Source organism: Lentzea sp. NPDC051838 (assembly GCF_040681245.1).
In the GTDB taxonomy this organism is placed as follows: domain Bacteria; phylum Actinomycetota; class Actinomycetes; order Mycobacteriales; family Pseudonocardiaceae; genus Lentzea.
The window spans coordinates 53,420-110,405 of record NZ_JBFAYI010000009.1 but is presented as its reverse complement, the minus strand read 5'-3'; the positions used below and the strand labels follow the sequence as shown (position 1 = coordinate 110,405).

Genomic DNA, 56,986 nt, shown 5'->3' with positions numbered 1-56,986 from the left:
CACGCTGTCGAGCACGGGCTCCAGGAACTGGTTGCCCTTGTCCCAGCGCTTGAACTGCGGCGTGAGGTTCGCGATCGCGTTCTGGCTCGCGAGCCACGGCACGTCGGACGTGTCCACGACGGCGATGTCCGGGAACGTGCCGGAGCCCTCGGCCTCGACGATCTTCTGGTGGAACTCGCCGAACTTGATGGCCGTCCGCTTGACGTGGACGTTCGGGTGCTCCTGCTGGTAGCGCGCGATCAGGGTGTCGACGGCCTGGTTGGACACCGGCGAGTAGCCGAAGTAGTCCCACCACGTGATCGTTCTTTCGGAGGGGCTCTCACTTTCCGCCGTGCCACTGGCGCAGGACGCCATGAGCGTCATGGCAAGTGCTGTCAAGACGAACCGGAAGTGCTTTTTGGATTTTCGCACTACTTCCCCAGCAATGGTTGGATTCGGTTCTTGGCGTCGGCAGCGGCGTCTTGCGGGTTCTTGGCGCCCGTGAGCACCTGTTGGGTCATGGTCCACACAGCTTCGGAGAGCTGCGGGTACTGCGGTCCGTACACACTGCGAGGTCTCGCGGTCGACATTTGCCCGGCGAACGCGGCGACGGCCGGATCCCATTGCCAGGCCTGGTCGGTGAGAGTGTCCGTGCGGTTGGGCACGGAACCGAGTCCGCCGCCGATCTCCGCGGCGTTCTCCTTGTTCTCGGCGAGCCAGGTCAGCACGTTCCAGGCGGCGTCGAGGTTCTTCGTCTTGGCACCGACGACCCACACCTCGCCGCCGAGCGGGGAGGCCGCGCCGGCGCTCCCCTTCGGCAGCGCGGCGGCGCCCCAGTCGAGCCCGGCCTTCTTGAGCCCGGGGATCACCCAGGGACCGTTGATCATCAGGGCGCACCTGCCCTCCTCGAACGCCTTCTGCGCATCCGAGTGACCCCACTGCAGCACCTGCTTCGGCACGCTCTTATCGTCGTTGACCAGCGAGTTCACGAACCCGAGCGCGTCGGTGGTGGCGGTGTCGCCGATGGTCTTGAGATCGCCACCCGCCTGCCAGACGAACGGCAGGAAGTTGAACGTGAGCTGCTCGTTCGCGGCGGCGGCGAAGCACAGACCAGCGGTTTTGTCGGTGGTGCTCGCCTTCGCCGCGGCCCTCAGCTCCGCCCACGTCGTCGGAGGTGTGCCGGAGAAGAGCTTCTTGTTGTAGAGCAACGCGGTGGTGTTGCTGCGCAGCGGAACCCCGAAGTACTTGCCGTCGTGCTTCACGCCCTCGCGGACGCGTTCGAGGAACTGGCCGCCCAGGCTCCAGGCGTCGAACTTCGCGCTGACGTCGGCGATCGCCCGCTGACTCGCGAGCAGGGGAACGTCCGGGGAGTCGACGGCCGCGATGTCCGGGAACGTGCCGGACGCCGCCGCTTGCACGATCTTCGCGTGGAAGTCCGCGAACCCGATGGACGTCCGTTTGATCTGAATGTCCGGATGCGCCTTCTCATACCTCTCGATCAGCGTCTTGACCGCTTGATCCGATGCGGGCGAGTATCCGAAGTAGTCCCACCACGTCAAAGTCGTCCTATCACTGGACGACGTGCTCCCACTGCAGGCGGAAACGAATAGGAGGGCGATTAGGAGGACTGCTCGCATTCCGCTCATGCAGAAGTTCCATTCCACAGGTAAGCGCTTACCGTTTGGGTCGAACAGGTCCTACTCCTGCCTTGACAGGCTGTCAAGATCGGAAGTCGCAATGCGCATGTCCAATGGACGGCATTACATCGGTGGAGATTTCGTGGTATCCGCCCGCGAGATAACCGCCGACGTGTTCGAGAAAGCGACCGGCACAAAGATCGGCACATATGCGCTCGGCGGTGTAGATGATGTTCGGCTGGCCGTGGCGAGCGCGCTCTCCGCACAGCCCTCCTGGGCGGCTCGCTTGCCCGCCGAACGAGCGGCGGTGCTGCGCCGGATGGCCGCACTGCTGGAGTCCCGTGTGGACGATTTCGTCTCGATGCTCATTCAGGAAACCGGTGGAGTGGTGGCGAAAGCTCGCGGCGAGGTGACCGCGGCGATCAACCGCCTGCAGATCTGCGCGTCGTTGGGAGCACTGTCGCGAGGGGACGTTCAGCCCTCGCCGAAGCCCGGCAAGCTCACGTTGCTCGAACGCGTTCCGCTCGGCGTCGTCGGCGTGATCACGCCGTGGAACTTCCCTCTCGTTCTGGCGATGCGCGCCGTCGCCCCCGCTCTCGCCGCCGGCAACGCGGTCGTGCTGAAACCGGCCGAACTGACGCCGATCGCGGGTGGGCAGTTGCTCGCCGAAGTCGCCGCCGAGGCAGGCGTTCCTCCCGGCGTCTTCAACGTCGTCACCGGCCTCGGACCGGATGCCGGGCAGCCGCTCGCCGAGCACCCGGACGTCGCGCTGATCCACTTCACCGGGTCGAACGAGATCGGGCGGCTCCTGACCTCGATCGCGGGACTGCGCCGCACCTCGTTGGAACTGGGCGGCTCCAACGCTTTCGTCGTGCTCGACGACGCCGACGTGGAGAAGGCGGCCACGTGCGGCGCGTGGTCATCGTTCGATTTCCAAGGCCAGACGTGCATCTCGTCGTCACGGCACATCGTCGACCGCACACTGCACGACTCCTACGTGGACCTTCTCGTGCGCCGCGCAGGCCAACTCGTCGTCGGCAACCCCGCTCACCCCGGTGTCGATCTCGGCCCGTTGATCAGCGCCGAGCAACGTGACCGTGTGCACTCGCTGTTGTCACGCTCTGTCGACATGGGAGCCCAGGTGGTCATCGGCGGCAAGTTCGAGGACCTCTTCTACGAACCGACAGTCGTCGTGGGCGTGACTCCGGAGATGCCGTTGTTCATCGAGGAGGTCTTCGGTCCCGTCGCACCTGTGACGGCGGCAGACGACGAGGCTGAGGCGTTGGAGCTGACCAACTCCTGCCAGGCGCTCGTGAACGCGGTGCACACCGGCGACCTCGTGCGCGGTCTCGCGTTCGCGCAGCAGCTGCACAGCAAGAACGTCCACGTGAACGACGCTGGGCCACGTCCGACCGACGCCGACGACATCGATCTTGACGAGTTCACGCGGCGCAGGTGGATCGGGTTGCAACGCTGACGCAGTGACTTAGGGCAACCTGGCTTGAAGCGGCTAACAGGACACGCGTACTGTTTGGGGTCGAGGGGCACTGGTCGACCCGGTGAGGAAGACTTGCCCCGTACCCCGAACTGACCACCGCGCTGTCACCAGATGGAGTTGCACGTGACTAGTAAGGACAGCTTCGGCGCCCGCGGCACGCTCAACGTCGGCGACTCCTCCTACGAGGTGTTCCGGCTGAGCGCCGTGGAGGGCGCAGAGCGTCTTCCGTTCAGCCTGAAGATCCTGCTGGAGAACCTGCTGCGGACCGAGGACGGCGCGAACATCACCGCCGACCACGTGCGCGCGCTCGCCAACTGGGACCCCACCGCCGAGCCGAACACCGAGATCCAGTTCACGCCGGCCCGCGTCGTGATGCAGGACTTCACCGGTGTGCCGTGTGTCGTCGACCTCGCCACCATGCGTGAAGCCGTCACCCAGCTGGGCGGCGACGCCGAGAAGGTGAACCCGCTCGCCCCCGCCGAGCTCGTGATCGACCACTCGGTCATCGCCGACATCTTCGGCCGCCCGGACGCGTTCGAGCTGAACGTCGACCTGGAGTACCAGCGCAACAAGGAGCGCTACCAGTTCCTGCGCTGGGGCCAGACCGCGTTCGACGAGTTCAAGGTCGTCCCGCCCGGCACCGGCATCGTGCACCAGGTCAACATCGAGCACCTCGCGCGCGTCGTGATGGTCCGCAACGGCCAGGCGTACCCGGACACCCTGGTCGGCACCGACTCGCACACCACGATGGTCAACGGCATCGGCGTGCTGGGCTGGGGCGTCGGCGGCATCGAGGCCGAGGCCGCGATGCTCGGCCAGCCGGTCTCCATGCTGATCCCGCGCGTCGTGGGCTTCAAGCTCTCCGGTGAGCTGCCCGCGGGCGCCACCGCCACCGACCTCGTGCTCACGATCACCGAGATGCTGCGCAAGCAGGGCGTCGTCGGCAAGTTCGTCGAGTTCTACGGCGAGGGCGTCGGCGCCGTGCCGCTCGCGAACCGCGCCACCATCGGCAACATGTCGCCGGAGTTCGGCTCCACGGTCGGCATCTTCCCGATCGACGGCGAGACCATCGACTACCTGCGCCTGACCGGCCGTTCCGAGGAGCAGATCGCGCTCGTCGAGGCCTACGCCAAGGAGCAGGGCCTCTGGCACGACCCGTCCCGCGAGGCCGTGTACTCCGAGACGCTGGAGCTGGACCTGGCGACGGTCGTCCCGTCCATCGCCGGCCCGAAGCGCCCGCAGGACCGCATCGAGCTGACCAGCGCCAAGGAGTCCTTCCGCGCCGCGCTCAGCGCCTACGTCACCGACGAGCCCAAGTCCGAGGTGGACGAGGCGATCGACGAGACGTTCCCGGCGTCCGACCCGGCCGCGCTGCACGAGGGCATGACCAACGGCACCGCGCTCCAGTCGGCCGCCGAGGGCTCGCACGGCCGCACGTCGAACCCGATCAAGGTCACGGTCGACGGCAACGAGTTCGAGCTGGACCACGGCGCCGTGGCGATCGCCGCGATCACCTCGTGCACCAACACCTCGAACCCGTCCGTGATGCTCGGCGCCGCCCTTCTCGCGAAGAAGGCCGTCGAGCGCGGCCTCGAGCGCAAGCCGTGGGTCAAGACGACCCTGGCGCCGGGCTCGAAGGTCGTCATGGACTACTACGAGCGCGCGGGCCTCATGCCGTACCTGGAGAAGCTCGGCTTCCACCTGGTCGGCTACGGCTGCACCACCTGCATCGGCAACTCGGGCCCGCTGCAGGAGGAGATCTCGGCCGGTGTCCAGCAGGGCGACCTCGCGGTCGTCTCGGTGCTGTCCGGCAACCGCAACTTCGAGGGCCGGATCAACCCGGACATCAAGATGAACTACCTCGCGTCGCCGCCGCTCGTCGTGGCGTACGCGCTGGCCGGTTCGATGGACAAGGACATCACCACCGAGCCGCTCGGTTTTGATGGTGACGGCAAGCCGGTGTACCTCTCCGAGATCTGGCCGTCGCCGGCGGAGATCGCCGAGGTCATCTCGACCTCGATCTCCGCGGAGGGCTTCACCAAGGGCTACACCAACGTGTTCTCCGGTGACGAGCGCTGGCAGTCGCTGCCCACGCCGACCGGCAACACGTTCGAGTGGGACACCGAGTCCACCTACGTCCGCAAGCCCCCGTACTTCGAGGGCATGGAGATGGAGCCGGCCCCGGTAACCGACATCGCGGGCGCCCGCGTGCTGGCGCTTTTGGGCGACTCGGTCACCACCGACCACATCTCCCCCGCCGGCTCGATCAAGGCCGACTCACCCGCCGGCAAGTACCTCACCGAGCACGGCGTCGAGCGCAAGGACTTCAACTCCTACGGCTCCCGCCGCGGCAACCACGAGGTCATGATCCGCGGCACGTTCGCGAACATCCGCCTGCGCAACCTGCTCCTCGACGACGTCCAGGGCGGTTTCACCCGCGACTTCCTGGCCGACGGCGCCCCGCAGACCACCATCTACGACGCCTCGGTCAGCTACGCGGCCGCCGGCGTCCCGCTGGTCGTCCTCGCGGGCAAGGAGTACGGCTCGGGCTCGTCCCGCGACTGGGCCGCCAAGGGCACCTCGCTGCTCGGCGTCCGCGCCGTCATCGCCGAGTCCTACGAGCGCATCCACCGCTCGAACCTGATCGGCATGGGCGTCGTCCCGCTGCAGTTCCCCGCCGGCCAGAACGCCGCGTCCCTGGGCCTCGACGGCACCGAGACGTTCGACTTCACCGGCCTCACGGAGCTCAACAACGGCACCACGCCGTCGACGGTGCACGTGACCGCCACGAAGACCGACGGTGCGAAGGTCGAGTTCGACGCAGTCGTCCGCATCGACACCCCCGGTGAGGCCGACTACTACCGCAACGGCGGCATCATGCAGTACGTGCTGCGCAAGATGGTCCGCAGCTAGTCACCACCAACGCGAAGGCCCGTCCGGACGAGTTCCGGGCGGGCCTTCGTCGTGTCGATCTCAGCAGTAGCCGTTCCCGTTGACGTTGCCGTTGTAATTGCTGCTGTAGTTCCCGTTGTCGTTGCCGTTGAACGAACCCCAATTCCCGTTCCCGTTCGTGTTCCCGTTGAGATCACCACCGCCGCCGGTGCCGACCTCGGCCTCGGTCGAGGGGTAGAACAGACCGGAGAGGGTCACACCCGTTCCCGCCAAGGTGAGGGTCGAACCGAGCCGGACGACGGTCCGCGTCTCGTCCACGGTCGTGCAGTCCCCGGTGTTCCAGTCGATCCTGTCGGTGGTCTCCACCACCAGCACGCCGCCCAGACCGACCGCGACGTGGCCCGAGCCGCTGATGGTCGCGGACTCGATGTCGCCGTCCAACGGGGACACGCAGTCCGTGACCTCGCCCGACACGGTGGCGTTGCCGTTCACCACGTGCAGGTTCAGCCCGCCTCCCGTGCACACGACCGCGTACACGTCGGCCTGCGCGGGCGCACCTACCAGCACGCTGCCGGCGGCGAGGACAAGCACGGCGAGCAGTCTCGTTCTTCGCGACATGATCCACTCCTTCGTTGTTCGACGAAGAACGAATCTTCCTCTCGCGCGCGGCTCGCTCATACCGCCATCAAGCGGGTGCTCACATTAACAGAATTAATCTTTCGGTAGTCGATCAAATGCGGGTTGCATGTGAAGTAACAAATTTCTCGCCGATTCGATTTCCCCGTGAACACCCTTACTACGGGAAGCGGTGAGACATTTGTTGAATCGTCCACGAGCATTGCTGGCCGCCGCCGGTCTCGGGGCGGCTCTTTGTGTCGCCCCGGCGATCCAGGCCGGTGCCGCGACGGAGTCCACCTACGTCGTCCTCTACCGCGAGGGCGCCTCGTCGCCGAACGCCGCGAGCACCATCGCGAGCGCCGGCGGCACCGTTGTCGCCAACTACAGCCAGATCGGCGTCGTGATCGCCCGCTCGTCGAGCAGCGGTTTCGCCGCCGCGCTGAAGCAGAACGGTCAGGTCGAGGGCGTCGCCGCGACGACAGGACTCGGTGTCCAGGCCGCACCGGACCAGTCCGACGGCACCGAAGCCGTCACGGCCGCCGCCACGTGGGGCGACTCGCTGTCCGGTCTGCAGTGGGACATGCAGCAGATCAACGTGCCGCAGGCGCACCAGGTCACGCCCGGCAGCAGGCAGATCGTCGTGGCCACGCTCGACACCGGCCTCGACTTCACCCACCCCGACCTCGCCCCGAACTACGACGACACGCGCAGCGCGGACTGCTCCAGCGGTGCGCCGACACCGTTGCTGCCCGGCAACGACCAGGTCGGCCACGGCACGCACACGGCCGGCACCATCGCCGCGGCCGCGAACGGCACGGGCATCGTCGGCGTGGCGCCGAACGTGCGCATCGCCGGTGTGAAGACGAGCAACGACGACGGCTACTTCTTCCCGGAGATGGTCATCTGCTCGTACATGTGGTCTGCCGCGAAGGGCATCAACGTCACCAACAACAGCTACTTCGCCGACCCGTGGCTCTTCAACTGCCGCAACGACGCCGAACAGCGCGCGATCTGGAAGGCCGAGCGCAGGGCGATCCGGTACGCGCAGTCCAAGGGCGTGGTGGTCGTGGCCTCCCAGGGCAACGACAGCACCGACCTGTCGCACCCCGAGGTCGACGTGATCAGCCCCGACTTCCCGCCCGGCAGCGAGCAGGAACGGGAGATCACCAACGCCTGCGCGGTCGTCCCGGTCGAGGTACCCGGTGTCATCGGCGTGACGGCGACGGGCAACCTCCGGCTCAAGTCGTACTACTCGAGCTACGGCGTCTCCACGGCCGATGTGGCCGCACCGGGCGGCGACGCACGCCTGCAACTGACCGCGGCCGCCCCGAACGGCCGGGTGCTGTCGACGTACCCGAGCTACGTGCCGTGTGCACGTGAGGTCGTCGAGAACGGCGCGAAGTACTGCTACCTGCAGGGAACCTCGATGGCCGGTCCGCACGTGGCCGGTGTCGCCGCGCTGCTGCTGAGCCGGCAGGGCGGCGCGGGCGCGGCCGCCAAGCTCCAGCAGGCGACCAACCCGCTCGCGTGCCCCGACACGTCGATCTACGCGGCCTTCCCGCAGAACAGCGGGAAACCGCAGACGTGCCAGGGCGGAACGGCGCACAACAGCTTCTACGGCGCGGGTGAGATCGACGCGCTCAAGGCCGTGAGCTAGCAGGACGGGCCGTCCGTTCCGGCGGGCGGCCCCTCCTCGCCGGATCTACGATTCCTCGCACCTGATCAAGGCTGGAGGAACCATGAGCTTCAGCGTCCTCGGCGACCTCAACTGGCTCGCCGTCATCGTCGCCACCATCGTCTACTTCGGACTCGGCGCCCTCTGGTACGCCGAGTTCCTCTTCGGCAAGGCCTGGCAGAAAGCCATGGGGTGGGACGGAAACTCCCCCGAGAGCGCGGGCCCGGGCATCTACCTCGTCCCGCTCGTCACGTGCTTCGTCGCCACCCTCGCGACGGCGATGGTCGCGTCGGCCACCGGCACCGACACCCTCGGCGAAGCCGTCGTGCTCGCGATCGTCGTCGGCATCGGCCTGTCGGCGGCGGTCCTGGCCGTCACCGGCATGTTCGACTCGACGAAACCCGCCGCGATGACGTCGGTCGCCATCAGCGCCGGCTATCACTTCGTCGGCCTGCTGCTCGCGAGCGTGATCCTCGCGCTGTGGCAGTAGGGCGATCCATCAACCACCGTTATGTCCGGACCCGAACCACTCGTAACAGCACACCTGCACCCCGCGATGCCAAGTCACCCTGATCACCGCGGGAGACGTCATGAGTTTGACCGTGCTCGGCGACCTGAACTGGTTCGCCGTCATCGTGGCCACCATCGCGTATTTCGCGTTAGGTGCCTTGTGGTACGCGGAGTTCGCGTTCGGACGAGCCTGGCAGCGGGCGGCCGGCTGGGACCTGAACCCACCTGAGAACGCCGGGGTGGGCATCTACACGGTCCCGCTGGCCACCTGTTTCGTCACCACGCTCGCGACGGCGATGATCGCCGCCGCGTCGAACACCGACAACATCATGGAAGGCATCCTGCTCGGGCTCGTCGTCGGCGTCGGCGTCGCGTTGCCGGTCATGTTCGTGTCAGGCACCTACGACATGACGAAGCCCGCCCCGAAGACGTTCGCGGCCATCGGAGCGGGCTATCACATCGTCGGACTCGCGCTGGCGGGCGCGATCCTGGGGCAGTGGCGTTAGCGCCGCCAGAACAGGTGATGAGTCACACCACTCGGACTGGGCACGACGTCGAGGTGGAACCGGTCGAGCAGGTCCTCCGGTGACTTCCAGAGCGGCAGCCCGGTTCCCAGCTCGAACGGCGAGACCGCCACGTGCAGGGTGTCGACGAGGTCCGCGTCGAGGAACTGCCGGATCGTCGTGACCCCGCCGCCGAGCCGGACGTCCTTGCCCTGCGCGGCTTCCTTCGCCCGCTCCAGCACCGCGGCCGGGTCTCCGCCGACGAAGTGGAACGTGGTCTCACCCAGCGTGATCGAGGGCCGTTCGTGGTGGGTCAGCACGAACACCGGCGTGTGGAACGGCGGCTCGTCACCCCACCAGCCCTGCCACTCGTGGTCGGTCCACGGTCCGCGCTGGGGCCCGAACTTGTTGCGGCCCATGATCTCGGCACCGATGTTGTGCGTGAAGTCCCGCGTGAAGTAGTCGTCGAGACCGCGGCTGCCACCGGGGTCGGTGCGGTTGGGCCAGCTCGCGGTGGCACCGGCCCAGCTGAACAGCCGCCAGGGATCGACGCCGTCACCGAACGGCTGGTCGAGGCGCTGGTTCTCCCCGGCACCGATGCCGTCGGCCGAGACACCGAAGTTCTGCACTCGCAACAATTGAGTCATGTGGTGCAGACTCCCTCAGCCGACGGAACTCATCGCTACTTCTGGCCTGCCTTGTGCAGCTCACGCAGCGCACGCACCGACTTCACCGCGTACTCGCGATCGGTCGCCTGCACCGCCATGATCGAGATGTACTCGTCGTCCGGCAGCTCCAGACGGGCCCACGCAGCACCGTCCGGGAAGCTCACCGACTGCACGTCCTTCCAGTCGAAGTGGTGCGACGTCACGACGTTGCGCACGTCGACACCCGAGGCGTCGGCCGTGACGCGCGGCCGGGTCAGCAGCAGCACCCCGCCCGCGAGCAGGAAGCCCAGGACGATCATCGCGACCTGGTCGGAGGTCCGGAAGATCACGCCGGTCGGGGTGTTGCCGAGCAGCAGCCCCACGACGGTGAACACGGCGACCAGGCCGACCGCGCACGCCCACGCGACGCGGCGGATCTTCTTGGGACGGAACACCACGCTCATTCGAAACCCCGCTCGGTCCACGGCTGACGCAGGCCGCGCAGCACCAGAGCGGTGTCGATCGCGGCGACGGTGGCCTCGTACCCCTTGTCCTCCACCGAGTCCGGCCAGCCCGCGCGGGCCACGGCCTGCTCCTCGGTGTTGCACGTCAGCACGCCGTTGCCCACGGGCGTCGACTCGTCGAGCGCGACGCGGGTCAGCCCGTCTGTCACCGAGTCGCACACGTACTCGAAGTGCGGGGTACCACCGCGGATCACCACGCCCAGCGCGACGACCGCGTCGTGGTGGCGCGCGAGTTCCTGCACCACAACGGGAAGCTCGATCGCACCCGCGACCCGCACCACCGTCGTGTCGACGCAGCCGGCGTCCGCGGCGGCCTTCAGCGCGCGGTCGAGGAGCTGGTCGGTGATCTTGCTGTTCCAGCGCGTCGCGGCGATCCCGACGCTCAGGCCACTGCCGTCGAGCGGGGTCTGCTCTGGACGGCCCTCGCCACTCATTCCTGGTCCTCCGTAGCGGAAACAACGGCCTCGTACTGCTCCAGCTGAGTCAGTTCGTGGCCCATCCGGTCGCGCTTGGTGCGCAGGTACCGCAGGTTCTCCGGGTTCGGGGAGATCGGCAGCGGCACCCTGTCGAGCACGCGAAGACCGTATCCAGCCTCGAGACCGACGCGCTTCGCGGGGTTGTTCGTGAGCAGCCGCATGGACTTGATGCCGAGGTCGACGAGGATCTGCGCGCCCGTGCCGTAGTCGCGCGCGTCCGCCGGAACGCCGAGCGCGAGGTTCGCGTCGACCGTGTCCGCGCCCTGGTCCTGCAGCTGGTAGGCCTGCAGCTTGTGCATCAGGCCGATGCCGCGCCCCTCGTGGCCGCGCATGTACAGCACAACGCCACGGCCTTGTGCCGCAACGGCTTCCAGCGCCGCGTCGAGCTGCGGTCCGCAGTCGCAGCGCAGCGAGCCGAAGACGTCGCCGGTGAGGCACTCGGAGTGCACGCGCACCAGCACGTCCTCGCCGTCGCCGATCTCGCCGTACACCAGCGCGACGTGCTCGATGCCGTCGAGCGTGCTGTCGAAGCCGACCGCGGTGAACACGCCGTGCGCGGTCGGGATCCGCGCCTCCGCGACCCGTTCGACCTGGGTCTCGACGCGGCGGCGGTACGCGATGAGGTCGGCGATCGTGATCAGCGCGAGGTCGTGGTCCGCGGCGAACACCTCGAGCTCGTCGCGCTGGGCCATCTCCTCCTCGAGCTTCTGCGACACGATCTCGCAGAGCACGCCGGCGGGAGACAGTCCCGCGAGCCGCGCGAGGTCGACGGAGGCCTCGGTGTGGCCGGGGCGGCGCAGCACTCCGCCGTCCCTGGCGCGCAACGGCACGACGTGACCGGGCCGGGTGAAGTCGCTGGCCTTCGCCGTCGGGTCGGCGAGCAGCCGGATGGTGCGGGCGCGGTCGGCGGCCGAGATGCCGGTGCCGATGCCCTCGCGCGCGTCGACCGTGACCGTGTACGCGGTGCCGCGCTGGTCCTGGTTCGTGTGGTACATCGGCGGCAGGTCGAGGCGGTCGCAGTCGGAGTCCGTCAGCGCCACGCAGACGTACCCGGACGTGTAGCGGACCATGAACGCGAGCAGCTCCGGCGTCGCCTTCTCGGCGGCGAAGATCAGGTCGCCCTCGTTCTCGCGGTCCTCGTCGTCCACCACGACGACGGGCCGCCCGGCCTGGATGTCCTTGATCGCCCGCTCGATGTCGGCGAAGTCGGTGCTCACTGGGTCTCCTCGCCCGCGATGGCCCGCAGGTGCGGGACAGCCAGTCGTTCAACGTACTTCGCCAGCACGTCGACCTCCAGGTTCACCAGGCTGCCCGGCAGCCGGTGCCCGAGCGTGGTGAGGTCGAGCGTGGTCGGGATGAGACTCACCGTGAACTGGTCTTCACTCACAGTGACGACGGTCAGCGAGACGCCGTCGACCGTGATCGACCCCTTCTCCACGACGTAGCGGGCGAGCTGGGGCGGCAGTCCGATGTGGACCATCTCCCAGTGCTCGGCCTTCTCCCGCGCGAGGATGGTGCCCGTGCCGTCGACGTGGCCCTGCACGATGTGGCCACCGAGGCGCTGGCCGACCGCGGCCGCGCGCTCCAGGTTGACCTTGTCGCCCTCCGCGATCTTCGCGAGGCTGCTGCGCGTGAGGGTCTCGCGCATCACGTCGGCGGTGAAGGTGTCGTTCTCGACCTCCACGACGGTGAGGCAGACGCCGTTCACCGCGATGGAGTCGCCGTGCTTCGCGTCGCTCGTGACGGTCGGCCCGGACACGCGGATCCGCGCCGCGTCGGGCAGGTCCTGAACCGCGACCACGTGGCCGAGTTCCTCGACGATCCCGGTGAACACCGCTCCTCCTAAATTTGCGGAACCGCGCTGATCCGCAAGTCCGGTCCGCTCATGGTGACGTCTTCCACGGTCAGCCGGACAGCGTCCGTGATGGTTGACACGCCCGCGCCCAGCACGGCGGCGGGGCCGTCGCCGAGCACCACGGGCGCGAGGTAGGCGAGCACGCGGTCGATCCTGCCCGCCGCGAAGAACGCTCCGGCCACAGTTGCACCGCCTTCGAGCAGCACGTCGACGACACCGCGCTCGGCCAGCGCGCTCAAGACCTCGTCCGGGTCGTGCGTGCGCAGGTGCAGCGCGGTGTGCTGGAGCTTCGCCCCGTCCGGCAGGTCGCTCATGCCCACGACCACCGGCAACGGCTGGCGGGGCAACGGCATTCCGTCGTCGTCCCTCGCCGTCAGCGCCGGGTCGTCCTTCTTGACCGTGTTCGTGCCGACGACGATGGCGTCGAGCTTCGTGCGCATGTCGTGCACCTCCTTGCGGGAGGTCTCCGAGCTGATCCACCGGCTGGTGCCGTCGCGCGCCGCGATCCGGCCGTCCAACGACGCCGCGTACTTCCACGTGACGTGCGGACGGCCCGTGCGCGCGTAGTGCAGCCACGCGCGCAGTGGTCCGCTGCTGACCTCATCAGCGAGTAGACCACTCTCGACCGTGACGCCGGCTTCCTCGAGACGACGCGCACCGCCCGCCGCCCTGGGATTCGGGTCGCTCACCGCGTGGATGACGTGCTTGATCCCGGCTTCCACCAGCGCCTCGGTGCACGGCGGAGTCCGGCCGAAGTGCGAGCACGGCTCCAGCGTGACGACCGCGGTACCGCCCCGGGCCTTCGTGCCGGCCTCTTTGAGCGCCATGACCTCGGCATGCGAGCCACCAGGTGGCTGGGTGCCGCCGAACCCGACCGCCTTGCCGTGTTCGTCCAGGATGACACAGCCGACCGGCGGGTTGGGACTCGTGGTGCCCCGCACCCGTTCGCTCTCCGCGATGGCGAGCACCATCGCGTCCTCGGGCGTCACGCTGTCCTGGTTCCCCAGGCGCCGGCCGCCTGCGCGCGCAGGGCCTCGACGGCCTTGCCGGGGTCGGCGGCGTCGTACACGGCGGACCCGGCGACGAAGCAGTCCACACCGGCCTGCGCGGCCTGTTCGATCGTGTCGGCGTTGATGCCGCCGTCGATCTCGACGAGCAGCTTGAGGTGCCCGGTGTCGACGAGGTGCCTGGCTCGACGCACCTTCTCCAGCACGTCGGCCATGAAGCTCTGCCCGCCGAAGCCCGGCTCCACCGACATCACCAGCAGCGTGTCGTAGTGCTTGAGCACGTCGACGTACGGCTCCAGCGGCGTCCCGGGCTTGATGCTGAGCCCGGCCTTGCTACCGGCGGCTTTGAGGTCCTTGGCGAGCTTGACCGGGTCGTTCGCGGCCTCGACGTGCACCGTGACGTTGTAGGCGCCGGCCTCGGCGTACCCGATGGCCCAGCGGTCCGGGTCCTCGATCATGAGGTGGCAGTCGATCGGGATGTCGGTGACCTTGAGCAGCGACTTCACCACGGGCAGGCCGAGCGTCAGGTTCGGCACGAAGTGGTTGTCCATGACGTCGACGTGGATCCAGTCCGACGTGGGCACCGCGGCGAGCTCGTCGGCGAGGCGCGCGAAGTCGGCGGACAGGATGCTGGGGGCGATCATCGGCGTGTGGACCACAAGGGTGAAGTCTAGGTGTCCACCAGGCGAGGAAGCCTGCCGGGAGGCTCGTCGGTGACGCGCGTCTCCCGCCGTCACACCTGCTTGCGCACCGGTCCGTCGAGGGCGTCCCGGCCGCGGGAAGCGGCGGGTTCCTCCAGCAGGTCGAGCAGCCTGCCGGGAGGCTCGTCGTCGACCACGACGACACCCGCCTTGGTGAGCGTCTCGACGTGCGTGTCCCACATCGGGTGGCGACGCTTGTCCGCATTGGCCTGGGGCATCACGACGACCTTGCAGCCCTCGACGCCGATGGCCTCGTTCAACGCGGTCAGCGCCTGGTTGTCGCCGATGCCCAACGCCAGCTTGGCCACGGAGTTCGCGCTGGCGGGGGCGAAGATGAACGCGTCGGGCGTCGGGTAGGGCTTGGGCTGGCTCGGCATCCGCGGGTTCCAGCGGATCTCCAGATCCGTGAGTGCCTGCAGCTTGTCGAGCTCCTGGGCCTCTTCGAACCACGGCACGACCGCCGGGGTGAGGGTGATGGCCAGCCGCCAGCCGCGTCGCGCGGCGGGTTCAGCGAGGTCCGTGCGGAACCACGTCTCCACGCCTCCGCACCCGGAGGCCACCAGTCCCAGCAGTCCACGCGTCACGACGATGATGTTAAGCCGACCCGCGGACAGTCCTGCGGCGCCGTCCTTCGAGGCCCGCCATCACCCGAATCAGTGAATCCCGATGCGTCGCGGGCCTGAAAACGGGGGCGAGGCCCGAAACCTGTCAGACCCCACCCCTAGCGTCGTTCCCGAGCGCTCAAACAGGGCGTCGCAGCACCGAGCAGAACATCGCGTCGGTGCCGTGCAGATGGGGCCAGAGCTGGACGTGCGGCCCTTCCCCGAGGTCCGGAACTCCCGGGAAGAGTTCCCGCGTGTCCAGCACTTCCGCCCCGGTTCGCCGCGCGACGTCCGTCACCACCCCGACGGTTTCAGAGAGATGAGGTGAGCACACGACATAAGCCACGACGCCGCCTGGTCGCACCAGTCGCAACGCCTCGGTGAGCAGCTCCCGCTGCAGCTTCGTGAGCGTGCCGACGTCGGCGGGCTGGCGCCTCCACCGCGCCTCCGGGCGCCTGCGCAGGGCACCGAGACCGGTGCAGGGCGCGTCGACGAGCACTCGGTCGAACGCCCCTTCGACGAAGTCGGTCTCGCGGCCGTCGGCCACGTGCACGGTCACCGGCAGGCCTGAGGTGATCTTGCGCACGAGCTCGGCGCGGTGGGGTGCCTTCTCGACGGCGATCAGCTCGCCGCCTTCGAGGCCGACCAGTGCGGCGAGCAGCGCGGCCTTGCCGCCAGGGCCCGCGCAGAGGTCCAGCCAGCGATCGTCGGTACCGCCGTTGTCACTGCCTTCTAGGGTCGCGCGTGTGAGGGCTAGTGCACACAGCTGGCTGCCTTCGTCCTGGACGTTGGCCAGGCGCTCCCGGACGGGCTCGAGATCGCCCGGGTCGCCTACGCCGGCCTCCAGGTGCACGCCATAAGGCGAGTAGGGCGCCACGTCCCCGCCGACGATCGCGGCGAGCTCGTCGGCGCTCACCTCGCCGGGGCGTGCGACCAGGTGCACGGCCGGGCGGGCGTCGTCGGCCTCCAGCGCCAGCTTCAGCGGTTCCTCGCGGCTGCCGAGCGCCTCCGCGAACGCCTGCGCGATCCAGCGCGGGTGGGCGTGGGTGAAGGCGAGGTTGCCGACCGGGTCGGTGTCCGGGTCGGGCGCGAGCTCGTCGACCCAGGCGGCCTCGTCCTGCTCGGCGACCCGGCGCAGGACGGCGTTGACGAAGCCGGCGATGCCCGACCCGAGCTCGGCCCGCACGAGGTCGACGGTCGAGGCGACCGCGGCGTGCGACGGAATCCGGGTGCGCAGCAGCTGATACGTGCCCAGCCGCAGCGCGTCGAGCGCCGAACCGTCCACTTCGGACAACGGGCGGTCGGAGCACGCCTCGATGACGGCGTCGAGCAGCCCCTGGGCTCGCGCCGCGCCGTAGGTGAGCTCGGTGGCCAGCGCGGCATCACGGCCGGTGATGCGGCGCTCGCGCAGCAGTGCCGGCAGCACGAGGTTCGCGTACGCGTCGCGCTGGCGCACCGCTCGCAACGTCTCCAGCGCGGCGAGGCGGGCCGGGTCCTCCACGGGCGGCCGTGAGGGTCCGGTGCGCCGGCGCGGCGGATGCGGCCTGCGCGGCCTCGAAGGCTTGGAAGCTCCACGCGAATAGCCGGTCATGCGATGCACTCTCCTGCAGCGGCACGGCCAACGCGTGCCAAGTCAGTCCCCACCGGCATCCCGAACGCCGCCCGCCCCAAGGAGGACGCGACAACCCCGGACACCGAAAACCCATCAACCCACACCGAGAACGGCGCCGCCGCACACCCCGTCGCCGCGGAACACGTCATGCGACGCACTCCCCCTCGACGCCAGGGCCAACGCCCGCCAAACCAGACCTCAGCGGCATCCCGAACCCCGCCCAACCACAGGAGGACGCGACAACCCCGGACACCGAAAACTCATCAACCCACGCCGAGCGCCTCATGAGATGCGCTCCCCCGCCTCGATGCGCACGCCGCGCGCCCAGTCGGTGGCGGCCATGCGCTTCTTGCCCTGCGCCTGAACGTCACCGAGGGCCACGGCGGTGGTCGCCGTGCCCACGAGCACCCGCTTGCGCTCGACGAGCACCTCGCCGGCGGGCAGCGTCACGTCGGCGACGGGCGTCACGGGGCCGAGCTTCAACCGCTCGCCGCGGAACTCTGCCCACGCGCCGGGCTCAGGTGTGACGGCGCGCGCGAGGCGGTCCACGGCCACGGCGGGCGCGGTGAAGTCGAGGCGCGCGTCCTCGACTGCGATCTTGGCGGCGTAGGTGACACCGTCGTCGGGCTGGTCGACGGCGCGCAGGGTGCCGTCCTCGATGCCGTCCACAGTGGACAGCAGCAGCTGGGCGCCGGACTCGGACAGGCGGGTCAGCAGGTCGCCGGAGGTGTCGCGGTCGCGCACCTTCTCGGTCACCACGCCGAACACCGGGCCCGCGTCGAGCTCGCGGACGATGCGGAACGTCGAGGCGCCCGTGATGTCGTCGCCGTTGCGCACGGCGGCCTGCACCGGCGCTGCGCCGCGCCACGCGGGCAGCACGGAGAAGTGGAGGTTGACCCAGCCGAACCGCGGGACGTCGAGCGTCCGCTGCGGGAGCAGGTTGCCGTAGGCCACGACCGGGCACAGGTCGGGTTCCAGGGCGCGCAGGCGGTCCAGGAACTCCGGCTCGCCGGCCTTGGCGGGCGTGAGCACCTCGATGCCGTGTTCGTCGGCGAGCGCGGCGACGGGCGAGCGCTCGAGCTTTCGGCCACGGCCGGAGGGGGCGTCGGGGCGGGTGACCACGGCGACGACGTCGTGGCGGGAGGAGTCGATGAAGGCGCGCAGCGAGGGCAGTGCGACCTCGGGCGTACCGGCGAACACGAGTCGCATGGTCAGCTGGACCTGCCGAAGAGTGGGTGCGGGCTCTGCTTCAAGGTGGGGACCGTACCGTCGAACCACTCGGCCTGCCGGATTTCCTTCATGGCGAGCTTGCGGGTCTCGGCGTCGAGGCGGTCGAGGAACATCACGCCGTCGAGGTGGTCGGTCTCGTGCTGGATGCAGCGGGCCAGGGTCTCGGTGCCTTCGACCTCGACGGGCTCACCGTGCATGTTCCAGCCCTTGGCCACGACGTGCAGGTGGCGCTTGCAGTCCCACGACATGCCGGGGATGGACAGGCAGCCCTCGGGGCCTTCCTGCATCTCCTCGCCCACCACGTCCCACGTGGGGTTGACGAGGTGTCCGGCGAAGCCGTCGCAGTGGTAGGTGAACACACGCAGCCCAACACCGAGCTGAGGCGCGGCGAGTCCCGCTCCGCCCGCGTTCTGCATCGAGTCCCACAGGTCCTTGACCAGGGTGCGCAGTTCCTTGTCGAAGTCGGTGACCTCGACAGCGGCGGTGCGCAGCACCGGGTCGCCGAACAGGCGGATGGGTTGGACGGTCACGCAGTGCTCCTCGGGTGGACTGGTGGCCAGTCTACGAGGAGCGCGGTCAGTGCTCGGACGCGCTGCCGAGGAAGATCACGCCCACCAGCGCCGCGAGGAAGTGGCCGGTGAACCGGAGTGCCGTCCACACGGGGCGGAACACCGCGTGGAGGTCGAAGTGAGTGCCTGCCGCGGTACCAACAGTCGTCGTCGTCATGTCACAACTGTGCCGTTCGCGCAGGTCAGCCCACATCAGCTCGGAGTATCGAGCCTTCATCGGCCCCAGGTAGGAAGATCACGTGCAACACTCGGCCGGAAGGTGGACACCACCAGGTCATGAGGCTGATGCGACCGAGCTGGGAGGGGGCGGCCGCCGTGCCCGACGACGCCCCGTCGGACGCCGATCTGTGGGCACGGGGTGACGAGCACGCTTTCGGTGAGCTGTACGACCGGTACGCCGAGGCGGTGTGGAACCACGCCTACCGGCTGACGGCGTCGTGGTCGACGGCCGAGGACCTGACGTCGGCGACGTTCCTGACGGCCTGGCGCCGCCGCAACGAGATGACGCTGGTCCGGGCCAGCGCGCTGCCGTGGTTGTTCACGGTGGCGGGCAACCTGGCGCGCTCGGAGTTCCGCCGCAAGGCGAGGTTCAGCCGCCTGCTGCTGCGCGTGCCCCGCAACGACGTGCAGCGCGATCACGCGGACGAGGTCGTCTCCTCGCTCGACCACGAGTCGCGCCTGAGCGAGGTGCTGCGAGCAGTCGAACGTCTCCCCCGTGCCGAACGCGAGGCCGTCGAGCTCGTACTGCTCGGCGAGCTGTCCACCGCGGAGGCCGCCGAGGTGCTGGGCGTGGCCGAGGTGAGCGTCCGCTCGCGCCTCTCCCGCGCCCGCACCCGCCTGCGCAAGGAGCTCGCCGACGACACCCTGGAGGTGGAGTGATGACCATCGAGCTGCCACCCCGGCGCGCACTGCCCGCGGACGTGAAGGAACGGATGCGCCCGGCCTTCACCGAGACGCGCCCGCGCCGCGGCCACACCCCGCTCGCGGTGGCCGCGGGTGTGGCGCTGCTCGTCGCGGGTGGCGTCACCGTCACGCAGACGTTCTTCGACCGCACCGACTCCGGGAACGCCCGCGTGGTCGCCCCGTCGCGGCAGGACGTGAACCGCTGCCGTGCCGCGATGAACGACGAGAACTGGTCGTCCTCCAAGATGGTCGTGTTCGACAGCCACAAGGTGCTGGTGGGCAAGGACAACCGGTTCTGCGAGCTGACCAGGTCCCGTGCGCACGTCATCCTGCAGAACACCGGGCAGTCACCGCCGGGCGCGGGCTCGGTCACGTTCCGTTCGGATCACGTCATAGCGGGTGTCCCACCGCTCGACGCGCGCACGGCCGTCGTCCACGACGGGAACGAAGGCTCTGACCGCCCCTCCACCGACGCCGTCGTGACCCGCGACTTCTTCGTCTCCTACTCGGCGGCCCCGCGCACCATCACGGAGGTCCTGTTCGACGACCGCACCACGGTGACCGTGCCGTCCCTCAACGAGGTCCAACCGGCCGCGATCACGGACAGCTTCGAAAGCGGCGACGGCAACGCCTGGACCCCGGTCAACCTCCTTTCCAGGTGCGCGGACAACGCCGCCGCCGCGGGCTCCAGGTTCGAGGAGCTGAAGGGCTGGCAACCGTTGCTCACCAGCGGCCTCGACGGCCGTGATGGCCTCCTGCTCGCCCAGCGCGACAACCGCGAGTGGGCCACCTGCCTGTTCTCGTCGTTCACCAGCGGCGGCACCTCACTGGAGAAGATCTACACGGTCCCCGCCGACCCGCAGGGCGTGAAGATGGTCAGCGGCCACACCAGCCTGGGCACCTTCATCATGGCCGCCAGGACCAGCGCCGCCGCCAGGACCGTCGAGGTGTCCAAAGACGGCGGCCCGGCCGTGACCGCCGACGTCACCGATGGCTTCTTCATCGTCAAGCTCCCCAGCGACGGCTCTGCCATCGACTTCGGCAGCCTGCGCGTCACAGCCCGCGACGCCGACAATCAGATCGTCTTCTCGGGCGGGGTTACCTAGGGTCGGAGCACATGACCTGGACCGCACCGGAAGTGACGCCGCCCGACGAGCCGTTCGTCGGCCCGGAACGCCCAATGCTGGAAGCGTGGCTCGACCGCCATCGGGCCACGTTCCTGCGGAACTGCGCGGGCCTGACCGGCGAGCAGCTGGCCACGCCGTCCACGCCCCCGTCCACCCTCACGCTGCAGGGCCTGATCCGCCACCTCGCCGACGTGGAGCGCGTCTGGTTCCGCATCCGCCTGGCGGGCCAGGACGTCAAGGCCCGCTACTCCGACCCTCCGAACTGGGACGCCGCCTTCGAGCACCTGGACCCCAGCCGCGCCGACTCCGAGTACGCCGACCTCGTCGCCGAGATGGCCAAGGCCCGCGCGGCCGCCGCGCCGCACGACCTCGACGAGACCTTCGTGCACGAGCGCTGGGGCGAGATCTCCGTGCGCTGGCTGTACATCCACCTGATCGAGGAGTACGCCCAGCACAACGGTCACGCCGACCTCCTCCGCGAAGCGATCGACGGCCGTACGAACAAATAGCGCCCACCACACACACGGCGGCGGCCGGGTTCCCCCAATTTCAAGACTAGTGCTGGGGTCTGACAGAAATGGCCGGTCCCCGCCGTCACCGCTGAGGGTGGGGACGACGGGGACCGGAAGTGGCAACGGCGGGCTCAGCCCACCCAGACGACGCGGGCGGAACCTCCGCCGCGACGGGTCGGTTCGGCGACTGCTCGCCAGCGGCCGTCCTTCGCGCGTTCGACGGCGGTGGCTGCGCCGATTTCCGCGTTCTGGCTGAACTTGTGGCCGATGGCCTGCAGGCCCGCGGTGGTCGCGGCGGCGATGAACTCCGCCTCGGCCGGGGTGGTGTTCGTGGCCGAGTTGCGCTGAGAGGCGCGCGGGGCCGCGACGGCGTCACGCAGGGACAGGCCGCGGTCCAGGCGTCCGGTCAGGATCTGCAGGACGGTGGTGATGATCGTGGAGCCACCGGGTGAGCCGACGGCCAGCTGGACCTTGCCGTGGTCCACCACGATGGTCGGCGACATGGACGAGCGCGGGCGCTTGCCGGGGCCGGGGAGGTTCGGGTGCGGGACGCCCGGCGTCGGGACGACGAACTCGAAGTCGGTGAGCTCGTTGTTGAGCAGGAAGCCGCGGCCGGGGACGACGATGCCGCTGCCGCCCTCCGACTCGATGGTCAGCGTGTAGGCGACGACGTTGCCCCAGCGGTCGGCGACCGTGAGGTGCGTGGTGCGTTCGGCGTCTTCGCGCAGGTGCGAGGGGCCGGCGGTGGCCTGGCACGCCTGGGGGTTGTTCGGGTCGGCGGCCGGCTGCGGGGCGGGCAGGACGGCGTCGGACTTGATCAGGCACGCGCGGGTGTCGGCGAACTTCTGCGAGAGCAGGCCTTCGGTCGGGACGCGGCTGAAGGCCGGGTCGCCCACCCAGCGCAGGCGGTCGGCGAACGCGAGCCTGCTCGACTCGATGAAGCGGTGCAGGTACTGGACGTCGGAGACCTTGGCCAGGTCGGTCGACTCCAGGATGTTCAGGGCCTCGCCGACGGTCGTGCCGCCGGACGACGGGGCGGCCATGCCGTAGACGTCGAGGCCGCGGTAGCGCGTGTGCGTGGGCTCGCGGCGTTCGACCTGGTAGCGGGCCAGGTCGGAGATCTCCAGGGCGCCCTTGCGGACGTTGCGGGTCGAGCCGGGCACGACCGGCGGCTGCTGGACGGCCTTGACCAGGTCACGGCCCACCTGACCGCCGTAGAGAGAGGCGAGCTCGGTGCGCGCGAGCTCGCGGTAGGTGTCGGCGAGCTGCGGGTTGCGGAACGTGGTGCCGACCGCGGGCGGCTGGCCGCCCGGCAGGTAGAGGTCACGGGTCGAGGTGAAGTCCGCGAAACGGGCCGCGTTGTTGGTGATCTGCGTGTTGAACGTCTGGTCGACGACGAAACCACGTCGTGCCAACGCTTCCGCGGGTGCCATGGCCTCGCGCAGGTTCAGGCTGCCCCACTTGCGCAGCGCCTGCTGCCACGTCTTGGGCGTGCCGGGAACGCCGACCGACAGACCGCTGGTCACGGCCTCGGCGAACGGCAACGGCGTGCCGTTCTCGATGAACAGCTGGTCGGTGGCGGAACGCGGTGCGGTCTCCCGTCCATCCAGAGTGGACACACGACCGGTGCGGGCGTCGTAGTAGACGAAGAATCCGCCTCCGCCGATGCCCGCGGAGAACGGGTCGGTCACGCCGAGCGCGGCGGCGGTGGCGACGGCGGCGTCGACGGCGTTGCCCCCTCTGCGGAGCACGTCGATGCCGATCTGGGACGCGTCGGGGTCGACGCTGGAGACGGCACCGCCCCAACCGACCTGCTCGGGCACGCGTGGTGATGGTTCTGCCGCGCCTGCCTGAGGAGCAGGGGCGACCAGTACGACGGAGAGCGTCAAAGCGGCGACCGTTCGCAACATGCGCACACTTCATACTCCCTTAACACCGCATGCAACACTCCTTGAGGAAGGCATAAGGTGCGGATGTGATCGATCTTGACCGGTTGCGAGCCGAGTTCGCCACCATGCCGCTCGACGAAGCCGACCGCGAGGACGCGCTGCGCCTGCTCCTGCGCGACCGCCGCGACGGCGACGGGGACCTGTTGCGCCATCTCCTGGCCGCCGAGACCGCCGCCCACCGCGAGGGCTGGGGCCTGAGCGAGACGATGGCCATCGCCGCGCTGCTGCTCGCCGAGTGCGGCCGCGAGGAGGACGTCTGGACGTTGTGGGAGGCCAAGAACGCCTCCTTCGACACGATGGCGGGCCTCGACGGCTACCTGCTGTTCCCGGCCGGCATCGCGGGCACGACGGCGCACGTGATCGCGAGCGAGGACCATCCCGAGCGCGGCGACCTGATGACGTACATGAGCGAGTACCTGGAGTACGAGAAGCTCACCGACGACGACATCCGCTCGCACATCGCGAACCTGCGCTCCTACTACGAGAGCTGAGCTTCCAGGCTGATCGGCGCGGGCGTGGTCTGGTGCAGGTCGAAGAGGACGACCTCGTTGCGTCCTCGCCGCAGCCACTGCGCCGGGCAGTACAGGCGGTGCTGCGGGCCGATCTTCCAGTAGCGGCCGAGGTTGTTGCCGTTGACCCAGACCACGCCCTTGGTCCAGTTCGAGACGTCGACGTAGGTGTCGCCGACGCGGCTCAGGTCGATCTCGGCGCGGAAGAACAGTCCTGGTCGCGCGGGATCGGTGACGCGGCGGCGCAGACCGCGAACCCAGTCGTCGTTCATCGGCAGCGGGAAGGTCTCCCAGCCGGTCAGCTGCTCACCGAGCGTGACGGTTTCCAGGATGCCCTTGCGGTCGACCAGCGCCTGGCCGAAGTTGGTGCGGCCCAGGCCTTCCACGGCGATGTCGAGCACGGCGGGCGCTTCGGCGACGCTCGGTAGTTCCAGCGGAAGGTTGTCGTTGGTGACGTTGAGTTCGGACGCCACCGCGGGCGAGATCCAGGTGCGGGAGAAGCCGCCCTGGAACTCGCCGTCGACGAAGACGGTCGCGTAGTCGTGCACCCAGCGGATGTCGAGCGAGCCGCCGGTGTAGCCGGGGATTCGCTTGCGGTACACGACGTAGCCCGAGTTCTGGCCGTGCATCTCCATCGGCTGCGGGTTCTCGGACGGGATCGGCGCGGGCAGGTTGTCCCACAGCGACGCGAAAGCGGCCGGGGTGACCGGTGTCGCGGTGATCGTCGGAACCGGGGCGGGGACGGCGGGCAGCGGAGTGCTCAGCGCGGCGCCGATGATCGCGCGGTAGGCGTGGTAGCGCGGGGCCGCGTTGCCTTGTTCACCGATGGGCGCGCAATAGTCGTAAGTGGTGATGTCCGGCGTGTAGGCGCCGGACCAGTCGTCGGCGTTGGCGCCGGCCCAGAAGCCGAAGTTCGTGCCACCGTGCAGCATGTAGATGTTGAACGACTGACCGCGCGCCATGAACTCGCGCAACTGCCGTGAGATGTCGAAGTCCTTGCCGGAGAAGTCCTTGTCGCCCCAATGCGTGAGCCAGCCGGGGTAGACCTCCCCCGCCATCACCGGAACCTTCGGGTACATCTCGCGGGCCTGGTCGAGGTAGCCGGACTCCCCCGCGCTCAACGCGATCGCGCAGCCGTCCAGTGCGATCGCGGGGTTGGCCTGCAGCTGCCAGATGCCGTCCTCGGTGTAGAACGGGCCGGTGATGCCGTTGGCGAGCCACAGCTGCCGCAGTTGCTCCAGGTAACCGCGGTCGGAACCGTACGAGGCGTACTCGTTCTCCACCTGGACCATGAGGACCGGCCCGCCGTTGTCGATCATCAACGGGCGCACGATCCGCGCGAGCGCGGCGAAGTACCGGCCGACGGCGGCCATGTAGCGCTGGTCGTCCTTCGTGCGCAGCTTGATGTCCTTGTGCCGCAACAGATAGGCGGGCAGGCCGCCCAAGTCCCACTCGCCGCACACGTACGGGCCGGGACGCAGCAGCACCCACATGCCTTCCGACTGGCAGAGGCGGATGAACGCCGCGACGTCACGCCGGTCGGTCGTGAAGTCGAAGACGCCCTCCCGCTCCTCCGAGTAGTTCCACATGACGTACAGCGCGATGGTGTTCATGCCCATCGCCTTGGCTTGCCGTCGAGCAGGAACGCGCTGCCGTCCTGCGCGAACCCGAACCTCGCCTGGTTCGCCGGCGCCTTGCCCAGCGTCAGGAACGGTGCAAGCGCGCTGAGCGTGAGGAAGCTGCGACGACGCATGAGCGTGACCGTATGGACACGGCGAGTAACCGGACAACGCTTGGTCTGGCCCAGCCCGCTAGAGGACCTCGAGCGGGTCGAGCTTGATGCGCACCAACTCCTGTTCCTTCCGCGCGGTCCGCACGGCCTGCGCCTCGGCCAGCACAGCGGCCAGCTGCCGGCCTTCGGCACGCGAGACCCGGACGAGCGCCCGTTCCTTGGTCTCGTCGTCACCGAGCGGCACCGGCCCGAGAACCTCGCCGCTCGAAGGCAGGTGCAGTTCGTCGAGCAGGGCGTTCACCGCGTCCGGAGTCCCGTCGACGGTCGCCATCCGCACGGCGGGCGGAAACCCGAGCTCGGTGCGCGCCGCAAGCTCGGTGGCGGCGTGCCACACCGGATCCCACCGCACCAGAGCCTGCACCGGTGTGAGCGTGGAGTCCGCGATCACGACCACCCGCCCGTTACCCGGCCGCACCAGCCCAGCAGCCGTCATCCACCGCCTCAGCGCCTCCTCGGACGCCCGGAGATCGGCCCGCCCGAGCAACGCCCACCCGTCGAGCAGCAGCACCGCCCCGTACCCGCCCTCGGCCACGGGCTCGGCACCCGGCGTCGCCACCACCAGAGCAGGCTTGCCCGGCACCTTCGTGAGCACCTCGTCGGCACCACTGGTCCGCACCGGATGCCCGGGAAACGCCCGCCCGAGCTCCTCCGCCGTGCGCCGAGCCCCGATGATCTGCCCACGCAGCCGCCGCGACCCGCACGTAGGACACCGGAACGCGGCCTCGGTCGCCGCGCACCACCGGCAGTACGCGGGCTTCGGCATCCCGTCCTCGGTACCACCGGGCAACGCCAACGGCCCCGCACACCGACGACACCGCGCCGGCCCACGACACTGCCCGCACGCCAGCGCGGGCACATACCCGCGGCGCGGAACCTGAATCAGCACAGGCGAGTCGGCCAACGCGAACCGAGCGGCGTCGAACGCGATGGACGGCAACCGCGCGGTGCGAGCAGCGGGATCCTTGACGTCCTGCCACTCGTTGTCCCCCACCGACACCACCCGAGGCGCCACCGCACGGAGGGTCTCGCGGTTCGCCACGATCTCGTGCGCCCACCCAGTCTCGACGAGCAGCTGCGCCTCGGCAGTACGCGCGAAGCCGCCGATCAACAACGCCGCACCGGACATGTGCGCCCGCTGCACCAGCACGTCGCGCACGTTGGGATACGGCGAACGCTGCTCGACGTGGAGGTCGTCACCGTCGTCCCACACGACCAGCAGCCCTGGATCCGCAACCGGCGCGAAGGCGGTGGCGCGGGTGCCGACGACAACCCGCGCGACGCCACGGCGCACCGCGAGCCAACGCTTGTAGCGCTCGGACGGCCCCAGGTCAGCGGAGAGGGTGACGACGCCTTCGATGAGCCTGCCGCACGCCTCGGCGACGCGGGCGAGGTCGCGATGGTCCGGCACGACGATGACGACACCCTTGCCGGTGGACGCGACCGCGGCCGCCGCCTCGGCGAGGCGCGCGGGCCAGTCCTCGGCAGGGAGCGCCTGCCAGACGGCGTGGGCGGGGCGGCCGGTGCGCAGGGCTTCGAGGTACTTGGGGCCTCGGGGGTAGCGGGACCAGGCGTCGGCGGGAACCGGAGGCAGCTCGGAGCGCGGGCCGCTCGCGGACGAAGCCGGGTTCGCGGGCGAGGCGACGGACGCAGAAGGGTTGGCGGGCACGGACGAAGCGAGGGGCGACGACGCTTGTGGCGCGGACGAGTCAGCGACTGGCATCAGCGGCGCGGACGGGTCTGAGGGCGAAGCGGAAGGCGCGGACGAGGCGGCGGACGACGCCAGCGGCTCGGACGGCGAGGCAGGAAGCGCGGACGGGTCGGCAGGCGAAGCGGGAGACAGGTCAGCAGGCGAGGCGGGCGACAACAGGGATGCGGGATCCGCAGGGGACGCGTTGCTCGCCGGTGGAATGGTCGCGGAGTCAGCGGTGGGGGCGGTGGACGGGTGTGCGGTCACCCAGGCCGGGTCCTGGGGTAGCGGGGCCGGTGAGCCTGAAGGCGCTGCTTCCGCTCGGGCGTGGCGGGGCGGGATCGCGAGGCGCAGGACGTCGATCATGCCGCCCGCGTACCTGTCGGCGATGGCGCGGGCGAGCGAGGCGATTTCGGGCGCGAGCACCGGTTCTGGTGACACGACCTTTTCGATGAAGGCCAGCTTCTTGTCGTAGTCGGAGGTTTCGGCTCGTTCCAGGAGGTAGCCGTCGACGAGTTGGCCGGCGAAGCGCACTCGGACTCGGCAGCCCGGGACGGCTGTCGTGTCCAGTTCGGACGGAACCGCGTAGTCGAAGGGGCGGTCCAGGTGGGCCAGGGGGACGTCCACGACGATGCGGGCGACCGGCAACTCAGCCGCGGGGACCCGTTCGCCCCGTCTTGCCCCGGTCTTCGCGCTCATGCTCCTGGTGTATCAGACAGCCCCGACAGTCACGCGTTGCGCCTCACCAAACCGGTGAAGCCCGCCACGAACAGGGTGGCGAACGCCCAGGCCAGGATCTGCAGCACCCACGTCGAGGCCAGCACGAACTGGCCACCGGCGGAAGGTGCGACCGTGCAGCGGGCCGCGTCCACCTTGACCAGCGGTGTTGCCACGTTCAGCGCGTAGCCGACCTGCTCCACCGCGGAACACCGGACCGCGCCCGACACCAGCACCACGCCGATCGACACGGCCAACACCCCGGCCAGCCACACCAGGGCGAGGCCGGGGCGGTAGCCGTGGCCGACGGTCACGCCGCGGATCAGGTGCCACGCACGGCCCCACCGGGAGAGCTGGCCGCGGCGACGCAGATCACGTTGGGCGGCAACGCGAATTCGCCGGACGTCGCGTTCGTGGCCGGCGGCGGAGTGGGCGGCGGCCAGCTGGACCCACGGTTGTGTCGAGTAGTAGGGCGTGCGGGTCGACAGCAACGACAGCCATTCGTCCACAGTGGCGTCACGGGGCAGACCTTCGTACACGAGGCCTTCGAGCTGAACAGCGCCGTCGATGCCGGATAAGGGCATCAGGAGGTCCTTGCCGATCTTCACGTGCCGCAGGTCGAGGGCGACCTCGGGCGAGCTGAACCGACCGGCGCGCAGGATCAGCTGGCCGTCGATCCGCGCGCCGCGCAGACGCACCGCGCCGTGCCGTTCGCCGCCCTCCGCGTCGAAGCCGTGGGAGAGGAAGATCGCGTCACCGACGTGCAGGTCCACGCCCTGCAGCGCGGAGCCGGAGTGGCGCAGCCGCGCGCCCTGGCAGAACAGGACGCCGCCGATCTTCGCCGAGTTCAGCACCACCGCGCCGACCGCGCTGAAGCCCTCGTCGAGGTACACGCTGCCGCCGAACTTCGACCCGCGCAGGGTGAGCGCGACCTCGTCCGCCGAGGTCAGCACAGCCCCGCTCATCCTGAGGTCGTGCTCGATGTTCACCCGCTCGGCGCTCACCGACGGCGCCACCAGCCCGCTCAGGTCGAGCAACGTGAACTGGGCGCGGTCCAGCACCACGGGCTGCAGGGCAACACAGTCCCGCAGCACCAGCGGACGTTTCGCCACCACGTCCGACAGGTCGAGCTGACCGGCGATCGTCGCGCCGGTCAGCCGCAGCCCTGATGGGTCCAGCGCGTCCGCGTCGAGCAGCTGCCGCCGGATCTCGTCCCCCGTGATCTCCACCAGGACAAGTTAGCCCGAGATCGACTCGTGGCCGTTCTCGATGTGGCCGCACAACCTGCGCCTGAACGCCGGCTCTTCCTCCACCGTCACGGTGAGGTCGTACCAGCCGGAGTTCATCGCGGTCAGCCACGGGATCACGTGGCGGTGGCCCGGACGCACGACGTAGCGGCGGCGGCCGAGCACGAAGGTCAGGCGCGACGAACCGGTGTTCTCGAAGGTCAACGTCAGCACACGGCTGTAGCCGCGCACCGACGACGACACGCGCGCACGGTCAGACGACGACCCGAGGAACTCACGGCGGAAGCCGTTCGGGCCCAGCAGCACCAGGTCGTGGTCACCGGGCAGATCGACCGAGGCCGAGGAGGCCACGTCGAAGTGCTGCGGCACCGGAAACTGGCCCGAGTACGGGTACAGGGCGAGGTGAGCCGAGGCCGAACCCGAGTTGGTCATCTCGAGAGAAGAGCCGCGCAACGACGCGTCAGGCTGGTACGGCAGGGCGCGCGCACGTCGTCGTCCGGCCTCCTGCTCGGGCATCTTCTGCGACGACGGCGGCGCGGGTCGCCAGCGCGGCGTGGCGGGCGGAACGGCGGCGGGCTCGCCGACCTCGGGCCAGGTGCGGCGGCGGTCGAAGTCGAACGTCGAGGTCAGGTCACCGGCGACGGTTCGGCGCCACGCGGAGATCTCCTCCGACCGCACGCCCGTCCACTTCTCCAGGAACTGCGTCATCGACGTGTGGTCGAACACCTGCGAGCACACGTATCCGCCGACGGACCACGGCGAGACGACCGTCATCGGCACGCGCGTACCGAGTCCCAACGGCCGGTCACCGACGTACTCGTCAGACACGCTCAACGGCGGGCGCGGCGGCGGCACGTGGTCGTAGAAGCCGTCGTTCTCGTCGTAGGTGATGAACAGGACCGTGGACTCCCACACATCCTGGTTGGAAGCCAACGCGTCCAGAACCTGGTACGTGATCGAGGCCGAGGCAGCGGGCGAAGAGGCACCGGGGTGCTCGGAGTCCACAGAGGACGGAACCAGGTACGAGACAGCGGGCAGGCGCCCAGAAGAAACATCCGCGCGGAACGCCTCCCCCAGCCCACCAGGCCGAACACGCTGCAATCCGCACGTGTACAAGGACTTCTCGGCAACACTGAGCGACGAAAGATCGATGGAACCGATCAGCGCGGGGTCACCGGTCCCGTAGAGCTTGTCCAGGGACTTGAACCCGGCCGGCAGCACCTTCCGCGCGATCTCCTTGAACCGCACGAAGAACTCCAGATTGTTGTCCTGGAAGTTGTCCCACTCCTGGTAGACGCGCCACGACTTCCCGGCCGCCTCAAGACGTTCCGGGTAGGTCTTCCACGTGTACCCGGCGTGGTTGTCCTCGTTGTAGGCCGCGTTGCCGGTCGCACGCGCACCAGTGGGCTCGAAACCCGTGTACCCGGACACCCAGTAGTTCCGGTTCGGCGACGTCGAGGACGGCACCGAGCAGTGGTACGCGTCGCACAACGTGAAGGTGTCGGCGAGCTCGTAGTGGAACGGGAGGTCCTGCCGCGTGTAGAACGCCATCGTCGCCGCGGTCTTCGCCGGCACCCAGTTGTCGTTCCACCCGCCGCGCAGCGCGTTGTGCCCGCCGTTCCAGCTGTGGTCGAGGTCGCCGATGTACTGGATGTCACGGCCGGACGCCGCCTCACGGACGGGGAACGGCAGCACGCCCGACTGCGAGAACACGCCACGAAGAGCGTTGCGGTCCGAGAAGCCGCGCACGCCGCGAAGAGTTCCGTAGTAGTGGTCGAACGAACGGTTCTCCTGCATCAACAGCACGACGTGCTTGATCGCGCGCAACCCTCCCTCACGAGGCTCACGGGCCAATGCCGCGTACACGGACGGTGGCAGCAGAGTGCCCGCACCAGCAGCAGCGACGGCAGCCATGAACCCACGGCGAGAGAGCGACATGGAAGGAGTTTCTAGTCCGAGCACGTGACGCGGAACCAACTCACGTATGAACAAAGGCCCCGGACGCGCCGGGGCCTTGTTCACACTCACAGTCAGGGTGCGGCGATCGCGGCCGTCACGCTGGCCTGGGCGTTGAGCAAACCCTTGCCGCACTGAGCGGCGGCGGGCAGCACCTTTGCCTTCAGGTGCAGCAACACCTGCGAGGGCGTCAGCGGCGCCTTGCCGTTCAGCACCCGTGCGTGCTGCATCAGCGCCACGACACCGGAGACGTGCGGTGTCGCCATCGAAGTGCCCTGGTAGTGCTTGTAGATCGACGCGCCGGGCACGGTCGGACCGTTGTTCAGCGTCGACAACACCCCGTTCGCGACGACCGGTGACGTCTCGCCACCAGGCGCGCAGATCTCCACCGTGGCGCCGAAGTTCGAGTACGAGGCGCGGTTGGCCTGCCGGTCGGTGGCCCCCACGGTGATCACACCGACGCAGTTCGCCGGGGTGGTCCCGGACGCGTTGGCCGCGTCGTTGCCCGCCGCGACCACCACGGTCGCGCCGTAGGTGTTGCGGGCCGTGTTGATCGCGCTCTGCAACGTCGCGGGGCACACCGCGGACGCTCCGCCGAGCGACAGGCTCAGCGTCTTGGCCGGGTTCGGGTTCGCCGGAACGCCCGCGACCGGTCCGCCGGCCGCCCACACGATGCCGGCCGCGATGTCGGCCAGAGTGCCGCCACACGTGCCGAGCACGCGCACCGGAACGACCTTGGCCAACGGTGCGACGCCCGTGCCTCCGGTCAGGTTGTTGCGCAGCTCCGCCACGGTGCCCGAGACGTGCAGCCCGTGCCAGCTCGACGGACGCGCGGCCGTTCCCGGACCGCACTGGTTGGCCAGCCGCCAGTCGCCCTGGTCCATCGGGTTGTTGTCCCGCGCGTTGCCGTCCTTGGCGAACACCGCGTTGCTGATGAAGTCGTAGCCGCCGATGTAGTTGGCGCCCATGTCGGGGTGCACCGTGCGGCCGGTGTCGATCACCGCGACGCGCTGGCCGAACCCGTTCGGCCCGAGGTCCCACGCCTGCGACAGGTTGATGCCACCGGCCGCCTCCCAGTAGTGCCACTGCTGCGGCCACAGCGGGTCGTTCGGCACGGCCGTCGACTCGAGCACCATGTTCGGCTCGGCGTACTCGACGTCACCCCGTGCCATCAGCACGCGGATCGACTCCGCGGCGTCCCGCGACGCGAGCACCTCGGCGCCGTCGACAGCGTCCGCCACGGCCCGCGTCCGCGACTTCTCCAGCGCGTCGCCGCGCGATGCTCCTTCCCGGAACTTGACGATGATCTCCTGCTCGGGCTCCTCGTCCTGGGCCACGGCGGTCAGCGGTACCGCCGTCAGCGCCATCACTGCGCCGAGCAGGGCTGCGATGCCGGCTCTCATGATTCTCCCCTTCCAACGAACTGACGGTGAGAAGGAGAAACCGGCGTGGTTGTGGCCCGGATGCGGTCGCCACAACCGATTCACAACAGGACCCGCGTACTCACGTGCACAACGTCCGCAGAGGGGGACCTCATGCTTCAGCTCGTCGTCGCGGCCGCACTCGCCGCGTCAGGAACGGCCGCCGCACCCGATCCCGCGACCACGGCGCGGGTCGAGGCCGGCAGGCTCGTCATCACCGGGGCGCCCGCGCGCGCCAGCCAGATCCACGTCTCCGGCACCACCATCAGCGATGCCGGCACGATGCGGGCGGGCACGGGGTGCACGCGCCTGTCGGCCTCGCGCGTCCAGTGCGCGCAGGTCCCGAAGATCGTCATCTACCTGGGCAACCGCGACGACACGGTTCTCTACGACAGCGCCGTGCCCACCGAGCAGCACGGCGGCGACGGCGACGACTCGCTGCACGGCGGCTCCGGCGCGGACGTCCTCGAAGGTGGCGACGGCGACGACACGATGAGCGGTGGCACGGGCCCGGACATGCTCTACGGCGGCGATGGCGACGACGTGCTGGACGAGCCGTCCACCGACGCGGGCGGCAACTTCCTGCAGGGCGGCTACGGCAACGACAAGATCGACGGCGCCAAGGCGAACATGCGCGACCGGGCGGACTTCAGCGACCACGCCGAAGGCATGACGATCGACCTCGCCGCGGGGACCGCCACCCGGCCCGGCGAGCTCGACGAGATCAAGAACGTGCAGGACGTCCGCGGCACCGCGGGCGACGACACGTTGTCCGGCAACGCCTGGCCCAACCTCATGTACGGCTTGGGCGGCAACGACACGTGCACGGAGGGTCCCGCCGACGTGTGCATGCCGTGATGTATTCCGTGCGATGTATCAGGGCCCGGCGTGGCAACTCCGCTGATGCGTGGAGCCATTAGATGTCCGCCTGCTCGGGCCCCTCGAAGTCACCGGGCCAGGCGGCGTGCTGCGCCTCGCCGGCACGCGCCAGCGCTCCCTCCTGGCGCTGCTGGCGTTGCGCGCACCCTCGGTGCTCCCCGCAACGCACCTGATCGACGCGTTGTGGGGCACCGAGCCTCCACCCACGGCCCTGCGCACCCTCCACAGCCACATCGCGCGCGTTCGCAGCGCACTGGCCGCCATCGGCCTGACGGACGTCCTCGTCACCACCACCGTCGGATACGCACTTCGCATCGAACCGTCGCAAGTTGACGTCACACGGTTCGAGCGCGCGCCCTCACCCCGTGCGGCACTGGCGTTCTGGCGCGGCGACCCCCTGACCGACTGCGAAGTCTTCGAGTGGGCGTCCGCCGAGATCACCCGTTTGCACGAAGCACGGCTCTGCACCGAGGAAGCACTGGCACAGCAGGAGATCAGCCGCGGCGCCTGCGGAACGGCAGCCGCCTCGCTGGAACGCCTGGTCGTCAGCCACCCCCTTCGGGAACGCTTCTGGGAGCTGCTGGCCGGCGCACAACTGCGTGCCGGACGACGCGCGGACGCGTTGAGCACGGTCCGCCGAGCCCGCAACGTCCTCGTCGAAGAGCTCGGTGTCGATCCCGGCCCCGGCCTGCGCGCGATCGAGGCCGAAGCGCTGTCGTGCCCACCTCCCGACGCCAGGACCGGTCTCATCGGACGCCAGCGCGAAACCCTGGACGTCCTGCGGCTGCTGGAGAAATCCCGGCTCGTCACGCTCACCGGGCCGGCGGGCTGCGGCAAGTCCCGGCTCGCCCAGCACGTCGCACCACTGTCCACAGTGGTCGATCTGACCTCCGCGACCTGCGTCGAGGACGCCGTCGCGGCCGCGTTCGGCATCTCCACCCGCGAACTCGGCTCGCTCGGCAACACCGCGGTGCTGCTGGACAACTGCGAACGGCTGAGAGCGAACTGCGCGGCGTTCGTCGAGGCACATCCACGGCTGCGCGTCCTCGCCACCAGCCGCGAACCTCTCGGCGTGCCAGGCGAAACCGTCCATCCCATCCCGCCGCTCGCCGTTCCCGACCCGGACGTGCCGCGCTCCCTCACCGAGCTCGCCGCCTACGACGCGGTGAGGCTGTTCCTGGACCGCGCCGCCCACACCTACACCGACTCGGACGCCCCGGCGATCGCCCAGCTCTGCGCCGCGCTGGACGGCCTGCCGCTGGCCCTGGAACTCGCCGCCGCCCGCACGTCCGTCCTGACACCGGCCCAGATCGTGCGCCGGCTGCGCGACCGCTTCGGCCTGCTCGGACCGCTGCGCGCCGCCATCGCGTGGAGCCACGACCTCCTGACCACCTCGGAACGCACGCTGTTCGCCGACCTCGCGGTGTGCGCGGGCGGTTTCCCTGCAGACCTCGTCGAAGCCCTGGCCAGCACCCTCGACGCGCTGACCGGCCTGGTCTCGAAGTCGCTCGTGCGCGTGTCCCGCGTCGCCGGCGAAACCCGTTTCTCCATGCTGGAAACCGTGCACGCCTTCGCGTGCGAGCAAGCCACGGAAGCCCACGCCCGCGCCGCCGGCTTCTTCCTGGACCTCGCCGAACGAGCCGAAGCCGACCCGACCGGCACGCTGCTCGACGAACTGCGCGTCGAGCACGCCAACCTGCGGCGCACGATGGACTGGTTCACCACGACCGGCGACACCGCGAAGATCCTGCGCCTGGTCGTCGCACTGAACCGCTACTGGCACCGCACCGGCAACTACCGCGAGGGCCGCCAGTGGCTCACCATCGCCCTGCGCGGCTCAGGACCGTTGCGAGGCAAGGCTTTGGCCTCCGCCGCCGCCCTGGCGCTGCTCGAATGCGACTACCGCGAGGCAGTCCGCTACGCCAGCGACGGGCTGGAAGCCGACCCGTCCCAAGCCGGACGGCTGCACCGCCTGCTGGGATCGGTGGCGCGCGAACGCGGCAACTACGAAACAGCCCTGCACCACTACCAGGAAGCCGCTCGCGCCTCGAGTCCCGCGCACGCCGCCTACGCCCGTCAGCTGGCCGGAGCGACTTCCTGGCTCGCTGGTGACTTCGACGTCGCGGAGGCCGATCTTCAGGCATCACTGAAGTCACTGCGGGAGCTGGGTGATCGGCGCGGCGCGACCTCCTCGCTCGCCTACCTGGGCGCGGTCGCCTGGTACCGGGGCGACGAGCTTCAGGCACGGCGGCTGCTCGACGAGGCGCTGGACACGTTCGGGGAGCTGGAGTTCAAGGAGGGCATCGCCTGGGCGCTCAACCTGCTCGGCGTGGTCGAGCAGGGCACCGGCAACGCGGCCAAGGCCCGTTCGTTGCTGGAGCGCAGCCTCACCCTGCACCGCGAACTGGGCGACCGCTGGCGTCAGGCAAGCGTGCTGGAGGCGTTGGCGACCGTCACGCGGAACGGTGCGCTGCGGGCGGAAGCGGCGGCGATCCGCGCGGAGATCGGGGCACCCGTGCCGGTGGTGGAACGCGACCTGGCTCGTGCTCGTTAGCGTTCGGGCAACGCCGCGACGAGACGCTGACCCCATGAGAACCCACACCACAGCAGCCGTCTCGGCGCTCTTGATCGCTCTCTGCACGTTCGGTGTCGCCTCAGCCGACGAGGTGCCGCCGGAGTTCCAGAACAGACCAGGCCCCGCGGCCTGCTACAACGCCGTGCCCACGTACGTCGTCCCTGGGCCCAACATGGTCACCGTCACCGGTGGCGGGAACGACGTCATCCTCGGCACGCCCTGGGCGGACGAGATCTGGGCCGGAGCCGGCAACGACATCATCCTCGGCATGGGCGGCGACGACGTCATCCACGGCGGCGACGACAACGACCTGATCTGCGCCGGCACCGGCAACGACAAGGCCGACGGCGACCGCGCCGACGACACCGTCTACGGCGAACCCGGCAACGACAGGTTGCGCGGCGGCGACGGCATGGACCTGCTGTCCGGCGACCTGAACAGCGACGGCGGCGACGGCGAGGCCGGCTTCGACTTCTGCACCGCGTCCACCGAGGTCCAGGTCAGCTGCTGACCGTCTGCCGCAACAGGATCGCGGTGGCGGGATCGGGTCGCACCCCGAGCTGCCGCAACGAGTCCAGCACGCGCGCACGGGTCTGCACAGTCCTTTGTGGATTCCGTGCGCGCAGTGCCGCGGCCAGTGCGAGCCGGTGACCGCGCGGCTCGAACGGTTCCAGCGCCAGCGCGCGGTCGGCCAGTCGCCACGCCTGGTGCGGGTCCGAGCTGACCAGCCGTCGTTCGCCCAGCACCAACAGGTTCTGCACCTGCCTGGCTTTGATCGTGGCGATCTCGGACACGCACAGGTCCGCCAGGTCTTCGAGCGGCTCGCCCCGCCACAGCGCGGTCGCCTCGCTCAGGTTGTCCGCGTCGCTGAGCTCGTGGAACGACCACAGATCCGCTTTCAGCAAACCGCCGCGCACCAAGCGGATCGAGTCGCCGTCGCAACGCACGCAGTAGCTGGCCTCACCGCTCGTGCGCTCGGGTTCGAGCAGTCTGCGCAGGTGGGTCATGGTGACCCGCAGGTTCCGCGCGGCGCTCGCCGGGTCGAGGTCCGGCCAGAGCAGGTCCATCGCCTGCTCGCGGTTGATCGCCGGCCGCAGTATCAGCAACCCCAGCAGTTGCCTCACCCGGACGCGGCGCAGTTCCGGTGCGTGTGCGGTGAGGCCGTTCCTGGTGATCCGCATCGGCCCGATGACCTCGACGCCGATCGGGTGGTCCGGTGGCGTGGGCACGGTGGCGAGCAGTTTGGCGGCACCGGCGGCCAGGTCCGGGTCGCGTGCGAGTTCGCGGAACTGGCGGTGCGCGTTGGTTCCGATCCTGTCCGCCAACCAGGTGCCCAGCCTCGTCCTGCCCGTCGCGGCCTGGCGGGCGGCGAGTTCCGCGGACCAGGGCAGCGGGAGGAAGCACAGCGCGTGTGCTTCTTCGAGGTCGGTGCGCAGATCTCCTCTTCTGGCGAGGTTCAGAGCTCGTCCCGCTGCTCGTGCCTTCCGGTGGGACGGGCCCAGATCTGTTGTGTCCCAACGTTCTCCGAGCTCGTCGCTGAGCACGTAGCCGAGCGTCAGGAACCGGCGCAGGTGGCGTTCGTTCAGCTTGATGTCCGCGGGCCACCTGGCGAGGTGTCGTTTGTAGACGTTGCGGGCTGCGTCTTCCTCACCGCGCACGACCGCTGCCGCCGCCTGTGCCGCGCACGCCAGCACCGCGTCGCGCGGGTTGTCCGGGGTGGCGGGCAGGTCGGGCGTGGTCTCGCCGAACGACGCGGCGATGACGGTGTGCACGGCGTGTGCCACGAACTCGTCGCGGGCCGTGCTGTCGGTTTTTTGAGGTATTTCACCGGGTTCTCCGTCGAACCACCTCGCTGTCGCGGCGTGGTGGATCGCCAGGTCGTCGTCCAGCATTCGTTCGGCCAGCTCGGCTGCTTCCTGTCCTCTGCCGCACATCGCGAGGCAGTGGACGTGGAACCTCGTCGTGGACACCGCCAGCGCTTTCGGGACCTCGCGGGTGGGTGCCTGGTCGAGGTGGACGAGTGCGGCCTCCGGTTCTCCGGCCAGTTCGGCGACCACGGCGGCGGCGCTGTGTTTCAGCAGTCTCAGCACTGGTGTGTTCGCGCCGAGTTGTTGTGCGCGTTGGGCGACTTCGGCGAGTCTTGTGAGGTCACCTCTGGAGTGTGCGGTGATCACGGCTTGGCCCAGCGCGACTGCGGCTGCGTCCTGGTCGTCGTGTTTCAGGAATTTCGTGGTGGCCTGGTCCACCAGGCAGTCGATGGACGGGTCGGTGAAGTCGTTGCCGTGCACGACCGCGGCTCTCAAGAGCAGGAACGCCGGGTCGTGTGCGTGCCGCGCCGGGACTGCTTCGAGCCATCTTCGGGCGGTCGCGCAGGGCAGCACTGACAGGGTGGTGCGCACGAGTTCGACGGCGATCTTGGCGAGCAGCGCCCAGTCGTTCGCCCGGCACGCGATCCGCCCTGCTGTCGCCAGGTCTCCGCGCTTGTCCAGCACGTCGACCGCTTTCGTTCTCAGGTGGTCTGTGGGGACGAGGCCTGCCCACAGGTCGTGGGCGCGATACCGGCCGTCGTCGAGGCGGTTGACCAGTGGGACGGCTTGGGCGAGGCGTTCCAGGTCGGTCTTCGTTTCGGCTACTTCGGTGGTCTCTTCTTCTGTGGCTGTGCCGAGGAGGACCAGGGCGGCCAGGGTTCTGCGCATCGCCGGCGGGAGTCCGTTGAGCACCTCTTCCGCGGCGTAGCGCCACGACGCCTTCGGGCCGGCGGTGAGCGACAGCCTGATCAGCGCGGGCCAGCCGTTCAGGTCGTGGGTGAGCTGTCTGCCGAACCGGTGGGCGAGCGCGGTGGTCTCGGCGTCGGTGAAGGCCAGGTCTTCCGTGCTGATCGCGGCCACCTCGCCGGCGGCTTCGCGGCGGGCCAGCGGGAGGTTCGGGTTGCTCCTGCCCGACAGCACCAGGTGTGCGGTGTCCGGCAGTGCGCGTGCCACCTCGGCGAGCAGTGCCGCGCCCGGCGATCCGTCCGGGACCTCGTGGAGGTCGTCCAGGACGAGGCAGACGTCCAGTGGTCCTCTCAGTGCGGCGATGACTTCTTTGGCGTTGGGCTCGGTACCTCGCGTGCCCAGGGCTTTCAGGATCGCGGTGGCCAGTTCGGGCGCGTCTTCGTGGCCAGGTCCGCAGGTCACCCAGGCGTCGAGGCCGCACGGGTCCAGGAGGTTGGCTCTGACGGCCTGGGCCAGTGCGGTGGTCTTGCCGAAGCCCGGGCCGGCCACGACCAGGGTGATCGGGCGGGACCAGCGCTGGCGGAGGCGGTCGACCAGGCGCAGGCGCGGCAGTTCGACGTCCAGCGGACGTGGCACCGCGTGCAGCCCGGTCGTGTTGTCCCCCACTCAGGGCGGAGAGCGTCGGGAGCGCGGAAATACCGTCAGCGGTCCGGATCCATGTCCTCGTAGAGCGCCTGCACCAGCCTGCCGGTCAGCTCACCTGCGGACGTCTCGATCAGGGCCCAGCCAGGCAGGTCCGGAACGTCGTCGCCGGTTGGGTCGTCCAGGAAGTAGAGGGCGGAGAACAAACTCTCGTGGGCCACCATGCGCGCGAACGCCTGCAGGTCCGCTGGGTCCGCGCCGAGCGCCAGCAGACGTTCGCGGGCGGCCTCGCCGGTCTGGTAGACCGGGCCGGTGGACGGGCCGTGGTCGTCGACGATCGACCACATGCCGCGCAGGAAGCGGAACCGGGCCAGCTGCGGGATGTTCTCGGAGATTTCCGAGCTCGCCCAGCCCTCGGGGTCGTCGGCGCCCAGCGCGGCGAACTTGTCGCGGAGATCCATGGTGGTCAGCATGCCCAGCGAGGTCGTTCAACGCGAACGGCCCGCCACCGCTGAAGGGAAGCAGGGCAGATCAGGCGCCGGCGGCGGGGCGCAGGGCCTCGACCATCAGCGATCAACCATGTGCCGCGCAGAAAGAGGAACCGGGCAATCAGCGGGGTGTGGCTCGGTGCGCGTTCCGAGCTTGCGCAGGGGTACCCCCGAGCTGCACTGCTCCCCGGAAGTTGGACTGGTGATCCAGTTCCTTCGTCCGGGGAGTGTTGTGTATTCGCGGAGTTCGTTGTCTGAGCTGCAGCGTGAGGCTGCGGTCGTGTTGTTCGAGGAAGGGTTTGGGCGGGGTGCGGTGGCGGCCCGGCTGGGTGTGGGGCGCGGTGCGGTGGCACGCTTGCATGATCGGTGGCGGTTACGAGGCGCTGGAGCGCTGATGGTCAGGCCGAATGGGCGGGCGTTTCCGTTCGAGTTCAAGCTCGAGGTCGTGCGCAGGTTCGTCGGTGGCGAGGCGACCGCGATGGAGCTGGCCGCCGAGTACGGGTTGTCGTCGCCGAAGTTGGTGCAGCGATGGGTGCGCGAGTATCGGCGGGAGGGTGAGGACGCGTTGCGGCCCAAGCCGAAGAGGCCGCCCAAGGCCGCTGCCGAGCCTGCGGAGCTGACTGAGGTGGAGCGGCTGCGGGTGGAGAACCTGCGACTCGCGGCGGAGAACGCCTACCTGAAAAAACTGCGGGCCTTGAGGGAGCAGGGGCGAGACTGAAATCCCAGGTCATCGCTACTCTCAAGGCGGAGTTTCCACTGGCGGTGCTGCTGGATGTCGCGGGGCTCGCCCGGTCGACGTTCTTCTATCACCAGGCCCGGCTGGCCAGGCCCGATCCGCAGGCGGCGCTCAAAGCCGCGATCGCCGAGGTGTTCACGCAGGCCAAAGGCCGTTATGGGCATCGGCGGGTGCACATCGTGTTGCTCCGCCAAGGCTGGCGGGTCGCGGCCAAGACGGTGTTGACACTGATGAACAGCCTCGGCCTGACATGCCGTGTGCGGCGACGCCGTTACCGCCGCATGTCCGGCCAGACCGGCATGACCGCGCCGAACAAGTTCAACCGACAGTTCACCGTGCCGGCCCCGAACACAGGGTGGGTCACCGACCTCACCGAGTTCCGCATCGCCGACCGCAAGATCTATCTGTCCCCGGTGATCGACCTGTTCGACCGCTCGATCGTCGCTTACTCCCACGGGCTTTCACCATCGCTGGAACTGGCCAACTCCTCGCTACGCAAGGCCATCGCCACCCTGCAACCCGGACAGCGGCCATTGGTGCACTCCGACCAGGGCTTTCACTACCAGCACATCTCCTGGCGGCGGACTCTGTCCAGTGCCGGCCTGACTCAGTCGATGTCACGACGCGGCAACGGCCTGGACAACGCCATCGCCGAGAACTTCTTCAGCCACCTCAAAGAAGAACTCTTCCACCACACCAAGTTCGACTCCGTCGAGGACTTCACCACCGCACTGGACGACTACATGGGCTGGTTCAACACCACCCGCATCTCCACCACGCTGGGAAACCTGAGCCCGGCCGACTACCGAACCCAGGTCCTCACTGCCTAACCTTCAGCCATCCAGTCCAACTTTCGGACTGCAGTGCAAGCTGGGAACCCCTACGACTCAACTTACTCGGCGGGTCCGACAAGATCGTTCAACGCGAACGGCCCGCCTCCCTGGCAGGGAAGCGGGCCGTCGTGCGAGCCGGAATCAGGCTCCTGCGGCGCTGCGCAGGGCCTCGGCGCGGTCCGTGGACTCCCACGGCAGGTCGACGTCGGTGCGGCCGAAGTGGCCGTACGCGGCGGTCGGGGCGTAGATCGGGCGCAGCAGGTCGAGGTCGCGGATGATCGCGGCCGGGCGGAGGTCGAACACCTCGTTGATGGCCTGCTGGATCTTCTGCGGGTCGACGGTCTCGGTGCCGAAGGTCTCGACGAACAGGCCGACCGGGGCCGCCTTGCCGATGGCGTACGCGATCTGGACCTCGACGCGGGTGGCGAGGCCGGCCGCGACGGTGTTCTTGGCGACCCAGCGCATGGCGTACGCGGCGGAGCGGTCGACCTTCGACGGGTCCTTGCCGGAGAACGCGCCGCCGCCGTGACGGGCCATGCCGCCGTAGGTGTCGACGATGATCTTGCGGCCGGTGAGACCCGCGTCACCCATCGGGCCGCCGATGACGAAGCGGCCGGTCGGGTTCGTCAGCAGGCGCACGTTGGAGGTGTCGATGCCGAGATCGGCGATCTCCGGCTCCACCACGAACTTGCGGATGTCGACGCCCAGCAGGTTCTCGAGGTCGATGTCGTCGGCGTGCTGCGAGGAGACGACGACCGTGTCGAGGCGCACAGGCTGGTCGCCCGCGTACTCGATGGTGACCTGGGTCTTGCCGTCCGGGCGCAGGTACGGAACGGTGCCGTCCTTGCGGACCGCGGTCAGGCGGCGCGAGAGGCGGTGCGCGAGAGCGATCGGCAGCGGCATCAGCTCGGGCGTGTCGGTGCACGCGTAGCCGAACATGAGGCCCTGGTCGCCGGCGCCCTGCTTGTCGATCTCGTCGGCCGCGCCCTCGACGCGGTTCTCGAACGCCGTGTCGACACCCTGGGCGATGTCCGGGGACTGCGCGCCGATGGCGACGTTGACGCCGCACGAGTTGCCGTCGAAGCCCTTCTGCGACGAGTCGTAGCCGATGTCCAGGATCTTCTCGCGCACGATCGTGGGGATGTCGGCGTAGGCCTCGGTGGTGACCTCACCCGCGACGTGGACCTGCCCCGTCGTGACCAGCGTCTCGACCGCGACGCGGGACCGGGGGTCCTTCGCCAGCAGCGCGTCGAGGATCGAGTCGCTGATCGCGTCGCAGATCTTGTCGGGGTGTCCCTCGGTCACCGACTCACTGGTGAACAGCCTGCTGCTGTGCTGGCTCACGGACACTCCTTATTCGCTGTCATGACGTCCGGAAAAAGCTTATCGAGCATCGGTGCAGAATCGATGGACTGCGTCCCAGACCACGGACGACAGTTGCGTTTTCGATCCATGTGGTATAGCGGTCTCGGTGCCGTCGGACGAGAGCAACCAGCCGGCGTTGTCCTCCTGCTCGAACGCCAAGCCGGCACCGACCGCGTTCACCACCAGGAGATCGCAGCCCTTGCGCTTCAGCTTGGCCCTGCCGTAGTCGAGCACCGACGTCGTCTCGTCGCCCGTCTCCGCGGCGAACCCGACGATCACCTGACCCTTCCGACGTGCGGAAACGAGTTCCACGAGGATGTCGGGGTTCTTGGTCAGCGTGATCGGGTCGGGGTCGGCGGAGGTCTTCTTGATCTTGTGGCCCGTCAGACTAGTGGGCCTGAAATCGGCCACCGCGGCGGCCATCACGATCACGTCCGCCTCGGCCGCGACCTCGTGCATCGCGTCGCGCAGCTCCACCGCGGACCCGACCCGGACCAGGTCGACTCCGGCGGGCGTGGCGAGGTCGGCGGTGTTGCCCGCGACCAACGTCACCCTGGCGCCGCGCTGGGCGGCGACCCTGGCGAGGGCATAGCCCTGCTTGCCGGACGAGCGGTTGCCGATGAACCGGACCGGGTCGAGGGGTTCGCGCGTACCTCCGGCGGAGATCGCGACGTGCACACTTTCGAGTGTCCGCTCCAGCGCGTCGCGGCGCACCAGCAGCAGCCGGGCCAGTTCGACGATCTCGGCGGGGTCCGGCAGGCGGCCCTTGCCGGTGTCCTTGCCGGTCAGCCGGCCGGACGCGGGTTCGGCGACGAGGACACCGCGCGAGCGCAGCAGTGCCACGTTGTGCTGGGTGGCCGGGTGCTCCCACATTTCCGTGTGCATCGCCGGGACCAGCAGGACCGGGCAGCGCGCGGTCAGCAGGGTGTTCGTCAGAAGATCGTCCGCGAGGCCGTGCGCGGCCTTCGCGATGATGTTCGCCGTCGCCGGGGCGACCACGACGAGGTCGGCGTTCTGCCCGAGCTTGACGTGCGGGACCTCGTGCACGTCGTCGAACGGGTCGGCCGTCACGACCTGGCCGGACAGCGCCTCGAACGTGGCGGCGCCGACGAACTTGAGCGCGCCCTCGGTGGGGATGACCCGCACGGAGTGGCCGGACTCGGTGAGCCGCCTCAGGACCTCGCAGGCCTTGTACGCGGCGATGCCCCCGCCGACCCCAAGGATGATCTTGGGGCGAACAGGGGCATCAGCGTCAGATGACGCGGTCACTCGCCCTCGGTGTGCTCAAGGAGACCCGCGTGGATCTCGCGAAGAGCAATCGAGAGGGGCTTCTCACGCGGGCCCGGCTCGACGAGCGGGCCGACGTACTCGAGCAGGCCCTCGCCGAGCTGCGCGTAGTAGTCGTTGATCTGGCGGGCACGCTTCGCGGCGTAGATCACCAACGCGTACTTCGAGCTCACCTGCTCAAGCAGGTCGTCGATCGGCGGGTTGGTGATGCCCTCCGGAGAACCGGTCAGATGACCGAGCTCGGTGTGGGTGATCACTCTCAAACTCCTGAGATTCGTGGTCCGACCATCAAGGATAGCAAGTCGGCCGCGGCCGACTGCACGTCGGCGTTCACGACGACCTCGTCGAACTCCTTCTCGGCCGCCAGCTCCTCGCGGGCGATCTCGAGGCGACGTTCGACGACGTCCGGATGTTCGGTGCCTCTGCCGGTCAGCCGGTCCACCAGGTGCTCCCAGGACGGGGGCATCAGGATCACCAGCTGAGCGTCCGGCATTGCCACCCGGACCTGCCGCGCGCCCTGCAGCTCGATCTCCAGCAGGGCGGGGCGGCCGGTGGCCAGAGCTTCTTCGACGGGCCTGCGAGGGGTTCCGTAGCGGTTGCCCGCGAACTCGGCGTGTTCGAGGAACTCGCCCGCGTCGACCATCTGCTGGAACTTCTCGCGGTCCACGAAGTGGTAGTGCACTCCGTCGACCTCGCCCGGCCTCGGCTTCCTGGTGGTCGCCGAGACGGAGAAGTAGACATCGGGTTGCTGCCTTCGCAGCTCCGCCAGGACGCTGGATTTCCCCACGCCCGACGGCCCGGACAAGACGGTGAGGCGGGGGCGGGCGGAACCCGCCCCCGCCTCGGTGTCACTCACTCTCCGCTGAACTCGGAGAGCAGGGCCTTGCGCTGACGGTCACCGAGACCGCGCAGGCGACGGCTGGGAGCGATCTCGAGGCGCTCCATGATCTGCTGCGCGCGCACCTTGCCGACGCCCGGCAGGGCCTCGAGCAGCGCGGACACCTTCATCTTGCCCAGGACCTCGTCGCTCTCGGCGGCCTTGAGCACGTCCGTCAGGGTCGTGCCGCCGCGCTTGAGGCGCTCCTTGAGCTCAGCCCGAGCGCGACGAGCGGCAGCAGCCTTCTCCAGCGCTGCGGCTCGCTGCTCCTCGGTAAGCTGGGGAAGAGCCACGATTTCCTCCGTGGTGTGGATTCTTTTCGGATCGGTGCCGCGACCGTACCGACCGCAATTGCCTGGGGACAACGTGACCCAGTCAGGTAAATCTTCAGCGGCCATGTGATGCGGCGGGTGGTAGTAGTACCAACACCCTCCGGCGGCCTGATCACTGCCCTCCGGGAACTCGTCCCACACGTTACGTGTGCTATGAGGCCGGTGACCAGCGGGGCAGCCGGTGGCGTGGACCCTACCAACACAAGTTTCCCCAGGTGAGCGCGCCACACCACAAAGTTGTGGCGCGCCCCGCCTCTAGAGGCTCTCCTGGACGCTCCGCACGGCTCTGACCAGCGACGATACGTCCGGGCCATGCCGGAGAACATCTCGTGAAGAAGTCGGAAAGACGTTGCGCATGTCGGGCCCGAAGAGCCGTTTTAGATCAGCCACCGAGCCTCCCTGAGCGCCGAAACCGGGCGCGAGGATCGGTCCGTTGAACCCCTCGAGGTCCACATCCGTTTCCCCGATCGTGGCACCCACGACGAGACCAACATCGCCGCACGGAGAAATGCCTGAATTCCGGGCGGTCGCGAAATCGATGATCGTCTGCGCCACGGTTCGCCCGTCCGGAGCAACGGTGCGCTGAACCTCGGCACCCTCCGGGTTGGACGTGAGCGCCAGCACGAACACGCCTCGCTCGTGCGCACGGGCGGTGTCCAGCGCGGGCTGCAGCGACCCGAACCCGAGGAACGGCGACAGCGTCACCGCGTCCCCGGCGAGCGGCGAGTCGCCCAGGTACGCCTCGGCGTACGCCGCCATCGTCGAGCCGATGTCGCCGCGCTTGGCGTCCACCAGCACCAGCGTGCCGGAGTCGCGCAGCTCGGCGATCACCCGTTCCAGGACGGCGACGCCACGCGACCCGTAGGCCTCGAAGAACGCCGCCTGCGGCTTCACCATCGACACCTTGCCGCCGAACGCCTCCACGGCCGTCAGAGCGAACCGTTCGAGCCCCTCAGCGGTCCGTGAGAGGCCCCAGGCGTCCAGCAGTGATGGATGCGGGTCGATGCCCACGCACAGAGGTCCGTACGCCTCAACGGCTTTCGTGAGCCGTTCGCCAAAAGTCACGCGCCACCTCGCAGAGCGGCCTGAGCCTCGACCACCTTCGTCAGCTCGTCCCCGAACCTCACGAACCCTCCCTCAGAGCGGCCTGGAGCGCCTGCAACGGCTGGACCCCGATGTCACCGCGGATGAGCGCCTCGATGCCGTGCACGGCCGCGGCAGCGCCCTGGATCGTGGTGACGCAGGGGATGTCCTTCGCCACAGCGGCGGTGCGGATCTCGTAGCCGTCCACACGGGGGCCGCTGTTGCCGTACGGCGTGTTGAAGATCATGTCGATCTCGCCGGCCAGGATCATGTCGACGACGTTGCCGTCGCCCTCGAAGTGCTTGCGCACCTCGGTGCACGGGATCCCGTTGCGCTTCAACACCTCCGCCGTGCCCGCGGTCGCCAGGATCTGGAAGCCGAGGTCGGCGAGGCGCTTGACCGGGAAGATCATCGCGCGCTTGTCGCGGTTCGCGAACGACACGAACACCTTGCCCGACGTCGGCAGCGAGCCGTAGGAAGCCGTCTGCGACTTCGCGAACGCCTTGCCGAACGACGAGTCGATGCCCATGACCTCGCCGGTGGACTTCATCTCCGGGCCCAGCAACGAGTCCACGCCGTGGCCCTCGGGCGTGCGGAAGCGGTGGAACTGCATGACCGCCTCCTTCACCGCGACCGGCGCGTGCTCGGGCAGCCGAGCGCCATCGCCGGTCGCCGGCAGCAGACCCTCGGCCCGCAGCTCGGCGATCGTGGCGCCCAGCATCACGCGCGAGGCGGCCTTGGCCATCGAGACCGCAGTCGCCTTGGACACGAACGGCACCGTGCGCGACGCACGCGGGTTCGCCTCCAGGACGTACAGCACGTCGTCCTTCAACGCGTACTGGACGTTCAGGAGCCCCTTCACGCCGATACCGCGAGCGATCGCCTCGGTCGAGCGGCGCACGTTCTCGATGTCGGACGCGCCCAGCGTGATCGGCGGCAGCGCGCACGACGAGTCGCCGGAGTGCACGCCGGCTTCCTCGATGTGCTCCATCACGCCGCCGATGAACACCTCGTCGCCGTCGCACAGCGCGTCGACGTCGATCTCGATGGCGTCGTCGAGGAACCGGTCGACCAGCACCGGGTGCTCGGGCGTCACCTCGGTCGCGCGGGCGATGTAGCCCGACAGCGACTCTTCGTCGTACACGATCTCCATGCCGCGCCCGCCCAGGACGTAGGAGGGCCGCACGAGGACCGGGTAGCCGATCTCGTCCGCGATCTCCTTCGCCTCGTCGAACGACGTGGCCGTGCCGAACTTCGGCGCGGGCAGACCGGCGTCGGTCAGCACCTTGCCGAACTGGCCGCGGTCCTCCGCGAGGTGGATCGCCTCGGGCGTGGTGCCCACGACCGGCACCCCGGCGTCGGCCAGGCGCTGCGCCAGGCCCAGCGGGGTCTGCCCGCCGAGCTGGACGATCACGCCCGCGACCGTGCCGGAACGCTGCTCGGAGTGCACGACCTCCAGCACGTCCTCGAACGTCAGCGGCTCGAAGTACAGCCGGTCCGACGTGTCGTAGTCCGTCGACACCGTCTCCGGGTTGCAGTTGACCATGACGGTCTCGTACCCGGCCGCACGCAGCGCCATGGCCGCGTGCACGCACGAGTAGTCGAACTCGATGCCCTGCCCGATGCGGTTCGGACCGGAGCCCAGGATCAGCACCTTCGGCTTCTCCCGCTGCTCCGCCACCTCGGACTCGGCCTGAGGGTCGAGCTCGTACGCGGAGTAGTGGTACGGCGTCTCCGACTTGAACTCCGCCGCGCACGTGTCGACCGTCTTGTAGACCGGCCGCACGCCGAGACGGTGCCGCAGCGCGCGCACGCCATCTTCACCGGCGAGCTCCGGACGAAGAACGGAGATCTGCCGGTCGGAGAGACCAGCGCGCTTCGCCTTGCGCAGCAACGGTTCGTCGAGCACCGGGGCGTCCAGGAGCTCCGTGCGCAACGTGCCGAGCCAGGCGATCTGCTCGATGAACCACGGGTCGATCCCCGAAGCCCGGTACACGTCCTCAATGGACGCACCGAGCCGCAGCGCGCGTTCGACCGTGTACAGGCGGCCGTCGTGACCGCGTTCCAAGTCCGCCAGGACCTTCTCGAGCGTAACGCCTTCGGGATCGGGCTGAGTCCAGAAACCGACCGATTTCGTTTCCAGCGAACGCAGCGCCTTACCGAGCGCCTCCACGAAGTTCCGGCCGATCGACATCGCCTCGCCGACCGACTTCATCGTGGTCGTGAGAGTCGGATCCGCACCGGGGAACTTCTCGAAGGCGAACCGGGGAGCCTTCACGACCACGTAGTCGAGCGTCGGCTCGAACGACGCCGGGGTCTCCCCCGTGATGTCGTTGGTGATCTCGTCGAGCGTGTACCCGATGGCGAGCTTCGCGGCGATCTTGGCGATCGGGAAACCCGTTGCCTTCGAAGCAAGAGCCGACGAACGCGAGACGCGCGGGTTCATCTCGATGACGACCATGCGCCCGTTGTCCGGGTGGATCGCGAACTGGATGTTGCAGCCACCGGTGTCGACGCCGACCTCGCGGATGACCTGGATGCCGACGTCGCGCATGTGCTGGTACTCGCGGTCGGTCAGCGTCATCGCGGGCGCCACCGTCACCGAGTCGCCCGTGTGCACGCCCATCGGGTCGATGTTCTCGATCGAGCAGATGACGACCACGTTGTCGTTGCGGTCGCGCATCAGCTCGAGCTCGTACTCCTTCCACCCGAGCACGCTCTCCTCGATGAGCACCTCGGTGACCGGAGACTCTTCGAGCCCGATGGCGGCGAGGCGCTCCAACTCCTCCTCCGTGTACGCCATGCCGGATCCCAGCCCACCCATGGTGAACGAGGGACGGATGACCACCGGAAGACCGAGCTCGGCAACGGTCTTGCGGACCTCTTCCATCGTGTTGCACACGGCCGAACGCGGGACCTCGGCACCGATGCGGCGCACCAGGTCCTTGAAGATCTGCCGGTCCTCACCGCGCTGGATGGCGTCGATGTCCGCGCCGATCAGCTCGACGTTGTACTTCTCGAGAACGCCACGCTCGTGCAGCGCGATGGCGGTGTTCAGAGCGGTCTGCCCGCCCAGCGTCGCCAGAATCGCGTCCGGCTTCTCCTGCGCGATCACCTTCTCCACGAACTCGGCCGTGATCGGCTCGATGTACGTGGCGTCCGCGAACTCCGGGTCGGTCATGATCGTCGCCGGGTTCGAGTTCACCAGGCTGACCCTGATGCCCTCCTCCCGCAGCACCCGGCACGCCTGCGTGCCCGAGTAGTCGAACTCGCACGCCTGGCCGATGACGATCGGACCGGAGCCGATGACCAGAACGTGCTTCACATCTTCGCGTTTGGGCATGTCAGCGGCTTCCGTTCATCAAGGTCACGAACTCGTCGAACAGGGGCGCGGCGTCGTGCGGACCGGCCGCGGCCTCGGGGTGGTACTGCACGGAGAACGCCGGCGCGTCGAGCAGCCGGACGCCCTCGACGGTGCCGTCGTTGGGGCAGTAGTGGGACAGCACCGCGCGGCCGAACTCCGAGGAGAACTCCTCCCCCGGCGTGCCCTCCAAAGCGAACCCGTGGTTCTGCGCGGTGATGGCGACCTTGCCGGTCGCGACGTCGATCACCGGGATGTTGATGCCGCGGTGGCCGTAGCGCATCTTGTACGTCCCGCGGCCGACCGCGCGGCCCAGGATCTGGTTGCCGAAGCAGATGCCGAACAGCGGCAGCTTGCGCGACAACGCCTCGCGAGTCAGCCCGATCGCGTGGTCCTGCGTCGCCGGGTCACCAGGACCGTTGGACAGGAACAGGCCGTCAGGGCTGACCTTCAGGATGTCCTCGAACGACGAGGTCAACGGCAGCACGTGCACCTCGATGCCGCGCGCCGCCATCATCCGCGGGGTGTTCGACTTGATGCCCAGGTCCAAAGCCGCGACCGTGAACTTCTTCTCGCCGATCGCCTCGACCACGTACGGGTTCGCCGTGGTCACGTCGACAGCCAGGTTCGCGCCGACCATCTGCGCGGACGCCTTGACCTGCTCGACCATCGACGCGTCGTCGGTGAGCTCCGAGCCGGAGAACACCCCGGCCCGCATCGCGCCCTGCTCGCGGATGTGGCGGGTCAGCGTCCGGGTGTCGAGGCCGGAGATGCCCACGACGCCCTGCTTCGCCAGCTCCTCGTCCAGGCCGCGCTTGGACCGCCAGTTCGACGGCGTGCGCGCGGGGTCGCGCACCACGTACCCGGCGACCCAGATCTTCGACGACTCGTCGTCCTCGTCGTTCCAGCCGGTGTTGCCGATCTGCGGCGCGGTCTGCACCACGATCTGGCGGTGGTAGGACGGGTCCGTCAACGTTTCCTGGTAGCCCGTCATGGCCGTGGAGAACACGACCTCGCCCAGGGAGACGCCGGTCGCTCCGTACGCCTCACCGCGGAAGACGCGACCGTCCTCCAGCACCAATGCCGCGTTCGTCACGCCTTGCCTCCCACTAGAGCTGCTACCCATGCCTCGTAAACGTCTTTGTCGTCACCGCGGAAACCGGTGTCGAACAGGTGCCCCTGGTTCTCCCACTGGACCACCAGCAAACCTTCTTCGCTGAACATGACCTTCCCGGCGAGTCCGCGGTCGGTCCGGGCGTCCCGGATGGACTCGGCGGGGATGAAGATCGGCGTAGCGCCAACGCGTTCGATCGCGACGCCTTCCGGCACCAGGCTCAACGTGGCCTCGGCGCGGTGGCCGATGTCGCCGACCTGGACCCGGTCCTGCCAGTTGCCCGCGTTCGTCGTTCCGATGTAGACGCCCGTGGTCGCCAGCGTCGGCTCACCCAACGTCGACGGCGTGGCGGGGAACGCGGGCAGGTCCGCCTGCTTGGCCTGGCGTCGCTTCCAGCCGTGCCACATGCCGTAGACGCACAGGGCGAAGAAGAGCAGAACGGCCACGGAGAGCAGTACGCGGGTCATTCGGCAATCCTTCCCGCGAGAGAGGTGACCCGGCCACGCAAGATGGTCGCCGTCACCGTGGCGGGCATCTCCATGCCCTCGAACGGGGTGTTGCCCGCGATGCTCGCGAGCTCCGCGCCGTTGACCGTCCAGGAAGCGTCCGGGTCGACCAGCACGAGGTTCGCGGGCTCGCCGACCGCGATCGGACGGCCCTGGTCGGTCAGCCCGGCGATCTCGGCGGGCTTCTCGCTCATCACCCGCGCGACGCCGCGCCAGTCCAGCAGGCCGGTCTTCACCATCGTCTCGACGACGATGCTCAGCGCGGTCTGCAGCCCGAGCATGCCCGGACGCGCCGCCGACCACTCGCAGTCCTTGTCCTGGACGGCGTGCGGGGCGTGGTCCGTGGCGACGCAGTCGATCGTGCCGTCGGCCAACGCCTGGCGCAGCGCGTCGACGTCGGTCTGCGTGCGCAGCGGCGGGTTGACCTTGTTGACCGGGTCGTAGGTGGAGAGCCGGTCGTCGGTCAGGATCAGGTGGTGCGGGGTGACCTCGGCGGAGACCTTGGTGCCGCGCGCCTTCGCCCACTTCAGGACGTCCGCCGTGCCCGTCGTGCTGACGTGGCAGACGTGCAGCTTCGCGTCGACCTGCTTCGCGAGCAGGCAGTCGCGGGCGACGATCGACTCCTCGGCGGCGGCCGGCCAGCCCTGCAGACCGAGCCTGGACGCGTTCTCCCCCTCGTGCGCCTGGGCGCCGACCGTGAGCTTCGGCTCCTCGGCGTGCTGGGCGATGACCGCACCCAACGCCTTCGAGTACTCCAGGGCGCGACGCATGATCAACGGGTCGTGCACGCAGTGGCCGTCGTCGGAGAAGACGCGGACGTTGGCCTTGGACTTGGCCATCGTGCCCAGTTCGGCGAGCTTCTCGCCCTTGAGGCCGACGGTGACGGCGCCGACCGGGTGGACGTCGACGAGGCCGACCTCCTGGCCGCGGCGGGCGACGTGCTCGACGATGACGGCGTTGTCGGCCACCGGGTCGGTGTTGGCCATGGCGAAAACGGCCGTGTAGCCACCGAGAGCGGCCGCGCGCGACCCCGTCTCGATGGTCTCGGTGTCCTCGCGGCCGGGTTCGCGCAGGTGGGTGTGCAGGTCGACGAAGCCCGGCAGCAGAATCGCGCCGTTGCCTTCGATGACCTCCGCGTTCTCGTCCGTGCCCTCGGCGATCACGCCGTCACGGATCAAGATGTCTCGCGGTTCCCCCTCGCCGTAGGGACGTACTCCCTTGAGCAGCAAGGGTTTCACGCGTTTTCCTCCTCGTGGGCGAGCAAGTGGTACAGCACGGCCATGCGCACGTGGACACCGTTGCGAACCTGCTCGGTGATGGCGGCCTGCGGGCTGTCGGCGACGACGGAGGCGATCTCCATGCCGCGCAGCATCGGGCCGGGGTGCAGCACGACGGCGTGCTCGGGGAGCAGCTTGAGGCGCCGCTCGTTGAGGCCGTAGGCGATCGAGTACTCGCGGGAGCTGGGGAAGAACCCGCCGGTCATGCGCTCGGCCTGGACGCGCAGCAACATCACCGCGTCCTGCGAGGCCAGCTCGGAGTCGATCTCGTGCGAGACCGTGACCGGCCACTTCTCCACGCCCGTCGGCAGCAGCGTGGGCGGCGCGACGAGCGTGACCTCGGCACCGAGAGCGGTCAGCAGGTGCACGTTCGAGCGCGCGACCCGGCTGTGCAGGACGTCGCCGACGATCGCGACGCGGCGGCCGTCGAGGCTGCCGAGCCTGTCGCGCAACGTCGCGGCGTCGAGCAGCGCCTGCGTCGGGTGCTCGTGCATGCCGTCGCCCGCGTTCACCACGGACGTGCTGGTGTGCTTGAGCCAGCCCGCGAGCCGGTGCGCCGCGCCGGACGCCGGGTGGCGCACGATCACGCAGTCCGCGCCGGCGGCCTGCAAGGTCAGCGCGGTGTCGCGGAGGCTTTCGCCCTTGCTGACGCTGGAACCGGAGCTGCTGACGTTGATCACGTCGGCGGACATCCACTTGCCGGCGATCTCGAAGCTCACGCGGGTGCGCGTGCTGTTCTCGTAGAACATGGTGATCACCGTGCGGCCGCGCAACGTCGGCAGCTTGCGGACCTCACGGCCGAGCAGCGCCTGCTTCAGCCGGTCCGCGGTGTCGAGGATCGCGGTCGCCTCGTCGCGGCCGAGACCGTCGGTGGAGAGCAGGTGCTTCACTTCAGCACCACTCCGTCGCGGCCGTCGAACTCCTCCAGCATCACCACGACGTCCTCGGTCTTGGACGTGGGCAGGTTCTTGCCGACGTAGTCCGCCCGGATCGGCAGCTCGCGGTGGCCGCGGTCGACCAGCACGGCCAGCTGCACCGCGCGGGGACGGCCGTGGTCGCGCAGCGCGTCGAGCGCGGAGCGGATGGTGCGGCCGGAGAACAGCACGTCGTCCACGAGCACGACGAGCTTGTCGTCGATGCCGCCCTCGGGCAGCTTCGTGGCTTCGAGCGGACGCGTCGGGCCCCGGCGGAGATCGTCGCGGTAGAGGGTGATGTCGAGCGTGCCCTCTTGGACGTGCCTGCCCGAAAATTCGGCGATTTTAGCGGCCAACCGGCGTGCGAGAGGGGCTCCCCGGCTGGGAATACCCATCAAGACGACGTCGGGTGCGCTCGGTGCATCGAGAGCGGTCTTCTCGATGATCTGATGGGCCATTCGGGCGACAGTGCGCGCGACATCACCGGCCGAGAGAATCTCGCGATCCCCGGCCGGATCCGTCGCGCCACGTTGACGTGACGCCACGGCTGGACCTCCTTCCCCGCCTCACTGGACGGGTCCTTAAAGGACGTCGGGCACCCGGCTACAGCCGGGCTGACCTGCACCGTATCACCTACGGACGGTCAACCATCCGAGTGGTGTGCCAGGCGTGGCGCGCGTCTCTCCTTGAGATCAGCTTGACCTGTCGACCACGGCGAGTAATCATTACTCTGCGTATCGATCTAAGCCTCCCCGCAGCACCGCCGTACTGCTGACGGGGCGAATGAACGGAGAACCGCCAAATGGGCGACTACGCCAAGGCGTTGGGGGCCAAGCTCCGCGCTATCCGCCAGCAGCAGGGACTGTCTCTGCACGGCGTCGAGCAGAAGTCCGGCGGTCGCTGGAAGGCCGTGGTCGTCGGCTCCTACGAGCGCGGTGACCGCGCGGTGACCGTGCAGAAGCTGGCCGAGCTGGCCGACTTCTACGGGGTTCCCGTCGCCGAGCTCCTGCCCGAGGGCCGCGTGCCGTCGGGCGCCGAGCCGGCCACCAAGATCGTGATCAACCTGGAACGGCTCCAGCAGCTACCGGTCGAGAAGGTCGGCCCCCTGGCCCGCTACGCCGCGACCATCCAGTCGCAGCGCGGTGACTACAACGGCAAGGTCCTCTCCATCCGCACCGAGGACCTGCGCTCTCTCGCGATCATCTACGACATGACGCCGGGCGAGCTCACCGAGCAGCTCATCGACTGGGGCGTGCTTCCCCCCGAGGCCCGCCCCGCGAAGGAAGACTGAGCGCTCACGCTTTTGGAGCAATGGCTCCCTTACGTCCTGTTAGTCGCCCTGAGGACGTGAGGGAGCCACTGCTGCATTCAGGGGGTCCAGCGTTCTCGGACGGGTGGCGCTCGCGGCCACCGAACCCCGCAGCAGATCGCTCAGATCGTGACTCTCTGCCAGCTCACATGTAGTAACCGCCGCCGTGATCCGATCAAGACGGAAACCGCGGCCCGCCCGGCGCGTCCGGCACCAGCCGATCAGGTACCAGCGGCCGTCGGTGGTGAGCAGCCCGGCCGGTTCCACCTCGCGTTCGGTCTCCTGCCCTGACGCGTCGGTGTAGGTCAGGCGCAGCACCGTGTTCGCGGCCAACGCGTCGTGGACCGCCGCCCGGACCCCGGCGTCCGTTCGCGACGGCAGCGCGACAACGCGGGAGGCGAACTCGCCGGCGGCGGCCGACGCGGGGCCGTTCAGCACCGCCGCGATCTTCTGGAACGCCGTGCGCGCGGCGGCCGAGCCGTCGGCCCCGGCAAGAGCGGCGGCCAGCACCGACGCCTCGTCCGGGGTGAAGTGGATCGGCGGCAGGGTCATCGCCGGGTCGATCGACCAGCCGCCGCCGCGTCCCAGCGTGTTCCGCACCGGCACCCCGGTCTCCATCAACGCCTGCAGATCGCGTTGCACGGTCCGTGTGCTGACTTCGAGCCGTGCGGCGAGGGCCCCGACCGTCGACGGCCTCGGCGCTCTCGCACGCAACTCCTCCACCAGCGCGTACAGCCGGGCAGTGCGGTTCACCACCCCGATCCTGCCAAGAAATCCCGCTCGCGGTGCCGTTCCCGCTCGGTGATCGTCAGCGGATACAACGTGAAGCCGTGCGGCGCGCCCGCGACAACGGTGAGCCGGGCTCCCGGCCACCGTTCGGCGAGGCGCACCGAGTCGTCCAGCAACGGGTCCTCGGCGCCGGCGACGATCCTGGCGGGCGGCATCGCGGCCAGGTCGGCGAACACCGGCGAGATCCCGGGAGCCCGGCGCTGCTCGGCCGTCATCCCCGGCGTGAACAGTTCGTACGTGCGTCGGAGCCTGTCGGTCGTGGGCTTCGACAGGTCGTAGGCACCGAAAACGAGGTTCGCCGCCTGGAAGACGCCAGGCAGGCGCAGCAACGTCAGGACGCACAGATGGGCACCCGCCGACTCGCCGCCGATCAGCAGCCTGTCCGTGCCGAACTCGGCCACGACCCACCGCGCGGCCGCTTCGCAGTCGTCAGGTGCGGCGGGGAACGGGTGTTCCGGAGCCAGGCGGTACTCGACGCTCACGACGGTCAGGCGCGTCGCCGTGGCGAGCTCCCACAGTCGTTCGTCCTGCCCGTCCGCCGAGCCGAACGACCAGCCGCCGCCGTGGACGTGCAGGTAGACACCGTCAGCGTGCTCCGGCGTGAACACCCTGACCGGTACGCCGTGCGCGACTCGGTCCTGGCCCTGCGGCAGCCTGACCGGGGGCAGGTCGCCACCGAGCCGGTTGCGCCGCAGGACCTCCAGCGGTGTCTCCCGCACCTCGAAGTTCCGGTTGAACGTCAGGGTTTCCGCGAGGCAGTCCTCGTCGACGATCTTCATGTCGCGGACGGTCGCACCCGTCCGCGACACCGTCCTGTCACCCTTTCCGAGTGAGCCGCGCCACGTGCTCCCGGTCCGTGATCGCGTGGATGGCCGCGATCTTCCGCTCCCGCACCGTGAACGCCACCACCGCGATCGGCTTGCCGTCCGTGATCGACACCAGCCCCGCCTCGCCGCCGACGACCGCCGGCGCCATGCACGGTGCCGCTTGCAGCACCGCGGCCTTGGGCGCGACCATGCCGTGCCCGCGCAGCCAGGCCTCTTCCGACCGAAGCGTGACGTCCGCGTCCAGCACGTCCTCGCCCGCCATGAACGCGTCCACGACCTCGCGCTGCCCCGCCAGGTCCACATCGGACACCGGCCGGGCCGACACCCGCTGCCGTGCGCGTGCCTCCACCTGCAACGCGCCGAGCGGCGTGCGGCCGATCAGTGGCGCGACCTGTTCGAACGGCTCCCGGTACAGGTCGTGCAGCACGTATGCGACCCGTTCGTCCGGCGTGAGTGCGTCGAGTGCCGTGAGCACGCCGAGGCCCACCTCGTCGTTCGGTTCCTTGCTGACGACCGGGTCCGGCATCTCGAACCCGGCCTTCTGCCGCGCGCGCAGCATCCCGAGGCTCACGCGCGCGACCACGGTGTTCAGCCAGCCCGGTTCGCCGTCGGTCTTGCGGCGTGCCTCCCGCACCGCCGCCGTCGCGTCCGCGAACCGGCCCAGCAGCCGATAAGCCAGTCTTTCCTCGACCACCATCGCGTGGTCCTTTCGATCAAGCGCCC

General features: G+C 69.2%; 54 protein-coding genes and 1 pseudogene (1 of these 55 only partly in view). 16 read left to right on the top strand and 39 right to left on the bottom strand.

Translation table 11 applies throughout. The features are described from left to right. Positions 1-363 carry the beginning of a sugar ABC transporter substrate-binding protein gene (locus tag AB0M24_RS22035; protein WP_363770618.1) on the bottom strand. The gene continues 843 nt to the left of window position 1, outside the view, so the window shows 363 of its 1,206 coding nt (coding positions 1-363); it begins with the start codon at positions 361-363; its stop codon lies off the left edge, out of view. Between the two features lie 47 nt (positions 364-410). Beyond that, the gene (locus AB0M24_RS22030; protein WP_363770615.1) at positions 411-1,538 is read right to left on the bottom strand and encodes a sugar ABC transporter substrate-binding protein; all 1,128 of its coding nucleotides are present in this window, start codon (positions 1,536-1,538) and stop codon (positions 411-413) included. 220 nt (positions 1,539-1,758) lie between these two features. On the opposite strand from AB0M24_RS22030, the gene AB0M24_RS22025 reads away from it, so the two are divergent. Continuing rightward, positions 1,759-3,093 (top strand): aldehyde dehydrogenase family protein, encoded by a 1,335-nt coding sequence (locus tag AB0M24_RS22025; RefSeq protein ID WP_363770612.1) that lies wholly within the window; start codon positions 1,759-1,761, stop codon positions 3,091-3,093. A 132-nt stretch (positions 3,094-3,225) separates the two neighbouring features. Then, positions 3,226-6,027 carry an aconitate hydratase gene (locus AB0M24_RS22020; RefSeq protein WP_363770609.1) on the top strand — a complete coding sequence of 934 codons (2,802 nt, stop codon included), beginning with the start codon at positions 3,226-3,228 and terminating at the stop codon, positions 6,025-6,027. A gap of 60 nt (positions 6,028-6,087) precedes the next feature. On the opposite strand, the gene AB0M24_RS22015 is transcribed toward AB0M24_RS22020, so the two are convergent. After that, positions 6,088-6,624: a hypothetical protein gene (locus AB0M24_RS22015; protein WP_363770606.1), complete on the bottom strand. Its 537-nt coding sequence runs from the start codon at positions 6,622-6,624 to the stop codon at positions 6,088-6,090. A 202-nt stretch (positions 6,625-6,826) separates the two neighbouring features. Here AB0M24_RS22015 and AB0M24_RS22010 point away from each other — a divergent pair, with 202 nt between their 5' ends. The 3 genes from AB0M24_RS22010 to AB0M24_RS22000 all read left to right on the top strand — a co-directional run bounded on the left by AB0M24_RS22010 (position 6,827) and on the right by AB0M24_RS22000 (position 9,315). Then, a complete protein-coding gene (locus AB0M24_RS22010; protein ID WP_363770603.1) occupies positions 6,827-8,281 on the top strand; it encodes a S8 family serine peptidase in 1,455 nt (484 codons plus the stop codon). Between the two features lie 82 nt (positions 8,282-8,363). Further along, entirely contained in the window at positions 8,364-8,789 is a 426-nt protein-coding gene (locus tag AB0M24_RS22005) for a DUF1761 domain-containing protein (protein WP_363770600.1), read from the top strand. Between the two features lie 100 nt (positions 8,790-8,889). After that, positions 8,890-9,315 carry a DUF1761 domain-containing protein gene (locus AB0M24_RS22000; RefSeq protein ID WP_363770597.1) on the top strand — a complete coding sequence of 142 codons (426 nt, stop codon included), beginning with the start codon at positions 8,890-8,892 and terminating at the stop codon, positions 9,313-9,315. On the opposite strand, the gene AB0M24_RS21995 is transcribed toward AB0M24_RS22000, so the two are convergent. From AB0M24_RS21995 to AB0M24_RS21940, 12 genes are all read right to left on the bottom strand, one after another. After that, positions 9,312-9,959 (bottom strand): dihydrofolate reductase family protein, encoded by a 648-nt coding sequence (locus AB0M24_RS21995; RefSeq protein ID WP_363770594.1) that lies wholly within the window; start codon positions 9,957-9,959, stop codon positions 9,312-9,314. The two genes, AB0M24_RS22000 and AB0M24_RS21995, sit on opposite strands and share 4 nt — an antisense overlap. Before the next feature lie 35 nt (positions 9,960-9,994). After that, entirely contained in the window at positions 9,995-10,423 is a 429-nt protein-coding gene (locus tag AB0M24_RS21990; RefSeq protein WP_363770591.1) for a PH domain-containing protein, read from the bottom strand. After that, positions 10,420-10,917: a 6,7-dimethyl-8-ribityllumazine synthase gene (ribH, locus tag AB0M24_RS21985; protein WP_363770589.1), complete on the bottom strand. Its 498-nt coding sequence runs from the start codon at positions 10,915-10,917 to the stop codon at positions 10,420-10,422. Before ribH ends, AB0M24_RS21990 begins: the two co-directional genes overlap by 4 nt. Then, on the bottom strand, positions 10,914-12,176 hold the full coding sequence (locus AB0M24_RS21980) for a bifunctional 3,4-dihydroxy-2-butanone-4-phosphate synthase/GTP cyclohydrolase II (RefSeq protein ID WP_363770586.1): 1,263 nt from the start codon (positions 12,174-12,176) through the stop codon (positions 10,914-10,916). Before AB0M24_RS21980 ends, ribH begins: the two co-directional genes overlap by 4 nt. Beyond that, complete coding sequence (locus AB0M24_RS21975) at positions 12,173-12,793, bottom strand: riboflavin synthase (protein WP_363770583.1); 621 nt, start codon at positions 12,791-12,793, stop codon at positions 12,173-12,175. The genes AB0M24_RS21980 and AB0M24_RS21975 overlap by 4 nt, the downstream gene beginning before the upstream one ends. A gap of 8 nt (positions 12,794-12,801) precedes the next feature. After that, entirely contained in the window at positions 12,802-13,785 is a 984-nt protein-coding gene (ribD, locus tag AB0M24_RS21970) for a bifunctional diaminohydroxyphosphoribosylaminopyrimidine deaminase/5-amino-6-(5-phosphoribosylamino)uracil reductase RibD (protein ID WP_363770979.1), read from the bottom strand. 14 nt (positions 13,786-13,799) lie between these two features. Continuing rightward, a complete protein-coding gene (gene rpe / locus AB0M24_RS21965) occupies positions 13,800-14,465 on the bottom strand; it encodes a ribulose-phosphate 3-epimerase (RefSeq protein ID WP_363770580.1) in 666 nt (221 codons plus the stop codon). An 89-nt stretch (positions 14,466-14,554) separates the two neighbouring features. After that, on the bottom strand, positions 14,555-15,106 hold the full coding sequence (locus tag AB0M24_RS21960) for a flavoprotein (RefSeq protein WP_363770577.1): 552 nt from the start codon (positions 15,104-15,106) through the stop codon (positions 14,555-14,557). A gap of 157 nt (positions 15,107-15,263) precedes the next feature. Next, positions 15,264-16,715, bottom strand: a complete 1,452-nt coding sequence (locus AB0M24_RS21955; RefSeq protein ID WP_363770575.1) for an RsmB/NOP family class I SAM-dependent RNA methyltransferase — start codon at positions 16,713-16,715, stop codon at positions 15,264-15,266. A 303-nt stretch (positions 16,716-17,018) separates the two neighbouring features. Beyond that, the gene (gene fmt / locus AB0M24_RS21950) at positions 17,019-17,945 is read right to left on the bottom strand and encodes a methionyl-tRNA formyltransferase (protein ID WP_363770572.1); all 927 of its coding nucleotides are present in this window, start codon (positions 17,943-17,945) and stop codon (positions 17,019-17,021) included. A gap of 2 nt (positions 17,946-17,947) precedes the next feature. Then, positions 17,948-18,496, bottom strand: a complete 549-nt coding sequence (gene def / locus AB0M24_RS21945; protein ID WP_363770569.1) for a peptide deformylase — start codon at positions 18,494-18,496, stop codon at positions 17,948-17,950. Positions 18,497-18,542: 46 nt separating this feature from the next. After that, positions 18,543-18,752, bottom strand: coding sequence for a hypothetical protein (locus AB0M24_RS21940; protein ID WP_363770566.1), 210 nt, complete (start codon positions 18,750-18,752; stop codon positions 18,543-18,545). 59 nt (positions 18,753-18,811) lie between these two features. Between AB0M24_RS21940 and AB0M24_RS21935 the strand changes: the two genes are divergently transcribed. The 3 genes from AB0M24_RS21935 to AB0M24_RS21925 are packed head-to-tail and all read left to right on the top strand — an operon-like array spanning position 18,812 to position 21,074. Next, positions 18,812-19,414: an RNA polymerase sigma factor gene (locus tag AB0M24_RS21935; protein ID WP_363770564.1), complete on the top strand. Its 603-nt coding sequence runs from the start codon at positions 18,812-18,814 to the stop codon at positions 19,412-19,414. Next, a complete protein-coding gene (locus AB0M24_RS21930) occupies positions 19,414-20,544 on the top strand; it encodes a hypothetical protein (protein ID WP_363770560.1) in 1,131 nt (376 codons plus the stop codon). Before AB0M24_RS21935 ends, AB0M24_RS21930 begins: the two co-directional genes overlap by 1 nt. 11 nt (positions 20,545-20,555) lie before the next feature. Next, positions 20,556-21,074, top strand: coding sequence for a DinB family protein (locus AB0M24_RS21925; protein WP_363770557.1), 519 nt, complete (start codon positions 20,556-20,558; stop codon positions 21,072-21,074). Positions 21,075-21,208: 134 nt separating this feature from the next. Here AB0M24_RS21925 and ggt read toward each other — a convergent pair whose 3' ends face one another. Next, entirely contained in the window at positions 21,209-22,987 is a 1,779-nt protein-coding gene (gene ggt / locus AB0M24_RS21920; RefSeq protein ID WP_363770554.1) for a gamma-glutamyltransferase, read from the bottom strand. Positions 22,988-23,052: 65 nt separating this feature from the next. Between ggt and AB0M24_RS21915 the strand changes: the two genes are divergently transcribed. Then, the gene (locus AB0M24_RS21915; RefSeq protein ID WP_363770551.1) at positions 23,053-23,517 is read left to right on the top strand and encodes a hypothetical protein; all 465 of its coding nucleotides are present in this window, start codon (positions 23,053-23,055) and stop codon (positions 23,515-23,517) included. Here AB0M24_RS21915 and AB0M24_RS21910 read toward each other — a convergent pair. The 6 genes from AB0M24_RS21910 to AB0M24_RS21885 form a co-directional block, all read right to left on the bottom strand. Then, positions 23,505-25,148 (bottom strand): beta-galactosidase, encoded by a 1,644-nt coding sequence (locus AB0M24_RS21910; protein ID WP_363770548.1) that lies wholly within the window; start codon positions 25,146-25,148, stop codon positions 23,505-23,507. The two genes, AB0M24_RS21915 and AB0M24_RS21910, sit on opposite strands and share 13 nt — an antisense overlap. Continuing rightward, positions 25,145-25,288 carry a hypothetical protein gene (locus AB0M24_RS21905; RefSeq protein ID WP_363770545.1) on the bottom strand — a complete coding sequence of 48 codons (144 nt, stop codon included), beginning with the start codon at positions 25,286-25,288 and terminating at the stop codon, positions 25,145-25,147. The genes AB0M24_RS21910 and AB0M24_RS21905 overlap by 4 nt, the downstream gene beginning before the upstream one ends. A 58-nt stretch (positions 25,289-25,346) precedes the next feature. After that, positions 25,347-27,713, bottom strand: coding sequence for a primosome assembly protein PriA (locus AB0M24_RS21900; RefSeq protein ID WP_363770542.1), 2,367 nt, complete (start codon positions 27,711-27,713; stop codon positions 25,347-25,349). Positions 27,714-27,742: 29 nt separating this feature from the next. Further along, entirely contained in the window at positions 27,743-28,960 is a 1,218-nt protein-coding gene (locus AB0M24_RS21895; protein WP_363770539.1) for a hypothetical protein, read from the bottom strand. Between the two features lie 9 nt (positions 28,961-28,969). Further along, a complete protein-coding gene (locus tag AB0M24_RS21890) occupies positions 28,970-30,916 on the bottom strand; it encodes a phosphocholine-specific phospholipase C (RefSeq protein ID WP_363770536.1) in 1,947 nt (648 codons plus the stop codon). 92 nt (positions 30,917-31,008) lie between these two features. Continuing rightward, the gene (locus AB0M24_RS21885) at positions 31,009-32,337 is read right to left on the bottom strand and encodes a S8 family peptidase (protein ID WP_363770533.1); all 1,329 of its coding nucleotides are present in this window, start codon (positions 32,335-32,337) and stop codon (positions 31,009-31,011) included. A gap of 132 nt (positions 32,338-32,469) precedes the next feature. Between AB0M24_RS21885 and AB0M24_RS21880 the strand changes: the two genes are divergently transcribed. Genes AB0M24_RS21880 through AB0M24_RS21870 form a run of 3 tightly spaced genes read left to right on the top strand, consistent with a single transcriptional unit; the run spans position 32,470 to position 36,320 of the window. Next, positions 32,470-33,213: a calcium-binding protein gene (locus tag AB0M24_RS21880; protein ID WP_363770529.1), complete on the top strand. Its 744-nt coding sequence runs from the start codon at positions 32,470-32,472 to the stop codon at positions 33,211-33,213. 49 nt (positions 33,214-33,262) lie between these two features. After that, positions 33,263-35,788 carry a BTAD domain-containing putative transcriptional regulator gene (locus tag AB0M24_RS21875; RefSeq protein ID WP_363770526.1) on the top strand — a complete coding sequence of 842 codons (2,526 nt, stop codon included), beginning with the start codon at positions 33,263-33,265 and terminating at the stop codon, positions 35,786-35,788. 34 nt (positions 35,789-35,822) lie between these two features. Continuing rightward, positions 35,823-36,320, top strand: a complete 498-nt coding sequence (locus AB0M24_RS21870; RefSeq protein ID WP_363770523.1) for a calcium-binding protein — start codon at positions 35,823-35,825, stop codon at positions 36,318-36,320. Here AB0M24_RS21870 and AB0M24_RS21865 read toward each other — a convergent pair. Both AB0M24_RS21865 and AB0M24_RS21860 read right to left on the bottom strand, forming a co-directional pair. Continuing rightward, entirely contained in the window at positions 36,310-39,189 is a 2,880-nt protein-coding gene (locus AB0M24_RS21865; protein ID WP_363770520.1) for a hypothetical protein, read from the bottom strand. The two genes, AB0M24_RS21870 and AB0M24_RS21865, sit on opposite strands and share 11 nt — an antisense overlap. Before the next feature lie 35 nt (positions 39,190-39,224). Next, positions 39,225-39,626, bottom strand: coding sequence for a hypothetical protein (locus AB0M24_RS21860; RefSeq protein ID WP_363770994.1), 402 nt, complete (start codon positions 39,624-39,626; stop codon positions 39,225-39,227). Here AB0M24_RS21860 and AB0M24_RS21855 point away from each other — a divergent pair. The 3 genes and pseudogenes from AB0M24_RS21855 to AB0M24_RS21845 all read left to right on the top strand — a co-directional run. Then, positions 39,511-39,978 (top strand): annotated as a pseudogene (locus tag AB0M24_RS21855) (hypothetical protein); the annotation flags it as partial. The gene AB0M24_RS21860 and the pseudogene AB0M24_RS21855 overlap by 116 nt on opposite strands. 69 nt (positions 39,979-40,047) lie before the next feature. Further along, positions 40,048-40,371, top strand: coding sequence for a helix-turn-helix domain-containing protein (locus tag AB0M24_RS21850; protein WP_363770976.1), 324 nt, complete (start codon positions 40,048-40,050; stop codon positions 40,369-40,371). 44 nt (positions 40,372-40,415) lie between these two features. Next, the gene (locus tag AB0M24_RS21845; RefSeq protein ID WP_363770517.1) at positions 40,416-41,219 is read left to right on the top strand and encodes an IS3 family transposase; all 804 of its coding nucleotides are present in this window, start codon (positions 40,416-40,418) and stop codon (positions 41,217-41,219) included. Positions 41,220-41,363: 144 nt separating this feature from the next. Here AB0M24_RS21845 and metK read toward each other — a convergent pair whose 3' ends face one another. The 12 genes from metK to pyrR form a co-directional block, all read right to left on the bottom strand. Continuing rightward, positions 41,364-42,566 carry a methionine adenosyltransferase gene (gene metK / locus AB0M24_RS21840; protein ID WP_363770514.1) on the bottom strand — a complete coding sequence of 401 codons (1,203 nt, stop codon included), beginning with the start codon at positions 42,564-42,566 and terminating at the stop codon, positions 41,364-41,366. A gap of 39 nt (positions 42,567-42,605) precedes the next feature. Then, the gene (gene coaBC / locus AB0M24_RS21835) at positions 42,606-43,856 is read right to left on the bottom strand and encodes a bifunctional phosphopantothenoylcysteine decarboxylase/phosphopantothenate--cysteine ligase CoaBC (protein ID WP_363770511.1); all 1,251 of its coding nucleotides are present in this window, start codon (positions 43,854-43,856) and stop codon (positions 42,606-42,608) included. Next, the gene (gene rpoZ, locus AB0M24_RS21830; protein ID WP_045313812.1) at positions 43,853-44,131 is read right to left on the bottom strand and encodes a DNA-directed RNA polymerase subunit omega; all 279 of its coding nucleotides are present in this window, start codon (positions 44,129-44,131) and stop codon (positions 43,853-43,855) included. Before rpoZ ends, coaBC begins: the two co-directional genes overlap by 4 nt. A 2-nt stretch (positions 44,132-44,133) precedes the next feature. After that, positions 44,134-44,730: a guanylate kinase gene (gmk, locus tag AB0M24_RS21825; protein ID WP_363770506.1), complete on the bottom strand. Its 597-nt coding sequence runs from the start codon at positions 44,728-44,730 to the stop codon at positions 44,134-44,136. After that, positions 44,727-45,044, bottom strand: coding sequence for an integration host factor, actinobacterial type (mihF, locus tag AB0M24_RS21820; RefSeq protein WP_030471603.1), 318 nt, complete (start codon positions 45,042-45,044; stop codon positions 44,727-44,729). The genes gmk and mihF overlap by 4 nt, the downstream gene beginning before the upstream one ends. Positions 45,045-45,338: 294 nt before the next feature. Then, complete coding sequence (gene pyrF, locus AB0M24_RS21815; protein WP_363770502.1) at positions 45,339-46,148, bottom strand: orotidine-5'-phosphate decarboxylase; 810 nt, start codon at positions 46,146-46,148, stop codon at positions 45,339-45,341. 58 nt (positions 46,149-46,206) lie between these two features. Further along, positions 46,207-49,509: a carbamoyl-phosphate synthase large subunit gene (gene carB / locus AB0M24_RS21810; protein ID WP_363770499.1), complete on the bottom strand. Its 3,303-nt coding sequence runs from the start codon at positions 49,507-49,509 to the stop codon at positions 46,207-46,209. Between the two features lies 1 nt (position 49,510). Continuing rightward, positions 49,511-50,653, bottom strand: a complete 1,143-nt coding sequence (carA, locus tag AB0M24_RS21805; protein WP_363770496.1) for a glutamine-hydrolyzing carbamoyl-phosphate synthase small subunit — start codon at positions 50,651-50,653, stop codon at positions 49,511-49,513. Further along, positions 50,620-51,108, bottom strand: coding sequence for a transporter (locus AB0M24_RS21800; RefSeq protein ID WP_363770493.1), 489 nt, complete (start codon positions 51,106-51,108; stop codon positions 50,620-50,622). The genes carA and AB0M24_RS21800 overlap by 34 nt, the downstream gene beginning before the upstream one ends. Beyond that, positions 51,105-52,385, bottom strand: coding sequence for a dihydroorotase (locus tag AB0M24_RS21795; RefSeq protein ID WP_363770490.1), 1,281 nt, complete (start codon positions 52,383-52,385; stop codon positions 51,105-51,107). Before AB0M24_RS21795 ends, AB0M24_RS21800 begins: the two co-directional genes overlap by 4 nt. Then, complete coding sequence (locus AB0M24_RS21790; protein ID WP_363770487.1) at positions 52,382-53,314, bottom strand: aspartate carbamoyltransferase catalytic subunit; 933 nt, start codon at positions 53,312-53,314, stop codon at positions 52,382-52,384. Before AB0M24_RS21790 ends, AB0M24_RS21795 begins: the two co-directional genes overlap by 4 nt. After that, the gene (pyrR, locus tag AB0M24_RS21785; protein WP_363770484.1) at positions 53,311-53,883 is read right to left on the bottom strand and encodes a bifunctional pyr operon transcriptional regulator/uracil phosphoribosyltransferase PyrR; all 573 of its coding nucleotides are present in this window, start codon (positions 53,881-53,883) and stop codon (positions 53,311-53,313) included. Before pyrR ends, AB0M24_RS21790 begins: the two co-directional genes overlap by 4 nt. A gap of 257 nt (positions 53,884-54,140) precedes the next feature. On the opposite strand from pyrR, the gene AB0M24_RS21780 reads away from it, so the two are divergent. After that, positions 54,141-54,629 carry a transcriptional regulator gene (locus AB0M24_RS21780; protein ID WP_030471611.1) on the top strand — a complete coding sequence of 163 codons (489 nt, stop codon included), beginning with the start codon at positions 54,141-54,143 and terminating at the stop codon, positions 54,627-54,629. 39 nt (positions 54,630-54,668) lie between these two features. Here AB0M24_RS21780 and AB0M24_RS21775 read toward each other — a convergent pair whose 3' ends face one another. Genes AB0M24_RS21775 through AB0M24_RS21765 form a run of 3 tightly spaced genes read right to left on the bottom strand, consistent with a single transcriptional unit; the run spans position 54,669 to position 56,960 of the window. Then, positions 54,669-55,400: a WYL domain-containing protein gene (locus AB0M24_RS21775; RefSeq protein ID WP_363770481.1), complete on the bottom strand. Its 732-nt coding sequence runs from the start codon at positions 55,398-55,400 to the stop codon at positions 54,669-54,671. Then, the gene (locus tag AB0M24_RS21770; protein ID WP_363770478.1) at positions 55,397-56,245 is read right to left on the bottom strand and encodes an alpha/beta hydrolase fold domain-containing protein; all 849 of its coding nucleotides are present in this window, start codon (positions 56,243-56,245) and stop codon (positions 55,397-55,399) included. Before AB0M24_RS21770 ends, AB0M24_RS21775 begins: the two co-directional genes overlap by 4 nt. A 7-nt stretch (positions 56,246-56,252) precedes the next feature. Beyond that, the gene (locus tag AB0M24_RS21765) at positions 56,253-56,960 is read right to left on the bottom strand and encodes an RNA polymerase subunit sigma-70 (protein WP_363770475.1); all 708 of its coding nucleotides are present in this window, start codon (positions 56,958-56,960) and stop codon (positions 56,253-56,255) included. Positions 56,961-56,986 lie beyond the last annotated feature (26 nt).

Bases quoted from the DNA above. Each gene is read 5' to 3' on its own strand.
- AB0M24_RS22015 (WP_363770606.1), bottom strand. From the start codon at position 6,624: ATGTCGCGAAGAACGAGACTGCTCGCCGTGCTTGTCCTCGCCGCCGGC.
- AB0M24_RS21850 (WP_363770976.1), top strand. From the start codon at position 40,048: ATGGTCAGGCCGAATGGGCGGGCGTTTCCGTTCGAGTTCAAGCTCGAG.
- AB0M24_RS21910 (WP_363770548.1), bottom strand. From the start codon at position 25,148: ATGAACACCATCGCGCTGTACGTCATGTGGAACTACTCGGAGGAGCGG.
- AB0M24_RS22020 (WP_363770609.1), top strand. From the start codon at position 3,226: ATGGAGTTGCACGTGACTAGTAAGGACAGCTTCGGCGCCCGCGGCACG.
- carA (WP_363770496.1), bottom strand. From the start codon at position 50,653: ATGGGTAGCAGCTCTAGTGGGAGGCAAGGCGTGACGAACGCGGCATTG.
- AB0M24_RS21900 (WP_363770542.1), bottom strand. From the start codon at position 27,713: ATGAGCGCGAAGACCGGGGCAAGACGGGGCGAACGGGTCCCCGCGGCT.
- AB0M24_RS22005 (WP_363770600.1), top strand. From the start codon at position 8,364: ATGAGCTTCAGCGTCCTCGGCGACCTCAACTGGCTCGCCGTCATCGTC.
- AB0M24_RS21930 (WP_363770560.1), top strand. From the start codon at position 19,414: ATGACCATCGAGCTGCCACCCCGGCGCGCACTGCCCGCGGACGTGAAG.
- AB0M24_RS21935 (WP_363770564.1), top strand. From the start codon at position 18,812: ATGAGGCTGATGCGACCGAGCTGGGAGGGGGCGGCCGCCGTGCCCGAC.
- AB0M24_RS22000 (WP_363770597.1), top strand. From the start codon at position 8,890: ATGAGTTTGACCGTGCTCGGCGACCTGAACTGGTTCGCCGTCATCGTG.
- fmt (WP_363770572.1), bottom strand. From the start codon at position 17,945: ATGCGACTCGTGTTCGCCGGTACGCCCGAGGTCGCACTGCCCTCGCTG.
- AB0M24_RS21870 (WP_363770523.1), top strand. From the start codon at position 35,823: ATGAGAACCCACACCACAGCAGCCGTCTCGGCGCTCTTGATCGCTCTC.
- AB0M24_RS21860 (WP_363770994.1), bottom strand. From the start codon at position 39,626: ATGGATCTCCGCGACAAGTTCGCCGCGCTGGGCGCCGACGACCCCGAG.
- AB0M24_RS21780 (WP_030471611.1), top strand. From the start codon at position 54,141: ATGGGCGACTACGCCAAGGCGTTGGGGGCCAAGCTCCGCGCTATCCGC.
- ribH (WP_363770589.1), bottom strand. From the start codon at position 10,917: ATGAGTGGCGAGGGCCGTCCAGAGCAGACCCCGCTCGACGGCAGTGGC.
- rpe (WP_363770580.1), bottom strand. From the start codon at position 14,465: ATGATCGCCCCCAGCATCCTGTCCGCCGACTTCGCGCGCCTCGCCGAC.
- ribD (WP_363770979.1), bottom strand. From the start codon at position 13,785: ATGGTGCTCGCCATCGCGGAGAGCGAACGGGTGCGGGGCACCACGAGT.
- ggt (WP_363770554.1), bottom strand. From the start codon at position 22,987: ATGTTGCGAACGGTCGCCGCTTTGACGCTCTCCGTCGTACTGGTCGCC.
- AB0M24_RS21885 (WP_363770533.1), bottom strand. From the start codon at position 32,337: ATGAGAGCCGGCATCGCAGCCCTGCTCGGCGCAGTGATGGCGCTGACG.
- AB0M24_RS21905 (WP_363770545.1), bottom strand. From the start codon at position 25,288: ATGCGTCGTCGCAGCTTCCTCACGCTCAGCGCGCTTGCACCGTTCCTG.
- AB0M24_RS21990 (WP_363770591.1), bottom strand. From the start codon at position 10,423: ATGAGCGTGGTGTTCCGTCCCAAGAAGATCCGCCGCGTCGCGTGGGCG.
- AB0M24_RS21925 (WP_363770557.1), top strand. From the start codon at position 20,556: ATGACCTGGACCGCACCGGAAGTGACGCCGCCCGACGAGCCGTTCGTC.
- carB (WP_363770499.1), bottom strand. From the start codon at position 49,509: ATGCCCAAACGCGAAGATGTGAAGCACGTTCTGGTCATCGGCTCCGGT.
- AB0M24_RS21800 (WP_363770493.1), bottom strand. From the start codon at position 51,108: ATGACCCGCGTACTGCTCTCCGTGGCCGTTCTGCTCTTCTTCGCCCTG.
- AB0M24_RS21890 (WP_363770536.1), bottom strand. From the start codon at position 30,916: ATGTCGCTCTCTCGCCGTGGGTTCATGGCTGCCGTCGCTGCTGCTGGT.
- AB0M24_RS21995 (WP_363770594.1), bottom strand. From the start codon at position 9,959: ATGACTCAATTGTTGCGAGTGCAGAACTTCGGTGTCTCGGCCGACGGC.
- AB0M24_RS21955 (WP_363770575.1), bottom strand. From the start codon at position 16,715: ATGACCGGCTATTCGCGTGGAGCTTCCAAGCCTTCGAGGCCGCGCAGG.
- AB0M24_RS21880 (WP_363770529.1), top strand. From the start codon at position 32,470: ATGCTTCAGCTCGTCGTCGCGGCCGCACTCGCCGCGTCAGGAACGGCC.
- AB0M24_RS21765 (WP_363770475.1), bottom strand. From the start codon at position 56,960: ATGGTGGTCGAGGAAAGACTGGCTTATCGGCTGCTGGGCCGGTTCGCG.
- AB0M24_RS21940 (WP_363770566.1), bottom strand. From the start codon at position 18,752: ATGAAGGCTCGATACTCCGAGCTGATGTGGGCTGACCTGCGCGAACGG.